Genomic DNA, 55,756 nt, shown 5'->3' with positions numbered 1-55,756 from the left:
CGGGCGGCGAGCTGGCGCACGGCCGGGTCGGTGGTGCGCGCCGGCACCAGGTCCAGCAGGGGCAGCACCCGTTCGTGCATGGCGACGGCGAGTTGCAGCCAGGCGATGTCGGTGCCGTTGAACCGGCCGGACGGGCCGGGCGTACCCGCCGGGCCGGTCGGTCGACCGGTGGTGACCGGCGCCGCGCCGGTGGACGTACCCGAAACCGGCGGTGGTGCGGCGGCGGAGCCGGCGCAGCCGCCGGCCAGCAGCACCGCGACGAGCAGCGCGGCGGCCGGTACGACGGCGGTGGGCCTCATCTCCGGGTCTCCTTCTCCGGTCGCCTGTTGGGCGGGTGGACCCGGCCGGAGCCGGATCCACCCACGGAGCCCCACGATCAGCTCGGGCGGCCGTCCGCACCGCACTTGATGACGGGACGGATGCAGTCCCGGACCCGGCGGAGCATCTCGGCCTCGGGCCAGGCGTTGAAGAAGTCACCGTGCATGGTGAAACCGCCGCCGGAGGCGAGCCGGAACCGGGCCGGGTCGCCGTTGACCGGATAGCGCAGCACCTGGCGCAGCTTCGGCACCGCCACCGGGTGGCTGGCCGGGCAGGCCTGGTTGACCGGGTACGCCATGTGGCTCTTGTGGTCCGGCGAGTCGAGGTCGCGGCCGTTCCAGCACTGCGGGAAGTCGAGGTACGACTCGATCATCGTCCCGGCAGGACAGTTGACGAAGTCCTTGGACGCGCCGACGTGCCCGGCGTGCAGGCAGGACCACCGGGAGATGGTGGTCGAGTCCGGAGCGGTGGCCCGGGCGTTGCCGGCCACGATCCGCAGGCCCAGCGGCAGGGGCTGGGTGTTGGCGACGATGTCGCTGCGGACGCCCTCGCCGAGGTAGTAGAACGTGACGATGGCCGGTTCCACCGGGACGTTGTCGGCGTAGAAGGTGGGTACCCAGTAGGACGAGACGTCGACCCGGGGGTTGCAGGTGGTGTCGGAGTTCAGCAGGTCGGCCAGGTTGGTGTGGGCGTTGGTGGTGGTCGCGCCGAAGAAGCTGTGCATGTGCGAGGCGCCGGGCAGGCCCGGGAAGATGATCGGGTCGTCCGGCAGCCGGTGGCTGTACGGACAGTCGGCCAGGAACTCGGCGACCCGGACGACCCGGGCCTCGGCCGGCTCCGCCCGCTCGATCACGGCGTAGCCGCCGAGCAGGGCGAGCAGGGCGCCGAACAGCGTCACGATTCTCAGCCGGCGGCGCAGCGCGTGCAGGGGTGCGGCCCTTTCCATGTGGGCACTCCTAGCTGGTGAGCGGCCAGCGAGGGTTCCGGCGCCGCCGCCGAAGGCGTCGGAGGTCGCTGGCCAGACTGGTGGTGGTCTGCCCTCGTTCGAGGTGTGAGAGAGCGCTCTCTCTCCTCCACCAGCTTGAGCCCGCCGTCGAAAGCTGTCAATACTTCCGCCCCGAACCACTCCATCCGGTCCATCCCGGACCGACTCCGCCCCGGACCGCTTCCGCCCGGAGGGCCGGGCCCGGACCGGCCGGTCACTTCGCGCGGCGGGTCGGGTCGAGGAAGACGTACCGGATCGCCGGGTTACGCGCGATCAGCCGCCGTTCCGCCTCGTCGGCGGCGACCTCGATCTCCGCCCGGCTGGCGTCGTCGGCGAAGTTGACCTTCACCGCCACCAGGATGTCCTCCGGGCCGAGTTGCAGCGTCATCAACCGGTCCACGCCACGCAGGTCCGGCACCGCCGCCAACTCCTGCGCGATCTCCGCGCGTACCGCCTCCTGGGCCGCCCGGCCGACCAGCAGCGCGATGTTGTTGTGCGCCAGGGTGATGGCCACCACCAGCAACAGCACGCCGATCGCGATCGAGGCGATGCCGTCCCACACCGGGCTGCCGGTCAACTCCGACAGCCCCACCCCGATCCCCGCCAGGAGCAGCCCGATCAGCGCCGCGCTGTCCTCCAGCAGCACCGCCTTGATCGTGGTGTTCGGGGTACGCCGGGCCACCCGCAGCCAGGGGAGGCGCCAGCGGGCCGCCCGGCGGCGCAACTGCCGGACCGACCGGGTCAGCGAGATGCCCTCGGCCACGAAGGAGACCACCAGCACCACGTACGCGACCGTGGGGTCCAGATCCTCGTGCCGCTCCTGGATCGCCTCCACTCCCTGGAAGATGGAGAACCCGGCACCGATGACGAAGGTGACCACGGCGGCGACGAACGCCCAGAGATAGCTCTCCCGGCCGTACCCGAACGGGTACTGCGTGGTCGGTGGCCGGGCGCCCCGGCGCAGCGCGATGAAGAGCAGCAGCTCTGTCGTGGTGTCGGCGACCGAGTGGGCCGCCTCGGCGAGCACCGCCGCCGAGCCGGAGACCACCCCGGCGATCGCCTTCGCCACCGCCACCGCCAGGTTGGCCAGACCCGCGATGATCACCGTGCCGACGCTCTGGCTGCGCTGCGAACGCGACGAGCTGAGCGGGCCCCCCTGCGACCAGGGCGTCTCGCCAGCGGCCCGGCCCTGCGTGTACTGCGTACTCCGGGCGCCGTCCGGCCCGGGTACGCCCGGCTCGTCCCCCCGACTGCGCGTCGGCTCGGCCATGAGGTCAGCCTAGGTGCCGGCGCCGGGCCCATCCGGCGGTTGTCTGGAGTCCGGCGGGACTGGGGCGGCGCTTCGTCGTACCCGGTCTCTAGGCTGAACGCCGAGCGTGCGGGCCTGACGGGAGGGGGACTTCGTGGCATACGAGGCAGTGGGGACGGCGACCGACGATCGGCCTGAGCAGCCGGGCGGGGCCGGTCCGGTCGAGCCGGTCGTCGATCCGGTGGACCCGGTGGTGGACGCCGCGCTCGCCGAGCCGTTCCCGGACCGCCCGGCCTACGAGGCGGCGATCGCCGAGATCCGCTCGGCCGCGGCCGCCTACTACAACGGCGCGGACCTGGCGATGGACGACGCGACCTACGACGCGCTGATGGCCCGGGTCGTCGCGACCGAGGCCGCCCAGCCGGGCTGGAAGACCGACGACTCGCCCAGCGAACTGGTGGCGGCCGGCGCCGGGCTGGTCGGCGACGTCGTGCACAGCGTCCCGATGCTCAGCCTCGACAACGTCTTCGGCGAGGAGGAACTGGCCCGCTGGGCGGCCCGGCTCGACAAGCTGCTCGGCCGTCCCGCCGCCGGCTACACCGTGGAGCCCAAGATCGACGGCCTGGCCATCGCCGCCCGCTACGTGGACGGCCGGCTCACCCAGGTCGCCACCCGGGGCGACGGGCTGGCCGGCGAGGACGTGACGCCGCAGGCCCGGCGGGCGGCCGGCCTGCCGGAGCAGCTCGGCGAGCCGCTGACCGTGGAGATCCGCGGCGAGGTCTACATGACCGACGAGGACTTCGCCAAGGCCCAGGAGATGCGCACCGGGCACGGTGAGCCGGCCTTCGCGCATCCGCGCAGCGCCGCCGCGGGCACGCTGCGGGCCCAGGACCGGGCGTACGATGCGCCGCTCTCCTTCCTCGCCTACGCGGTGCACGGCCTCGACGAGGCCGACGGGGCGCCCGAACCCCGCCCGCACTCGGCCACCATGGCGTACGTCGAGAGCCTCGGCGTCGCCACCACCGCCGGTTCGCCGGCCGGGATGCCGCTCTGCACCACCATCGAGGAGGTGCTCGCCGTGGTGGAGTCGCTCTACGCCCGCCGGGGCGAGCTGGGCTTCGGCATCGACGGTGCGGTGATCAAGGCCGACCACCCGGCCGACCGCGAGCTGGCCGGGTCGGGCACCCGGGCACCCCGCTGGGGCATCGCCTACAAGTTCCCCGCCGACACCCGCACCACCACACTGCTCTCGATCGAGGTGCAGGTCGGCCGGACCGGCGTGATCACCCCGGTCGCCGTACTGGCACCGGTGCAGGTGGGTGGGGTGACGGTCACCTCGGCCACCCTGCACAACTTCGACGACCTGGTCCGGCGCAACGTCCGGGCCGGCGACACCGTCTTCGTCCGGCGGGCCGGTGACGTGATCCCCGAGATCACCGGCGCCAAGCTCGACGAGCGGCCGGCGGACTCCACGGCGTACGAGCCGCCGACCCGGTGCCCGCGCTGCGACGGCGAGATCGACCGCTCGCAGAAGCGCTGGCGCTGTACCCAGGGCCGGGCCTGTGGCGCCCGCGAGTCGCTCTCCTACTACGCCGCCCGGGACTCGATGGACATCGAGGGGCTGGGCAGCAAGATCATCGACTTGCTGGTCAGCGCCGGCATGGTCACCGACCCGGCCGACCTCTACGACCTCGACCCCGGCACGCTGGCCACCCTGGAGCGGCTGGGCGAGACCTCGGCTCGCAAACTCGTGGCCAACATCGAGGCGTCGAAGCGCCAGCCGCTCTCCCGGGTGCTCACCGGCCTCGGCGTACGGATGACCGGCCGGTCGATGTCCCGCCGGCTCGCCCGGCACTTCGGCACCATGGAGGCGCTGCTCGCCGCCTCCGTCACCGACCTGCAGGAGGTCGAGGGGGTGGGACCGGAGCGGGCCGTCACCATCGCGGCGGAGCTGGTCGAGCTGGCCCCGGTCGTCGAGAAGCTCGCCGCCCGCGGGGTCAACATGACCGAGCCGGGCGTTCCCGGCCAGGCCGCGACCACCGACGGCGACGGCGACGTGGCTGTCCCGACCGCGACCGCGCTACCGCTGCGCCGGCCGGACGGCACCCCGATGACGGTCGTGGTCACCGGTTCCGTGCCGGGACTGACCCGCAACGAGGGCAACGAGGCGGTCGAACGGCTCGGCGGCAAGTCGTCCGGCTCGGTCTCCAAGCGGACCGATCTGGTGGTGGTCGGCGAGGGCGCGGGCAGCAAGGCGGAGAAGGCCACCAGCCTCGGCGTCCGGGTGATGCCGGCGGAACGCTTCGCCGAGTTGCTCGCCGCGCACACCACCGGGGACGCGACGACGATCGCCGACATCCTGGCCGAGGCGGAGGCCGAGCCAGAACCGAAGGCCGAGCCGGAGCCGGCAGCCTCGGTCGGCTGATCGGGGCGGTCAGCGGCTGCCGACCACCACGGTCGCCGGCAGCTCGTCGTCGGTGACCACCGCCGGGGCGAGGCCGGCCCGGTCGAACACGGCCATGGCGATCTCCGCCTGCTCCAGGCTGGTCTCCAGCAGCAGGTGGCCGCCGGGGACGAGCCAGTCCCGGGCTCCGGCGGCCACCCGGCGCAGCACGTCGAGGCCGTCGAGGCCGCCGTCCAGCGCCACCAGCGGCTCGTGCAGCCGTGCCTCCGGCGGCAGCAGTTCGACCGCCTCGCTGGGCACGTACGGCACATTCGCCACCAGTACGTCGATCCGGCCGCGCAGCCGGGGCGGAAGCGGCTGGTACAGGTCCCCGGCGTACACCCGGCCGCCGAGCGGGGCGAGGTTGCGCCGGGCGCACCGGACGGCGGCCGGTTCGATGTCCACCGCGTACAGCACGACATCGTCGACCAGCGCCGCGACCGCCAGCCCGATCGCGCCGGAGCCGCACGCCAGGTCCAGCACCGTCGCGCCCGGCCGGGCCAGCGCGGCGGCCCGGCGGACCAGCAGTTCGGTGCGGCGGCGCGGCACGAAGACTCCCGGGTCGACGGCGACCCGCAAGCCGCAGAAGTCGACCCAGCCGACGATGTGTTCCAGCGGCAGGCCGGAGACCCGCCGCTCGACCATGGCCAGCAGTTCGGCCCGGCTCCGCGCGGCGGTACTCAGGAGTTCGGCCTCGCCCTCGGCGAAGACACAGCCGGCCGCCCGGAGCCGACGGACGACCTCCGCGCGGTCCGGTGTGGAGGCGGGAGTGGAGGTGGGTGTTGACACGTACAGCCTTTCGGAACGCCTGCCGGCGTTCTCCCGGCTATCGCGACCCGACGTGCCCCGACGAGGCCGCCGAGCCGCGGGATGGGAGCACCCGGCCGATCGACACGGAAATCGGTCCCACCTCCTCCGGTCGCGGCGACTGAGGCTCTCAACGTACCCCACGGGCAGCGCGGCGCGGGCGGGGCCGGGCGGCGGCGGGCGGCGATCTCCCGAATTCGTGCCGTTGCGGTCGCGGACCGTGGCCGGCGGTCACCGGCGGCCACACAGTTCTTGGCATGACCTCGCCTCGTAGCCACCTCGCCGGGCGCCTCGTCGCCCTCTCGGTCCTCGTCCTGTTCGGCGCCGGCTGTGGCGTCATCAACACGGTCCAGAACGCGGTCGACACGGCCAACACGCTGGGAAACTTCGCCGACCGGCTGGGGAAGTCCGCCCAGCTCACCTTCACCGCCGAATACAAGATCGTCGGGGAGGAGGCCGGCCAGCGGGAGACCGAGACCGTCACCCTCACCCAGCAGCCGCCCAACTCGGCGCTGAGCACCCCGGACGGCCGGCTCATCTTCACACCGGAGCACATGATCATCTGCTCCGGCGACGAGTGCCAGAAGAGCGCGAACACCACCGCCGCGACGACCCCGGAAGCCGGGATGGTCGCCGCGGTCGCCGGCCCCGGCTTCGTCACCCCGGAGCTGGCGCTCGGCCTGGTCGCCGCCGCCGCGATCGTGCCGAACACCGACGTACGGACGACGGAGCGGGAGATCGCCGGGCAGGACACGCTCTGCGCCGACGTCACCGGGGTCAGCGACCCGCAGGGCGGCACCGAGGGGACCCTCGACAAGCTCACGGTCTGTGTCACCGAGTCCGGCGTACTGGCCTCGTTCGCTGGCCGGACGGACAGCGGTGAGCAGGCCGCGATCGAGCTGGTGAAGTACTCCGAGAAGGTCGACAGGACGGCGTTCGCCCCGCCGGCCGGCGCCACCGTCGAGGACGTGTCCCAACTCCAGTGGTGACGGCCTCCTGAAACCGGTACGCCCGTCAGGGACCGGCCCCGAGCAGGGCCGGTCCCTGACCGTATCGGTCCGGAGATCATCCCCTCCGGCCGCGTCGCCGGTCGGGAGGGCTGCTCGCCGGCGGCGCCGGGCCGAGCCATCTCGGCGATTCCGCCCCTACCGTCCGCCCCGGTCCGGCAGGCTCGATGCCAGGCGGGGGTGGCGACGTGCGGGTGGGACTCGATGTCACGGTGTCCGCCCGGGGCGTGGCGACCCGGGTCGGCCTCGCCGTGCTGGCGGCCCTCCCGGCCGTGGTGATGCGGCTGGCCGGCGTCCACCTACCGGCGATCGCCGGAATGGCGGTCTTCGGGGTGGCGGTGCTGTCGGCGGTCGCCCTGCTGATGTGGGCCTCCGAGGTGGCCCGGGTCGACCTGCCCGGGAGCCTGGCGCTCGCCCTGCTCGCCCTGGTGGCGGTACTTCCGGAGTACGCGATCGACATCTACTTCGCCTTCGCCGCCGGCTCCGATCCCGAATTCGCGGCGTTCGCCCTGGCGAACATGACCGGGGCCAACCGGCTGCTGATCGGGGTCGCCTGGCCGCTGCTGGTCTTCGCCGCCATCTGGGCGGTACGCCGACGCGGGCAATCCGGCGACCGTAACGGCGTGAGCCTCTCCGCGCACCGCCGGACCGAGACGATCTATCTGCTGATGGCCACCGTCTACGCCCTGGTGATCCCGTTGACCGGCCGGCTGGCCTGGTACGACAGCATCGTCCTGGGCGCCCTGTTCGCGCTCTACCTCTCCCGGATCGGGCGTACCGAGCACGCCGAGGAGGCGCTGGTCGGGGTGGCCGCCACCCTCGCCAGAGCACCGAAGAGACGCCGCCGGCTGACCGTCGCCGCGCTCTTCGGTACGGCGGCGGTGGTGATCCTCAGCGCGGCCGAGCCGTTCGGCAAGTCCCTCGTCGAGGCCGGTACGGCGCTCGGCATCGACGAGTTCCTGCTCGTACAGTGGCTCGCCCCGGTCGCCTCCGAAGCACCGGAGGTGATCGTGGCGATCGCCTTCGCGCTGCGCGGCCGGGCCGACGACGGGCTCGGCGCGCTGCTGGCGGCGAAACTCAACCAGTGGACCCTGCTGATCGCCTGCCTGCCGATCGCCTTCTATCTCGGCGGCGGTGAGTTCGCCGGGCTGGCACTCGACGCGCGGCAGACCGAGGAGCTCTACCTGACCACCGCGCAGACCCTGCTCGGCGTCGCCGTCCTGGCCGACCTGCGGATCTCCCGGATCGAGGCGGCGCTGCTGTTCCTGCTCTTCGCGGTGCAGTTCGCCGTGCCCACCCAGGCGGTCCGGTACGGCGTCGCGTTCGCGTACGCGGTGCTGGCCGGAATCCTGCTGGCCCGGCACCGCCGGGAACTGCCCGCCCTGGTCCGGGCCAGCTGGCCGACCGGCCGTGCCCGCTCCTGAGCCTGAACGCACCCAGGTACGGCCCGCAGCAGATCCCCGCTCGGGCCGTACCTCCGGTTCGGCTACAGGTAGCCCTTGGCCTCCCGCTTGGCGACCATCGGTTCGGCCCCCTTGCCCATCTTCTTCAACGCCTCCCGGAGCTGCTGCTCACTCATCTTCGAGCTGCCCTGGATACCTGCCTCGTGAGCGCGTTGGCGCAGGTCATGAAGTTCGTCCCGATCAGCCATCTCAAACCTCCCAGTTCCGCCGACGAGGCGCCGCAGCCGGCGCCGTCCCGGACGCCTGGCTTCCCCCGACAGTGGCCGCCAAACGGGGTGCCCCAGGCGCCGCCGTCAGGGCGACCTCCGACCGCCGGCAACCCCGACGCCTATCCGGCCGGCGCCTTCCCGGGCCGGCCGAACGTGGCGGTCACCCCCGGACGAGGACGAAGCCGCTGCGCGGCCGGGTCGGTACCCGGCGCAGCGAGATCCCGAGATCCTGCTCCGGAACCTGGTAGTCCAGGTCGGCCAGCCGCCCGCTGAGCGTGGCCAGCAGCGCCACGGTCGTCGTCTCGCCTGGACAGCGATGGCCGGTACGCGGATCACCGCCACCCTGCGGCACCAGCTCGAACGCGCCGATCTCCCGACCGAGGAACCGCTCCGGGTCGAAGACGTACGGGTCCGGCCACAGCTCCGGGAGGTGGTTCTGGCCGTACAGGTCGAGCAGGACCATCGAGCCGGCCGGAATGGGCAGGTCCCGCCAGGCGAGGTCCCGTACCGCGTGGCCGGCGAGGAACGGCGCGAACGGATAGAAGCGGCGGACCTCGTGCCCGAACGCCGTGACGTAGTCGGCACTGCCGGAACGGAGCCGGGCCCGGAGTTCCGGCCAGCGGTGCAGAGCGTGTGCCGCGAAGCTGACGAACCAGCAGACCGCGACCGTCGGCCGGACCAGGTTGAGGATCTCCACCGCCGCGAGCCGGGGATCGAGCGGCTCGCCGTCGGCGTCCCGGTAGCGGGCGATCACGTCGAAGGCCGATCCGGCGTCGACGACCCGCCGTCCCTGCCGGACCTGCTCGACCAGCTCGGCCAGCCAGCGTTCCCGTCGGCCCCGTGCCTGCCGGGCACGCCAGTGCCGGGGCCCGAGGGTGCCGAAGCCGTCCACCAGCGCCACCATGTCGGCGGCCACCGTGGCGACGTCCGGCTCGGCCAGCGGCACTCCCACCCACTGGCAGACGGCTCGGGCGAGGACCCGGCTGACCTCGTCGAAGAGTACGACCGGCTGCCAGGGGGGCCAGCGGTCGACAGTCTCGTCCCAGGCCGTGCCGGCGTACCGCTGGAGGGTGGCGATCGCGTCGGCGGTGAGCAGCGACGTGAAGATCGCCTTGCGGTGCCGGTGGTCGGCACCGTCGAGGGTGTGCACCGCACGCCGACCGAAGAGGGTGTCCTGCACCGGCCCGGGGATCGCTCCGTGCCGCCGGATGTGCGCCTCGTCGTAGAAGAACCGGGCCGCGTCCGGGCCGCACAGCCCCACCGCCCGCTGCCCGAGCAGCCGGGTCTGGACGGTTTCCGTCCCTTCCCGGCGGCGGAGGTTGGGCAGCCAGCCGTAGCCCTCGGCGGCCAGCCGCAGCGTGTTGTCGACGAGGAGACCGGGACGCGGAGGCATTTGTCCTTCATGCCCCGGCGAACCGCGACTAAACCGGGGGTCCGGGACGCCGGTCCGCCGGCCCGGGTCCGGAGTCCGGCGCCGGCCGGGGCCCGGGCCGGTGCCGCACCGCGGCGCTCAGCAGGCGCAGCGGTTTCGGTTCCACCAGCGGTGGCGGATCGGGACTGGCGGCGGTACGCGAGAGCAGCCCGGCCAGCCCGGCCCGAGTGGCGACCACCAGCAGCCGGTCGGTCCGTACCAGCGGACGGCGGTCCGGCAGGGACCAGAGCGTCTGCCCGACCCGGCCGGTCCGGACGGCGATCAGCCGTACCTCGCCCGGCCGGCTGACCTCGGGGCAGAGCCGTCCCTCCAGTTCGGACCCGGCGCCGACCGGCAACTCCGCGACGAGCAGCACCCGGCGGCCGACGGAGATCGCACCCACCACCTCCCGGCCCATCATCGCCGCCGCGAAGGCGGGTGCGGCCAGGTAGGAGACGCTGCGCGAGTGGTCGATCCCGAAGGCCCGCTTGACCCGCCGCGCGAAACCCTCGTCGAAGAGCCGGAGCACCACCCGCAGCTTGGCCCCGCCGGCACCGCCGGTCCCGCGCTGCGCCTGCCCGTGCACCGCCCGGCCGATCAGGGCGGTCTCCAGGTTGGTCACGTCGTCGGTGGTGAGCACCAGGAGGGCGCGGCAGGTCTCCACCGACGCGGCCCGCAACGCCTCGGCATTGTTGGCGTCCCGGATCAGGACCGGGATGCGCAGCTCACGGGCGACCGACACCCCCCGGGCGTGTTCCATCCGGTCGATGGCCACCACGTCCAGGCCGAAGTCGTGCAGCTCCCGGACCACCCGGGCGCCGATGTTGCCGAGCCCGACCACGATCACATGGCCGGAGACCGGCTCGGTGAGACCTCCGGCGGCCAGCGCGAGCCGGGCGTTGACGACGACGTCCACGATCAACGCGGTGACGGTGGGGATCAGCGCCACACCGGTGACCACGAGCAGCACCGCGACCGCCTTCTCGACCACCGAGGCGCCGGTGTCGGCGTCGGCGCCGCCGAGGGCGGTCAGCACGGCCAGGTACCCGGCCTGGAGCAGGCCGGTGTCCTCGCGGGTGAGCGCGAGCGTGACCGTACCGGTCGTCAGCACGCCGGCCAGCGCCAGCAGGGCCAGCCGGAGGTTGCGGCCGAACAGCAACCGGGTGGCGCGCATCGGATGTGGCCGGCGCCGCCGGACCGGTCGGGGCTGGCTGCTCGGCGCCCGGACGAGGACCAGGTCGGCGGCGTCCTCGTCGGCCGGCAACCGGACCGGCTCGGCGAGGCCCTCGGTGATCGCCAGCCCGCAGAGCACGTCGTCGGGACGGTCGGCGACATCGGCCCGCGGCGCGGCCATCAGCAGTTCGTCGGGGAGCCGTACGTAGGTGGGCGTGTCGTTGCCGAGTGCCGCGGCCACGAACGCGGGGGCGGCGAACTCGGAACCGGAGAGTACGCCGCAGTCGCCGAGCATGCTGGCGATGCCGTCCCCGAGTACCGGATTGAAGAGCCGGACCACGAGCCGGACGGTGGGGCTCACCTCGCGGGCGATCAGCGCGGCGTCCACGTTGGCGACGTCGTCACGGTCGACCAGCGCGACCGCCGCGGCGGTCTCGATCCCGGCCTGCCGGAAGACCTCCTGGTTGAGCCGGGGCGCGACGATCATCGCGGGTCGCAGGGCCGGGTCGCCGTCCTCCGGCACCAGCTCGGCGATCTCCGGCGCCTGGTCTGCCGAGGCTGACGGCACGATCACCGTGACGTGCGCGCTGTAGGTGTTCATCAGCTCGCCGACCAGCCGCTGGGCGAGCGCGTTCGCGCCCCACACCACGAACCGGGGCACCGCGTCGCCGGACACGACACACATGGTAGTTCCCGGAGGCTCAGGAAGATCTTGGTTAACCGACACGTCACGGACCCGTCACCACCGTCAGCACAGTGGACGGTGGCCGGAAAGCCGAGAGTAGGTCCGCTTCCCGAGCTGGCGATCCAGGTGAGTCGATGGGATCTCCGGCTCGCGGGAATTGTCTAGACTACCCGCGACAGCCACCGAGGGAGGACTTGTGCCGGGGGACCCGGAAGGCATGCTCGTCGACTGGCAGCGGCGTGTGGAGCAGCAGACAGCGCTCACCACCGAGCTCAGCCAGCGGATGGAACAGAACAGGGCGACGGTCGAATCACGGGGCGGCGAGGCCGTCGTCACCGTCGACTCGTCAGGAGGCATGGCCGAGCTACGCCTCAGCGACCAGGCGATGCGCCTGCCCGCAGACGAACTCGCCTCGATCATTCTCGACACCAGCCGGCGCGCCCAGGCGAAGATGGCGCAGCAGATGGTCGCCGTGGTGAGCAGCCTCTACGGCGCGGGCTCCGAGACGGCCTCCTTCATCGGTGGCGCATACACCAAACAGTTCCCGGAACCACCTGAGGACGAGGAGCGTGATCATCGATGAGCGACATCAGGCTGTCGACGGCCGAGGTCCGCAAACATGCCCAGATGGTGGACGAGGCCGGACGGATGTGCGGCGAGGCCGCCGCCGGTGCCGAGTACGTCAGCCTGCACGACGAGGTGTACGGCGTCCTGTGCAGCCCGCTGTTCCTGCCGATCATCGATCCGCTGTCGGACCACGCGTTGCAGGAGATCCGCAACGGGGCTGACGCGACCGCGCACCTGGCGGAACTGCTCCGGGCGCTGGCCGACAACGTCGACATCACCGACGGCGCCGCGGCGACCCGGATCAGGGAGGCGGGCGGCCGATGAGCACCGACGCGGCTTTCACCCGGGCGTCCGTCATCGCGCCCGAGGGTGAGACGAAGGCGTGGGAGGGCGCCGGCATCTTCGAGTCGGCCTGTGGCGTGGTGGACGGCATCGCGACCGAGAACTGGCTGGGCGTCGCCGGCAACGGCGTGGCCGCCGGTCTCTCCGCCATCGGCGCGATCATGGACCCGTTGCAGGCGGTTTTCGCCGCTGGTGTCGGCTGGCTCATGGAACACGTCAGCTTCCTGAGGGAACCACTGGACAAACTCGCTGGAGACCCGAAGGCGATCGAGGGGCACGCCCAGACCTGGTACAACATCGAGCGACGCATCTACGAGGCCACCGACTTCTTCGTCAGCGAGGTCAACCGCAGCACCGCGGAGTGGACCTCGCAGGCAGCGGCGGCGTACCGGCAGCGTGCCCGGAGCCATGCCGAGGCGGTGCAGGCGCTGGGCAAGATCGCCGACGCGATGAGCAAGGCGACCACGATCGTCGGCGCGATGGTCGGTGTCATCCGGAACACGATCCGCGACATCGTGGCCGAGGTCGTCGGTGCGTGCATCTCCAAGGCGGTCCAGGCTCTCACGGTGGTGCTGATCCCCAAGGTCGCCGCCGAAGTCGCCATCCTGGTGGGCAAGACCACTAGCAAGATCCTCAACCTGCTGGAGCGGCTGTTCCAGGCGATCAGGCAGATCGGCATGCTGACCAGCAAGTGCGACGCCATCCTGGCGCAGATCGGCCAGGCCAGCCGCGGCACCCTGCTCCTCGAGGCGTTCCGCATCCAAGCGATCGGCGAGGCCGGAGGAAGCGGCTTGAGCGGGTTCAGGGGAGCGTTCAACACGATCGGGCGGGGCCACACCGCCGTGTACGGCACCGTCGACCAGGTGATCCAGAACACGGCGCGCAGCGCGGGCCAGACGAACGGCTCGCAGAACGGTGGGCAGGCCGGCGATACGCTACGGGGCAACAATCCAAGCCCTACGCCTATCGAGCTTCCGCTCTGACGGAGGACTTCCATGGAACCGCTGGACGACCGGATCGCCAAGCGCCTCGCCGAGATCAAAGAACAGCAGCACGAACTCGACCGCAAGGAGGCCGCGCGGGCCGAGGAGGCGGACCTGGGCGCTGCGGTGGTGCAGCGGCGCAAGGGCAACGGCTTCCGGTCGTTCCTGTTCCTCACCGGAATACTCGTCCTGGCGGCCGGCATGCTCGGCACGGCGGTGACGCTGAGCAGGTTGGCCGGCAACGACATGACCGACGCCCGGCGCGAGGGTCAGGCCACTGTCGGTCGGTGCGTCGAGCACGGCCCGATCAGCAATCGCGGCTTCGGTTACTGGGAAGCCTGCGAAGTCGACATCACCTGGGACGACGGCCAACTCGAGGAGATGACTGCCGGAGCCATATTCGACTCCTCCGACACGGGCACCACAGTTCGCGTCGGAGATCTGGGCAGGGATCGGACCACCCGATTGCTGGCCCGAGCCGACGTCGAAGCTCGCCCATGGCTGTTGTGGATCGGTTACGGGATCGGACTGCTCGCTCTCCTGCCCACCTTCGTAGGGGTGCTGCTGCTGCGGGAGGTGCTGAGGTTCCGAAGGAAGAAGTAGTCGTAGCACCGACGGCCGGCGTACCCAGTAGCGGCCCGGTGGCCGGCGTCGCGGTGGGCGGGCTGTCCACGCCCGGTACGGCGGGATCGGGGACGGTGCCGCCGCCGCTGGTGAGCACCAATGCGCCGACCGCCAGCGCAGCGGCGCCGGCCTGCTTCGGCATCTGCCACGGGCTCCCGCTCCTTGTCTAGGACGGTACGCCGTCGCCGGTAGTGCGCCGGGCGGCCGGTTCCTTACCGACGACGTGCCGACCGCGCCGGACCGGTGGAGCTAATCGCGTTGCGGCCGGCGGAGTGCACCGCGTACGTTCCCGGTACGCCGACGAGCCGGAAGGAGGTCAGAACGATGCCCGATGTTCTGCGCCCCCTCCGCGCCCCGGCGTCCACGCGGATCTGACCCGGGGCGCTCGCTTCCCGGAGGATCCCGCCATGACCGATCTGGTCGTACGCCCGCTCGTCGCGGGCGAGGAAAGTCTGTTCGACTCCATGCCCGATCCGCTCCCGCAACTGCGTCAGGTCGGCTACGCCGAAGGGCTGGCCGGCGGCGGCTACCGCCCCGAGCGCACCTGGGTCGCCCTCCGGGCCGGCCGGGTGGTCGGCCGGGCGGCCTGGGTACTGCCGCCCGGCGCCGTCGGTGCCCCGTGGCTGGAGCGGTTCGACCTGGACGCCGAGCCCGAGGTGGGTGCCGTGCTGCTGCGCGCCGCCCACCGGGCGCTCGGCGGTCCGCGGATCTACTACGCATCCCTGCCGGCACACTGGCGGCGCCGGCCGGAGGTGCTGGCCGTGGCCGAGGCGCCGATGGCGGCGGCCCGACTCGCCGGGCTGGTCGAGCGGGGCGAGCGGCTGCGCTGCTCGTGGACGGGCACACCGTTGCCGACGCCCTCCGGCCGGTACACCCTCCGGCCGGCTACCGACGCGGCGGAGATCAACGCCCTGGTCGCCCGGATCGCCGAGCCGGACGTGCTGACCGGCAAGGAGGTCGCCCGGGCGGTCGCCGGCGTCGACCTGGCCACCGACCCGCTGGCCTGGCTGGACCGTCCGGTGGGGAACTGGCGGATCGCGTTCGGCGCCGGGCGGCCGGTCGGGCTGGTCGGAACGGCCGGGGACGCCTGCTATCCGCTCATCGCCTACCTCGGCCTGCTCGACGAGGCCGTCCGGGGTGAACTGCTGGCCGAGGCGGTCCGGGTACTGGCCGAGGGCGGCGCCCGCGAGGTGCTCGCCGACGTGGACGCGCACCGGGTACGCGTACTGGCCGAACTGGAGCGGACCGGATTCCGGCAGGTGCGTTCCCGGCTGGTCTTCGTACCGGCGGCTGTGCCCGTACCGGACGGGGCACCGACCGGCTGACCGGGCCGGCTCGACCGCGCGGGTCGCGGCGGGCGGAGCTGGGATCTTCGTCCGCCGTGACCTGGTGCCAGCCGGCCGCCGAGCAGCCGGGAGAGGTTGGTCAGGCTGCTGACCGGTGCGCCGGGTCGCCGAGGATGTGGGCGGCCAGGTCTCGCCGGTGATCGGGGCTCGCCCGCTCACCGGGTCGCACGCGTGCGTCGCGCGGCGACGTAGCGGCGGATCTTCTCGGCGGTCCCGCAGTCGTCCATGCTGCACCAGCGACGGCTGCGGTTCTTGCTCTCGTCGTTGAAGATGAACCGACAGCCGCCGCATCTCTTGATCCGGTCCAGCGCGCCGGTGGTGAGAAGCTGGACCGCCGCGTGCACCACCGGCCGTAGCGGCCGGACAAGGGTGTGGTCGTCCCGCCAGGCCCACCCGAACGTGCTCCCGGGTTCGAGGTGTGCGTGACCGAGCGCGTCCGCCTCGTCGTCCCGCAGCCGGGCCAGCACAGCCGCGCTCGGATCCTGGCCGGCGGTCAGCGGCCGGAACACCTCGTCGAGGTAGTCGCGGGTGCGCAGCGCTCGGGCGAAGGCGGCGTGCGCACCGCGTGGGTCCGCGCGGGACAGCCGGCGCAACGCGGCCGCCTCGGTCTCGGTGAGGGCGCCCGCGTACCCGCCCCAGGCGACCAACTCCGGGTAGCCCGTGAGCACGTCGTCGTCCGGAGGCCCGCCGGGTGGACCGGTGCGGGTGTTGATGAAGTCCAGGGCGAGGTTGCCGCCCACCAGGCGCATCCGCGTGACGTCCCCGACTGTTTCCATCGAAACCAATTTTACCAGTTGCATCGCATCGAGCACGTCCGATAACGTGTTGCCGTCATAGCTGGTTTAGGGAGTAACACGGGGGAGGGCCGGATGGGGCACAAGCGGGCAGTGGCAGCGCTGGTCGGCCTGTCCGGCGGAACGTTCCTCTACACCACTGCCGAGGCGCTGCCGATCGGGCTGCTGCTCCCGATGGCGGCCGACCTGGCCGTCTCACCGTCCCAAGTGGGCATGCTCGTCACCGCGTACGGCGCGGTGGTCCTCGTCGCCTCGGTCCCGCTGACGGCGCTGGTCCGCAGAGTCCCTCGCCGGCGGCTGCTCTCGGCACTGCTGGCCGGCTTCGTGGTCAGCACCGCGATCACGGTCTTCGCAAGCACGTTCGCGCTGGTGCTGGCGGCCAGGATGGCGACCGCAGCCACCCACGCGCTGTTCTGGGCGGTGGTGGTGCCGGCCGCGGCCGAACTGTTCCGACCCGGGCTACGCGGGCGGGTGGTCGCGATCGTCTTCGCCGGCGGCAATGTCGCTCTGGTCCTCGGCGTGCCCGCGGGCACCTGGCTGGGCGAGCGCGCCGGCTGGCGGGTGCCGTACCTGGCGGTGGCCGGGCTCGGCGCGATCGTGTTCGCCGCGGTGGCCTCGCTACTGCCCTCGGCGCGGCCCGACCAGGGACATGCCGCCCGGGGCGCGACACCCGACGTCCGCCGCTTCTGGCTGCTGGTCGCCGTGGCCGTCCTGGCGACCGCCGGTGCCATCGCCGCCTACACCTATGTCGCCCTCTTCGTCACCGAGGTCAGCCGGTTCCCCGCCGCGTCGGTCGGGGCCATCCTGCTGGCGCGCGGCGTCGCCAGTGTGCTCGGGATCCTCGCCGTCGGAGCGGTGGTGGACCGCAGCCCGTGGCTCACCCTGGTCGCGACCGTCGCGCTGCAGGCGGCGGCACTACTCGGGCTGTACCCGCTCGGCCACCGGCCGGCACCGGCCGTCGTCCTGCTCGCTCTGGCCGGACTGGCGTTCGCCGCGTTCACCGCGGCGCTCGGTGGTCTGGTGCTGCAGGTGGCGCCCGGGCGCTCCGACCTCGCCGCCGCAACGGTCTCCGCCGCTGTCAACGTCGGCATCACCGCTGGGGCCCTGGTCGGCAGCCTCGCGCTGCCGAGCCAGGGCGTACGCAGCACTGTGCTGATCGGCGCCCTACTCAGCATCGTCGCTCTGCTACTGGCTCTCGGCGAACGGCTCATCCCGCCCGCCGCCAGTGCGCAGGAAGGCGAGCGTGGAGCCCACGACTCAGCTCGTTCTCGGCGTGGGACCGGTGCCGGGCTCAGCCCGGAGCCTGCCGGCTGAGATGCTCCCAGGCCCGGTACTCCGCCGTGCGGGCCTGATCCATCTGCTGGACCATGTCGTAGGAGGCGCCGCCGACGATCAGCCGCAGCGGCGGCTCCGCCAGGCCGACCAACTCCATGATCACCGGCGCTGCGGTGCTCGGGTCCGGACCGGCGTCCTCGCCCCACATCTCGGCCAGCATGGCGCGCAGCGGCTCGTACTCCGGACGCGGCTCCGTCCTCGTGGTGCCCCGGGTGAACAGGTCCGTGCCGTACCCGCCGGGCTGCACGATCGTCACCTTGATCCCGAACGGCGCCACCTCCATCGCCAGCGCCTGGCTCACCGAGTCGAGCGCGGCCTTGCTCGCCGCGTAGAACCCGACGGACGCGAACCCGCCGCCGGATCCCATCGAGGTGACCTGCAGGATGTGGCCGGACCGTTGCGCCCGCAGGTACGGCACGACGGCCTGGGCCACCCAGACCGCGCCGAAGAAGTTGACGTCGAACTGGGCGCGGATCTGCTCCTCGGTGGCCTCCTCCACCATGCCGAGCAGCATCCCGCCGGCGTTGTTGACCACGATGTCGAGTCGACCGAACGCCGCTGCCGCCCGGTCCACCACCTCCCGCACGGCCGCGCGGTCGCAGACATCCAGAGTCAGCCGTACGAGGCCGTCCGGATGAGCGGCGGCCAGGTCGTCGAGCGGGCCGAGGTCACGCGCGGCGGCGACGACCCGGTCTCCGGTAGCGAGCGCCGCCTCGGCAAAGGCCCTGCCCAAGCCCCTCGACGCGCCGGTGATGAACCATACTCGGGCAGTTGTCATGCGATCTCCTCGCTTAGGTGAGACGAGACGGTCCGCCTCGCGATTGGAGAGTCTGCAGGTACGTCGCCCGCCTTGTCAAGACGCAACGTCTCGTCTCGTACGGTGCTACACTCCGGGACGTGCCCAACCCCAGAAAGCCCAACCCCGCCCGGCGCAGCGAACGATCCCGGCGGGCCGTCCTCGACGCCGCGCGCGATCTGGTCTCCGAGCTCGGCTACGCCAAGGTGACGATCGAGGCCATTGCCGCCCGCGCGGGAGTCGGCAAGCAGACCATCTACCGCTGGTGGCCGTCCAAGGGCGCGGTGATCTTCGACTCGTTCCTGGCGCTCAGCGAGGGCGGGGAGGGCGTACGACTGCCCGACACCGGCGACCTCGAGGCCGACCTCAAGACCGTCATGCGGGCAACCGTCGCCGAGTTCGCCGACCCGGCGTTCGAAGCACCCGTCAGGGCGCTCAACATGGAGATCCTCGGCGATTCCACCCTCGCCGCCCTGTATCACGAGAAGGTGGCCGGCCCCGTCGACGAAGCCAAGAAGGAACGGCTCCGCAACGCCCAGCAGGCGGGCCAGCTTGCCGCGGACGCCGACCTCGACCTGCTGCTCGAGGTGCTGTACGCCCCCCTCTACCAGCGCTGGCTGCTCCGCTCCGGGCCACTCACCCAGGAGTACGCGGACGCGCTCGTGGAGATCACCCTCCGCGCGTTCGGCCACCGACCCGCTGAGCCGGGGTCACCACAGGGACCGCTATAGCAGGACCTGGATCGGCTCGGGTGATCGTCGAGGTGGGGCGGTCGAGACGCCTGGCGATCTCCGCGTAGGCGAGCCCGTCGGCCAGCCCCAGCGCGATCTGCTGGCGTTCTTGCTGGGTGAGCCGGCCTCCCGACCTGCCGGGTCATGGACTCCGTGGACCTCCGTCACGGCGACGACGGCCCACGGCAACCACAGGTCCACGACCCGGGCAGGGGACGAGTCCGTCCGAGTACAGCTACCCCCGGACGGACTCGTCGAAGTCTTCCCGCTACTGACCGTATGCCTTCGCGGTCCAGCCGAGCGAGCCGAGGGAGCCGCCCTTGATGTCAGTGCCGACCCCGTCCGTCTCCTTGGCGTCGAAGTGCACGGAGGCCGAGCCGGCGGCGGTGATCCCGAGCAGCGGTCGGCCGTTGGGGTGCGCGTCGCAGTAGCCCGTGCTGAGGCTGGTGAAGGGTGCCCAGCCGCTCGCCCGCAAGACCTTCGAGGTGATCGTGGTCGGAGTGGCTCGGTTGATTCGCCACTCCTTGAGCTCCCCGTTGGCCTTGGTACCGATCAGCACGTCCACGGCGGCGCTGCCCGTTCCGCCGCTGCGCTCGTAGGTCAGTGTGTTGACCGCGTCCCAGCCGGAGCTGGCCAGCCTCACCGGCGACGAAAGCGTGAACACGCCGTCCACGTAGGTCTCGGTGTAGCGGTAGAGCGAAGTGCCCGCCACGCGGTAGAGGTACGGCGACGCCGATGCGAGGATGCGGGTACCGGCGAAGCCGCTCTTGAGGCGGCTGGCGCTCATCGCCGTGATTCTCCAGGTGCCGTCGACCAACTCCCCCGTACGGCTCACCTTGTAGAGCCAGCCGTCGGTCGGATGGGCGGCGTACTCGGTGCTGCGGAAGATGGTGTCGTCACCGGAGCCGCCGATCTGCTGATGGGCCGACGGCACCCAGCCAAGATTGTCGTTGGTGTAGGCCTTGGTGCTGGTCGTCCTGTCGGAGTACACGTAGCTGAGACGCTGGCCATCGGAGCGGTACGCCGCCGTGGAGACGCTGCAGTCCGCGGGAACGTCGCTGAGCGCCGCGCTCGCCGGCCCGGCGGGCACGACGACCCCGGCCACGACGAGACCGGTCGCGACGACCGTCGCGGCGGCCACGATGGATTTACGCATGAGGGAGGATCCTCCAGGTAGGGCGAGTTCGGGATGGCCAGATTCGAGACGCCGGGCGTCTCGTCCGCCGAGAGCCGTAGATCATGACGGGATCTCTCGTGAGACTAGGCGATCTTCCATTTGCTGGGCCCAGGGGCCGCCGACCAGGTCGGATCGGATGGGCGGGCAGATGGCGTGATGCCGGTGGGTGATGCGTGTGGATGACGCCGGCCTGGTCGGCCGGCTCGGTGTTGCCGGCACGGAATGCCCCGGACCGGAAACGGCGGGTACTGGGTGTTCCTGGCATCCAGCACGCGGCGTACGACCAGTCGTCCGGTGAGCTGGCAGCGGGTCCCGGCGGTCGCCGGGTACTCCACTCCGGCGACCTGGACGTCGGAGATCCGCTGGCCGGCGTGGGTAAACGGTCCCGCCTGGGCTTCGCCGTCGTCGGGTGTGCAGGGCATGGGGTGCTTTCCGATGGAGCAGTACGGACGGTAGAACGGTACGGCGGGGCCCGTACAATCGTCGTACAACTGCGGTATAAACCCACCACACCCGCCCCCCGTCATCCGGGGTACCGCACGACAGCCGCAGGACGGCCTTGGGCGCCCGCACCTCGTTGCCACATCCTTCGCTGAAATGCAGTGCTGGGCCGCTGACCGGCGTACCGTGGGCGGCTCAGCGTCCCGGTGCCGTGGCCGGTCGTGGTCGATCTGACGCCCTGGCCGTGGCGCGCCACCAGCGACCCGACGCGAGCGCGGCCAGCCCGGCGCCGGCGGTGTTGAGCAGTACGTCGTCCACCGAGGACACCCGGTCCAGCCGTAGGAGGTACTGCGCGGCTTCGACCAGGACCGAGCAGCCCGCCGCGAGCGCCACGATCCGCGGTACCGACGCCAGCGCCGCGAACCGCAGCGGGGCGAGGAACCCCAGCGCCGCGAACACCAGCAGGTTGCCGACGATCTGGCCCGTCGCCGTCAGCGGCCCCCCGTCGGCGAGGATCGTGAGCAGATCCCGCAGCGGTACCAGGCTCACCCGACCGGGGGCGGCCCCGGCCCGGCCGCCTGGCAACATGATCATCCATACCCACGGCACCGTCCCGTAGACTATGCCGACCTCGGCCAGCGACACCCGCCACGCCCACGCCGGCGTGGTGCCGGAGACACTCCGGCGGCGTGCCAGCGCCCACACCGCCAGCGCGGCCAACGGCAGTACGGCCACCGTGATGAGTACCACGCCGGTGAAGGTACCGACCCAGCCGTGCCACCCCTTGATCACGCTACCTCCGCTTTCGTCCGACCATGACACCTACCCGGGCCGCCCCTGCCCGGCGGCCGGCCGTGGCCGCGTCAATCCTGGCCGAGAATGGCCTGCATCTCCTGTTTGATGATGTCCTGCACCGGCAGGTTGTCGTAGTTGCTGAGGATGACGCTGACCCAGCCGGCATCCGGGTAGATGTGCCAGTTGGCGACGCTGCCGGGATTGGCGCCGCCGCGCCCGTACACCCACTGGCCCTTGATGAGCTTGGCCGGCATCGTGTACGCCATGAACGACGGGTGGGCGGGTGCGGGGCCGCCGTCCTTGCCCTTCCCCTGAGGGATCTTGGCCCCGGTCAACAGCTCGGCGTACGGCCGGTCCAGCACCGTGCCGTTGCGCAGCGCGTGTGCGAACCGGACCAGATCCGGCGCGGTGGCGAAGCCACCGTCCCCGGCGTAGTCGATGAAGTTGCGGCCCGGGTTCTTGCCCGGCTCGTACGGGCTCGGGCTGCCCTTGTCCAGGTTGCGGACGGCGTCCACCCGGCTGCCGTCCGCCAGCGTCATGTACGAGTGCGCGATGTGCTCGTCGGTGAGCCACTGCGGCCTGGTGTAGAACGCCGAGCCCGTCATGCCGGAGCGCCCGAAGATCTGCCCGTGCACGTAGTCCCAGTACGTCATGCCGGTCACCGCCTCCACAATCTGCGCGGCGATGGCGAATGCGGCGCCACTGTTGTCGAAGCCCGTGCCGGGGGCGGACGCCAGCCTCGCCTGCCGGGACCACTGCTGGTAGAACTCGTGCACCTCCTCCCGGCTGTGGAAGACGCGCTGCGGGTCCGTCCCCGGGTGGGTCAGCCCGGCGGTGCTGGTGAGCAGGTGGTGGATGGTCACCTGCTCGGCGATCTCCTTGGCGAAGCCCGTCAGGTAGTTGCCCACCGTGTCCGACAGCCTCACCTCGCCCCGCTGCGCCAACTGCAGGATGGCCACCGCAGAGAACGGCTTGACCGCCGAGCCGAGGTTGACCGCGACGCCCTCGTGGTTGCGGATCCCCTTCTCCTTGTCTGCCATGCCGTAGCTGCGGGACAGCACGGTCCGGCCCCGGTGCGACAGCAGCACCACGCCGGAGAACTTGTCCTCGGCGGCCAGCTTCGCCACGTACCGGTCGTAGGCTCCGCCGGGCCGGGTGTCCGGCGGGATCCGGTCGTGCCCGGACGGTTCGGGCGCGACGAGTGCGTCGGGGTGGGTGGGGGCCGGGGCAGCGTTGCCGGGCTCGGCGCCCACCAGCGGTGCGCCGGACGCCACGCTGGCGGCCGCCAACCCGCCCCATGCAACCAGCCGTCGCCGGTCGACACCACGTACCGAATCCGAATCCGAATCCATGAGCACGTCCTTCCCCGCTCGACAAACGGACTGTCGCAGGTCTACCGGCGACCATCTACCGGCAACGGATCGCCGACCGATACGCCGCCCATATGCGGTGCTGGGGATACTGGCCGGATGCGGGTGCTGCTGGTCGAGGACGAACAGCCGCTGGCCACGTACATCGCGGCCGGGCTGCGCAAGCACGGCTGCGCCGTCGACGTGGCACACGACGGTCAGCAGGCGCTGGACAAATGCGACATCGTCCCGTACGACGTGGTGGTGCTGGACCGGGACCTTCCGGTGGTGCACGGCGACACCGTGTGCCGGCTGTTGGCGCAGCGCGGCACCGCCCGGGTGCTGATGCTCACCGCGTCCGGTGCGGTGTCCGACCGGGTGGACGGGCTGGCCCTGGGCGCCGACGACTACCTGGGCAAGCCGTTCGCGTTCTCCGAGCTGGTCGCCCGGGTGCGTGCGCTGCGCCGACGCAGCACGCCGGCCCGCCCTCCGGTGCTACGCGCGCGCGATGTCGAACTCGATCCGTCGCGGCGCACCGCCGAACGGGACGGTCGGCTGCTGTCGCTGACCCCGAAGGAATTCGGGGTGCTGGAACGGCTGCTCGCCGCCGACGGTGCCGTGGTGAGCGCGGAGACACTGCTGGACAAGGTGTGGGACGAGCACGCCGACCCGTTCACCAACGCCGTACGCATCACCGTCAGCACCCTGCGCCGCAAGCTCGGCGATCCACCGCTGGTCGAGACCCTGACCGGCTCCGGGTACCGGATCGTCCCATGACCTGGCGACTGACCGCCCGCAGTCGGCTCGCGCTGCTGTACACCGGCCTGGTGCTGGCCGCCGGATCGCTCCTGACGGTGCTGACGTACCTGCTGCTGTTCCGCAGCCTGCGGCTGCATATCGACGAGGCGATGTCCAAGCTGCTGACCCAGGCCGCGCCGGCGCTGCTGGTGGTGACCGCGCTGGCCGGGCTGACCGGCTGGCTGGTAGCCGGGCGGATACTGCGGCCGATCCGCACGATCGCCGATACGGCGAACCGGCTGTCAGCGGAGAACCTGGCCGAACGGGTACCCGTCGGCCAGCCCGCCGACGAACTCGCCACGCTGGCCGCCACCATCAACGGCATGCTGGACCGCATCCAGCACGGCATCGCCGAACGCGACCGGGTGCTGAACAGCCAGCGCCTGTTCGTCGCCAACGCCGCGCACGAACTGCGTACCCCGCTCACCACCATCCGCACCGCCATCGACGTCACCCTCGACGGCGAACCCGACCGGGCCGAACTCGTCGCGATGGCCGGCGACATCGCCACCGCCCTCGAAGCCAGCCAGCGTACCCTCGACGGGCTCCTGATCCTGGCCCGCAGCCAGGCCGGCCCGCCCCGCCGGACGCCCGTGGACCTGGCCGAGGTCGCCGCCGCGGCGGTCGCCGGCGCCGCCGACCGGGCGGCGAACGGGGCCGTCACCCTGGAGGCCGACCTGCGGTCGGCGCCAGCCAGCGGTGAGCCGGTGCTGCTGGAACGGATGGCCGGCAACCTGCTGGAGAACGCGCTGCGCTACAACCACGCCGGCGGACACGTCACGGTGACCTCCGGCACCGCGAACGGGCGGGGGTTCCTACGGGTCGTCAACACCGGCCGGCCGGTCACGCCGGACGAGGAGCGGCGGCTGTTCGAGCCGTTTGTCCGGGGCGCCGGCAACGGCACCCGCGGGGCCGGGCTCGGCCTGTCCATCGTCCGGGCGATCGTCGACGCGCACGGCGGAGAGATCTCCAGCACCGCCCGGCCGACCGGCGGCCTGGACATCGCCGTACACCTGCCGCAGGCCCCTGTGTCAGGTGATGGTCGGCGGTAGTCGAGCCTCGCCCCGGCCGCCCGTCCCGGCGGGCGTCAGGCCTGCTGGAGCAGCCCGGAGCGCAGTGCCTCGGGGCCGAGCACGAAGTCCGGGTCGACCTGTGCCGCAAGGTCCTCGCCGGTCCGGTCGTTGGCCCAGGCGTTGGCGTTGCGGAGGTGGAAGTGCACCGCCTGCCGGGTGTACGTCACCCAGTCCTGTTCCGCCGCGTCCACGGCACCGCGCATCGTCTCCAGCGCCGCCCGGTTCGCCGGCTCGAGTTCGTCGATCGGGCGCGGCCTGCCCCGTTCCGCCTCCTTGACGTACCCGGAGCGGCCGAGCCAGGTGAGCAGGTCGTCGCCGACGTGCTCACGCAGGAACTCGACGTCGGAGTCGTCCTCGACCTTGTTGCCGACCACGTGCACCCGGACCCCGAAGTCGGCGGCGTAGCCGACGTACTGCCGGTAGACGCCGACGCTGCGCTGGGTCGGCTCGCAGACCAGGAACGTCGCGTCGAAGCGGGTGAACAGGCCGGAGGCGAACGAGTCGGCGCCAGCGGTCATGTCCACGACGACGTACTCGCCGGGGCCGTCGGCCAGGTGGTTGAGGATCAGCTCCACCGCGCCGACCTTGGAGTGGTAGCAGGCCACCCCGAGGTCCTCGGTGGCGAACGGGCCCGTCACCGCGAGCCGGATGCCGCCGATCTCGCGTACCAGGTTGTCGTAGATCGGGTTGGCCTCCACGACGCGCAGCAGCCGGGAGCCGCGACCGGGCGGCGTGGTCTTCACCATCGCCGCGGCCGAGGAGATCCGGGGGTTCGTCCCGCGCAGGTACTCCTTGATCTCGGTCAGGTGGTCGCCCAGCGCGGGTAACTGGACCGCCTCGTCCTCGCCGGCGCCGAGCGCCACCGCCAGGTGCTGGTTGATGTCCGCGTCGACGGCGAGCAGCGGGGTGCCGGCCGGCGCCTGCGCCGCGAGGTGGCGGGCGAACAGGGCGGCGAGCGTGGTCTTTCCGCTGCCACCCTTACCGACAAAAGCGATCTTCACGGCCGGTCCTCCGGGAATGGGTACGTTTCCTACGGTTCCGGCCACACCTTAGCGGACTTGGTAGTCGTTTCCACAAAGCTGCCGGGACGTGGGACGGTGTCCCCCGGAAGCGGTACGCCCATCGGGGTGCCCGGAGAGCCGGCAGCGCGCCCGGCTCCGGCCGACCCGGACACTCACCCCCGCACGGCAAGGTGCGGCAGGACCTCGGTGCCGAGTCGACGGATGTTCGCCAGCGTGCGGTCGGGTTCGCCTGCGGCCTCGACCATGAGCATGAGCCGCCGGGCGCCGGTGGTGGCGACGGTGCCGGTCAACCGGGACACGCACCGGTCGGCCGGGCCGACCGGATGGATGGCGAGCAGGTGGTCGAGGTAGGCGTCCAGGTCACGGTGCGCGGGCGGGCTGCCGTCGACACGGACGTACTCGCGAGTGCGGGCGAGCCAGCCGGGCAGGGTGTCCCGCAGTTCCTTCTCGGCCTCGGCGACGGTGTCGGCGACGTACGCCAGGTGGGCACTGACGTGCTCCGGCGCTGTCGCGTCCCGTCCGGCGGCCGTGGCCGTCTCCGCGTACCGGTCGAGGGTGGCGGCTTTGGCGGTGTCGTCGACGTGCATGCCGAGCAGCAGTGGGAGCCCGCGGTTGGCGGCGAGGTCGACGGTCGGCGGTGAGGTGGCGGCCAACCACACCGGCGCCGGCCGGGCCGGTCGGGGCACCATCGGCACCGGCCGGAACCGGTGCGCCGGGCCGTTCCCGGCGATGGCCGGCCGGCCGGAGAGCGCGGCCAGGAGCACGTCGAGGGATTCCGGGAAACCGGTGGTGTAGCGCTCCAGCCCGGCGCCGAAGACCTCCAGGTCGACCCAGGGGCCGCCGCGGGCCACGCCCAGGTCGAACCGGCCACCGGAGACGGCGTCGAGCAGCGCCGCCTCTTCGGCGAGGGCGACCGGGTGGCGGTTGGGCAGGATCGCCGCCGCCGTGCCGACCCGCAGCCGGCGGGTCCGGCCGAGCAGGAAGCCGGCGAGCGCGACCGCCGACGGGCAGACGCCGTACGAGATGAAGTGGTGCTCGGCCAGCCACACCCCGTCGAACCCGGCGGCCTCGGCGGCGACGGCGTAGTCCACGGCGTGCCCGAGGGTGGTCGCGTGGTCGGCGCCGGGGAACTGGCCGGCGAGCAGGAAGAGGTCGACGCGCGGCCGGTCCGGCCGCGCGTCGCCGGGCGGATCAGCAGTCACGCAGCTCGGGTGACTGGTTGAGCAGTTGTCCCCGGGTGGAGACGAAGGCGCGGTACCGCTCGCCGTCCACCGCGGACAGGTCGAACGCGGCTACCCGGTGGCAGTTCTGGAACGCCAGCTTGACCCCGAAGTGGCGCTCCAGCGCTCCTCGGATCGCGTCGCTGGCCAGGGCACGCAGCAGCTGGCCCCGTTCGGCCTCGCTCGGCGGCGGTACGGCGTGGTCGGCGAAGTCGCCGCCGTCCCGCCTGAGGTCGCCGGTGACCTCGCTGATGACGGCCCAGGCGTAGGGCAGTGAGTCACGTACACAGGTGACGAACTCGGCGTCGTCGACCGGGCCGGTCTCGGCCCGCTCCAGCAGGGCGGTGGGTACGTCGAGGGACACGGAGACTCCTTTGTGGTCGGAACCGGCGGCATCACTTAGGGTATTGATACCTGTACTGATCGCGAGTTCTACCTTGCCTGACCGCGGCACGTCCGTCCAGCCCCCCGTGGTGGTTGTCGTATTCAGGTGGAGCGTCGGACCGCGCCCCCGACCGGCCCGTGCCAGGCGGTCGGGGGACGCGGGTGCCCGGGGCGGCGTGCTCAGCCGACCTGGACCGGGTAGTTGACGGTGGGACTGGTGACTCCGCTGCCGCCCTGGGCGGTGGCCCGGAACGAGAGGGTGTAGGTACCCGGTGCCGAGAACGCCCAGTTACCGTGGGCGTGGGTGCCGGCGCCGATGTTGCCGGGCCAGACGGAGATCGGGCAGCCGGTGGTGGTGGTGGAATTGAGCCGGAAGGTCGGCGTGCCGAAGGCGTCGGTGGTGTAGAGGGCGAACCGCCCGCCGGCCGGCACGGACGACACACCGACCAGTTCCATCCGCACCGGCCCCTGGGCCGTCGGCACGTCCTCCGTGTTCCAACCCGCCCAGATGAGGCCGGGGTTCTCAGCCTGCGGGGCGACGTAGACGGTGGATCCGGCGGCGCCGAGGCAGTTCCAGGCGGATCCGCTCGGCACCGTGATGGCGGAGGTCGACGGCAGCCGCAGGGTCGTGCCCGCCGGAGACAGGTCGTCGTTGACAGGGCTGTACGTCTTGATGTCGAGGGTGAGGGCCCCGGCGGTGTAGTCGACGTCGAGGACGTCGAGGTGGCCGGTCTCGATGGTGGCCGCGGCCGCCGGGGTGGCGGTCAGGCCGACGACGGCGGCGGTCGCGGCCGCCACGAGGGTGAGGGTCCGCTGGACGAGTCTCATCGGTTCTCCCGTTCCGCTGATCGGTTTGCGGCTCAGCGCTCGACCTCGAAGGTGAGCCAGACCGGGTCGGAGGTGACGCGCTCGCCGGTCGCGGCGAGCCTGCCGGTCACGTCGACCTTGATCCGGTAGGTGCCGGCCCGCTCGAACGCCCAGTTGACGTGCATGTGGCCGCCGACCGGCCGGGTGACCGCGTCGGGCAGGCCGTCCTCGCTGTCGACCAGCACCTCCGGCGCCCCGACCGGGTCGGTGACGAAGAGGCTGAACCCGTCCGGGCCGATCACCCGGGTGAACCGGATCCGGACGCTGTCGTCGACGAAGACCCCCGCCGCCACTTCCTCGGTGGCCAGGCCGGCCCAGAGCAGGTTCTCGTTCTGCACCTCGGGGAGAATGTGGACGGTCGTGCCCGGTACGCCGAGGAAGGCGTACGCGGGGTCGTCCGGTACGGCCACCGCCGCCTCCGGCTTGGCGACGAAGATCACGTCGGCCGGGTCGCGCTCCACGTCGGGGTCCACGGTCTCGTCGTGGACCGAGATCTCGAACTCGCCGTCCTCGAAGGCCACGTCCACCGCGTCGACGTGCCCCTGGGACAGCCGGACGGCGCCGGCCTGGGCGGGTACGGCCCAGGCCAGCAGCCCGGCGGTCATCGCCGCGGTGACGCCGGTCAGCGCGGACATCCTGGCTCGCATGCAACTCCTCCTCACGCCCCGACACCGTGTCGCGGCTAGAGAAAACGGTAACCATTTTCGATAGCCTGTCAACATGCCGGCACGACCGGCGATCCGGCCTTCCCGGGGCATGGCCGGTCACCTGCTCGACATGATCCCGAAGCCCGTGCTAGCTTCCCCGCGAACCTGATATCCGTTTTCATTTCGTGAAAGAAGTGGGGGGAGGGATGACGACGAGAAGTCCGAACCGCAAGCGCCGTGCCACGGTGGCCGGCGCCGCCGTGGTGTGCCTCGGCGGCCTGCTGCTGCCGGGTGCCACACCGGCGCTCGCGCAGGAGAAGGTCGTGCTGTCCGCCGGCCACACCGACGCCGTTGACGTGCACTACGAGGACGGCCGGCTCGTGCTGAAGGTGCACGACGACACAGTGGATCCGTCGGTGACCCGCGATCCGCAGGACGTGACCTTCCAGGTCCGGCCGGAGGCCGCCGTCGAGGTGCCGGACCTGCCCGAGTACGCGTTCCTCGGGCCGGCCGGCTCGACGGTCTGGCTGCTGCCGATGACCCAGGACCCGAACCTGCTGTGGCCGGGCTGGAACACGACGACCCTGCGATCCGGCGTGTTCCAGGGCAACAAGGTCAGCCTGAGCCTGGTGGACGTGACCGGGCCGGGCCGGGTGTCGGTCTTCATGACCGACCCGGTCGGTCAGCCACTGGTCAAGTTCCGCAGCGACGACGGGCTGCCGGACGCGATCGACGTGCCGATCGGCACCCACGCCCACGCCAACTGGGTCTTCAGCGCCCTGGGCAGCTACACGCTGACCTTCCGGGCCGACGCCACACTGGCCGACGGCACCACCGCGTCGACCGGCCCGGTGCCGTACCGCTTCGTGGTCGGCGACCTACCGGATCCGGAACCGGAGGTCGCGCTGTCGATCCAGGGACTGCGACCGGCGTACGCCCCGGGCGCGGCGGTGACGCTGGCCGCCGTGCAGGATCCGGTCACTGACCTGGACCGGTACCGCTGGTTCAGCAAGTGCCCGGGGGCGGCGGAGTTCGCCGAGATACCGAGCGAGGCGTCCGCGGCGTACTCGTTCACCGCCACCGCGCAGTTGGACGACTGCCGGTACCTGGTCCGCCTCTACCGGGACGGTGCGGAGGTGCCGGTGGCCGAGAGCGCCCCGGTGACCCTGAACGTCGAGGACGCCGGCGCACCGGCGGCGTCGCAGACCATCAAGGTCACCGTCGGGGCGCAGGGCGCGTTGGTGGTCAGCGTTGACCCCGGCGACCGTACGGTCAACCTGCCCGCGGCCACGTTGTCCCCGGCTGGCGACCGGTGGCAGAGCAGCGGCGCCCTGCGTCCGGTCACGGTGACCGACACCCGGCCGGGTGAACCCGGCTGGAACGTGGCCGGACAGCTGAGCGACTTCACCGCCGGGCAGACCCGGGTCAGCGGGAAGTACCTCGGCTGGACACCAACCGTGCTGGCCCAGGCCGAGGGCCAGGGTGTCGCCGCCGGCCCGACCGTCACCCCCGGCTTCACCGCCGGGAACGGCCTGGCCGCGAGCAGCGTGCTCGGCACCGCACCGGCCGGCGACGGCCGTGGCACCGCCCGGCTCGGCGCCGGACTGAACCTGGAACTGCCGACCGACACCGCCGCAGGCCAGTACGTCGCGACACTGACCCTGACCGCCATCTGAGAAACCGCCGTCTCGGCAGCCGTGGTGCACAGGCCACGGCTGCCGAGACTGTGGGCGCTGCCCTGCCACCAGTCGGCCATGAGACAGGCCGGGGTGGCCCACCTACCACTGACGACAGGGAGGCGAGAAGCCGATGACGGCCGACCTCTACGCGGAGTCCGGTGAGTTCATCGACGTGTTCAGCCGGGACGCCTGGCAGGCGTTCCGCCCACCGGTCGTCGCGGCATTGCACCGGGCCGTCCCGGACCAGGGACCGTTCCTCGACATCGGCGCCGGGACCGGTCTGGGCACTCTGCTCGTGGCGGAGACGCTGCCGAGCGCCGAGATCGTCGCGGTGGAGCCGTCGCCGATCCTCCGCGCGGTCCTGCTGTCCCGGCTCGCCGGCAGCGAGTCGCTGCGCCCGAGGGTGACCGTGATCGCCGCCGGCATCCAGGACTGGCAATCCCCGGCCCGGCTGGGCGGGGTACTGGCGATGAACATGCTCGGACACCTCGACCCGGAGCAGCGCCGGAGGCTCTGGGCCGAGCTGCGTGCCCGGCTGGCACCCTCCGCGCCGCTGATCGTGAACCTGCAACCGCCCGCCGAGGTGACCACCGTCCCGCCCACCACCTTCGCGAGCATCACCGTCGGCGGGCGCACCTACCAGGGCGGCGGCGAAGCGCGGCCGGCCGGTGACGGCACCGTGACGTGGACGATGCGCTACCGGACCCTCACCCCGGACGGCAGCGTCGAGCGTGACCTCGTGGTGGCGTACCCGTGGCACGTGGTATCCCCGGCGGAGCTGCTCGACGAACTCGCCGGCGCCGGCTTCACCGCCACCGTCGGAGAGTTGGACGTCGTCGTTGCCACGCCCCGGGGCTGACCCACGCACTGGTCGCCCGCGCCCGCACGCCTACCGAAACGCCCCTGTCGAGGAGACCTGACGTGAGCGACAACCCTGGCGGAGCCGAGGCGGCCCGGCGGAAGCGGGAGATGGCCGGGGTGTTCGACCGGGCGCCCCTGCCTACGACCGGGTCGACCCGCGTACTGACCCGATCCGGCGGCGACCTCGTCCTGACCACCACCGTCCGGTACGCCTTCGGCGTGGCCGCCCGCTCCTGAGCCGGTAGGGACCGACGTCCTGCGGGGCGGCGCCTGAGGCCGGTGGACCGTTGGGCTGGACGGCTACCCGGGCTCCTGACGGGCCTGGCCGAGGAGCTGGCGGGAGCGCGGGTGCGCCGTGCTGGTGGTGACAGTGGATGGCGAACCCGCCGTCGTTCTCCGCGTCGCCGACCAGATCCCGCCGGCCGCTGCGGCTGCTGCGGCTGCTGCGCCGCGGCGCGTGGCCGATGGGGTCCGCCCGGTCGTCCGGCTACGGGACGGCCGGCGACGCCTCCTCGGCGCCCGCGAGGTCGTCGCGATGATCCGGACGGGCGCTGCCAGCGGGCTCAGCCGCTGCGGGACGGCGCCAGCGTCGGATCAGCAGGCCGTGCCTCGGGGCGAGCAGCCAGGCGGCGAGGAAGACGGCGGTGGCGACCAGCACGATCGTGCCACCGACCGGGGTGTCGTAACTCCACGACAGATAGAGCCCGACGAGCGCGGAGGTGCCGCCGATCGCCGGGGCGAGCAGCATCATCACGCCGAGCCGGTCGGTGAGCAGCCGGGCGGCCGCTGCGGGGGTGATCAGCAGGGCCAGCACGAGGATGTTGCCGATCGTCTGCAGCGAGATCACCACGGCAAGGGTCACCAGCACGTAGAGGACGATGTCCAGCCAGAAGACCGGCAGCCCCAGCGAGCGGGCCATCTCCCGGTCCAGGCAGACCGCGACGAACTCCTTGTGCAGCGCGAAGACCAGGCCGAGGATGACCAGTCCGGTGCCACCTACCAGGTAGAGGTCCCGGTTCGGGATGCCGGTGATCGAACCGAAGAGGAATTGTTGCAGCGAGCCGGCGTAGCCGGGTGCCTGCGAAATGATCACGATGCCGAGGGCGAAGGTGGCGACCAGGAAGACGCCGATCAGCGAGTCCTCCTTGAGCCGCCGGTTCTGCGCGAAGATCGCGATCAGCAGGGCGGTCGCGACGCCGGCGACGGCGCCGCCGAGGACCAGGCTGCCCTGTAGGACGAAGGCGACCGCGAGGCCGGGGAAGACCGCGTGCGCGACGGCGTCGCCGATGAAGGCCATCCCCCGGAGTACGACGTAGCAGCCGACGACGCCGCAGACGATGCTGGACATGACCGCGATGGCCAGGGCCTTGGGTAGGAAGGCGAGGTCGGGGTTGAGCAGGTCGGCGAGGAAGTCGGTGATGGACACTAGGCCGCCCTCACGAGTTTCAGCAGCGGGGAGGTCTCGCTGACCCCGAAGGTGCGCATCCACACCTCGACGTCCTGGAGTTCCTCGGGGTGGCCGTCGGCGATGACCGTGCGGTTGAGCAGGACCAGCCGGGTGCAGGACTCCAGGGCGGCGACCAGGTCGTGGGTGGTCATCAGCACCGCCCGGCCCTCGGCGGCGAGGCCGGCGAAGAGGTCGCCGAGCAGTTCCTGGGTGGGCATGTCGAGCCCGGTGAACGGCTCGTCGAGCAGCAGGATGCGCGGCGCCAGCGCGAGGGCCCGGGCGACCAGGACGCGTTGACGTTGCCCGCCGGAGAGCTCGCCGACCGGGCGCCGACGCAGGCCGGTGAGTCGTACCCGGTCCAGCGCGTCGCCGACCGCCCGCCAGTCTTCGACGCCGGGGCGGCGGAGCAGGCCCATCCGGCCAGTCCGGCCGGTCAGCACGGCCTGCTCGACCGAGATGGGGAAGTCCCAGGTGAACTCGTGGCGCTGCGGGACGTACCCGATCGGCGAGCGACCGGGCCGGGACGGCTTCCCGTCCACCAGCACCCGGCCGGCTCTGGGGCGGATCAGCGCCAGGACGGCCCGGAGCAGGGTGGTCTTGCCGGCACCGTTGGGCCCGAGCAACCCGACCAGTTCCCCGGGGTCGAGGTGCAGCCGTACGTTGCGCAGTACCGGCCGGCCGCCGAGGTCCACGTCCAGCTCTTCGATCTCCAGTGCTCTCACGACCGACCATCCGGTGGCGACGCGGGGCGTTCGCGTTCGGCCCGTCGCTTTGCGGTGGCGCCCCGGGTCAGGACCACGACCAGCGCGACCGCGAGCAGGGCGGCGATCCCGATCAGTGCGGTGAGCAGCAGGGTGCTGGGGCCGCCGGACGGCTCGCCGCTGTCGGTCCGCTCATGGCCGACGGGCGCCTGGCCGGCGGGTCCGGGGACGTCCGCCGTGGCGGCGAACGCCTCGTCGGTGCTGGTCGCGTCGCCGACCGCGAAGCGCAACGTCCGACTCGCGGAGACCTTCTCGCCGCTGATCAGGTCGGCGGAGACCTGGATCGTGACCAGGTAGACGCCGGGCGTACTGAAGACCCAGTTGGCGTGCGTGTGGGTGTTGACCTCGACCCAGAACGGCTGGGCGGCCGGCTCCGCAGAGCGCCACAGCACCTGCGGTGCGGCGAAGTTGCCGGACTGGAGGAAGGTGGTGAGCGTGCCCGGCCCGCGCACGCCCAACAGGTGCAGCGTGACGCCCCGGTCGATCGTCTGCATCACCCGGGGATCCTGGGTGTTCCAGCCTAGCCAGACCACCTCCTGGTTCTGGACCTGCGGCACCACGTACACCCGCTTCCCGGCGTCGACGCCGAGGAAGGCGTACGCCGGGTCGTCCGGCACGGCCTGCAACGCCGCGTCGGAGACCCGCAGCACGGTCTCGTCGGGGCTGCGCCACACCGACTGTGCCTGGGTGCCGTCGTGGATGAGGAGGGTCCACTGGTTGTCGACGTAGCGGGGGCCGATGTCCACGTGCCCGGTGGCGAGCGTCGCCCGGCCGCTCGCGAGGGGCTGGTCCGCCGCGATCGACTGGTCGAGGCCGGGGGTCGGCTCCTCGGCGAGCGCGGGGGCCGGGGCGGCCGCCAGGGCCACCATCGTCACCGCGGCGCAGCGCAGAATTGCCCTGGCGGCGGGAAGGCACCGTCCATTATCCGGCCTCCGCGCAGGACCGCGGCGCTCTGGACCGGATGAGCGGCGCGACCGCGTCCGTCCTGCCGTCACTGGTTCCTCCCTCATCGTGCCGTGGTCAGGCAGTCGTGCAGCGATTCGGCGTTGAACCGCATCATCTGGGCGTAGGTGGTGACGCCGTCGTCGAGGGTGTCGCCGTAGATCCGGCAGATCCGCAGCCCCTCTTCCCGGGCCACCTCGGTCAGGGTGGTGGAGCGGGCGGCCAGGTTCGGTTCGAGGAAGACGGCGGGGATGTCGAGGTTGCGGATCGTCTCGGTGAGCCGGCGCCGGTCGGCCAGGCTCGGCTCGGTGGCGGGGTTCGGGGTGACGAAGCCCGAGATCTCGATGCCGTACGCCTGGCCCAGGTAGCCGAACGCGTCGTGGGTGGTGACCAGGTGGCGCCGCGACGACGGGATCCGGGCGATCGTGTCCCGGACGAACCCGTCGAGTCGTTCGAGCTGCGCGATGTAAGCGGTGGCGTTGGCGCGGTACGACGCCGCACCCAGCGGGTCGGCCCCGATCAGCGTGTCCCGAATCAGCTCGACGTAGGAGATGGCGTTGCGGACGTTCTGCCACAGGTGCGGATCGATCTCGCCGTGCACGTGCTTGCCGAGCACCGCCTGGGGAAGCTGGTAGACCTGGGTACCGGGTCGGCCGAGGAAACGGAACCTGCGGTCGCCGGGCACCTCCCGCAGTGCCTTGTTCGGCACCTCGATCACCGTGCGGGCTGGGTCGTACACCCGCTGGTTTGCCTCGCCGCTGCCCTCCGGGTCGGCGAACAGGTACAGCCGCCCCTGGTCGAGGTCCACGCTGATGTCCGCGTGCCCGGAATTCAGTACCGCCGCGCCCGCCATCCCCGGCACCGAATGCGGATCCACCCCGACGGCGAAGGTGAAGACCTGCTCGCCCATCGGGATGGGCGCGCTGTCCGGGGTGACCGCGAGCTGGGCCCGCACCGTCAGCCGGTAGACGCCCGGCTTGGTGAACGCCCAGCTCATGTGGGTGTGTGCGTCCGGTGGCAGGGCTGCGGTGTCGTCCCGGTAGCCGTTGGCGGGGTCGAACCCGTCGGTGGAATCGACATAGAACGACGGGGTGCCGAACGACTCGGTCAGGTAGGCGACGACCCCGCCCGGCCCCTGCACGGCGGTGGCGCGCAGCAGCACGTCGGAGGAGCGGTTGGCGCCGTGCGCCGTGCCGGTGCCCCGGACCCGCATGCCGAGCCAGATGGTGTCCAGCGAGACGTCCTCCACCAGCGGGATGATCTCCGCCGCGTACTTCACCGCGCCCTCGGCCAGCGAGATGTTCGGTACGCCGTCCCGCAGATTCGCGTCCAGGGCCTTGATGATGGCCTGCTCCTCCAGAAGCAGGTAGTTGCTGAACGCGACGTCGGCGTACACGACGTTGCGGACGTCGCGCAGCGACGGCTCGTAGCTGTGCGGGTCGGCCCCGTCCGGCACGAGGGCACTGACCCGTACCCGGTCACCACCGACGTGGCTGACCAGGTCGCGCAGGATGCCGGTGGTGGCGACGACCTGGACCCGCTCGTCGTGTGCGCTCAGCGTCACCTCCGACCGGCAGCCGGCGGTCAGCACCCCGACCAGCAGCGGCGCCAGCAACACCAGCCGGATCCGCGAGCCGGTCCGGCGAGCGTGCGAGTGGGCCCGGGTAACAGCGGCAGCAGGCATCCGGCCCCCTCCTGACGTCTCGGCGCGACGCGGCGCCGGTCGGTCCTCGCCACCGTTCCGCCGCGTCGCGCCGCACGATAACATGAAAATGGGAATGGTTATCAACTCTGTGAAGCCACTATCCGGTGGTTGTCGTCCGGGTTCCGGGCCCGCCGCGACGTCGCGCGACGAACCGCAGCAGCGCCCCGGCCAGTACGAGAAGCAGGCCCCCGGCAACCGCCGTGACAACCCACGAGGTGCCGGTACGCGGCAGCCTGCCGTCGCCACCGGAACCGTCGCCCGATCCGTCGCCGGAGCCGCCGCCACCGAAGCCCGGGTTCGGATCGGTGTCGTCGCCCACCGCTATCGCCAAGGTCCTGGCGTCGGTGACCGCCCTGCCGTCCGTGGTGGTGCCGCTCATCTGCACCTTCAGCCGGTAGAGGCCCGGCTCGCTGAACGCCCAGTTTCCGTGCGCGTGTGTGTTCGGCGGGATCGCGAGCCGCTGGGGCAGGGACTTGGCCGAGTCGAAGAGCACGTCGGCGTTGCCGAACGATCCGGTCAGGAAGAGCGTAAACCGGCCCGGACCGTCTACTCCGGCGAGAGTCCAGGTCACGTCGCCCCGGGTCCCGGAGACCACCGACTCGTGCTGGGTGTTCCAGCCCGGCCAGACGATCCCGGACCGCTGCGCCTGCGGCAGCAGCCAGACCTCGTCGCCCTCGTCGCCCAGGAAGTCCGCCCCGGCCGGGACCGTCGTCTTCGCGTTGTCCTTGACCTGCAGGACCACGTCGGCCAGTTCCCGCCACACCGCCGGGGTGACCGTGTCGTCCTTGATCCGGATCGTCCAGTCCCCGCCCACCAGTTGCGGCCCCATGTCCACGTGCCCGTCGGAGATCACCTTGCGCTCGCCGGCGGCCGGAGCGGCGTTCGCCACCACCGGCGGCGAGGCCGCGGGGGACGGCGCCGGCGCGGCCCGCGGCGCACCCGGAAGTGCCCTGGCCTGGGTCTGCGGCGACGGCCGGACGGTCTCGACCGGCGCCGCCGCCACGGCGGGCGGCGGCAGCGCCGGTCCCGGCCGCAGGGTCGGGACGGTGACCTGGTACGTCGCCTCGGCGGTCACCGTCCCGCCCGTCGCCAACGTCGCCGACGAGCCGAGGGTGAGCCGGTAGTCACCGGCCGCGTCGAACGCCCAGATGACCTGGGTGCGGGTCGCGACCGGCAGCGACGCCTCCCGGGCGCCCACGCCGAGCAGCTGCCGGGCCGTGCCCAGGCCGGACACCGTATAGGCGGTGAACCGGCCGGGCCCCTGCACCGCCGCCAGCGAGATGGTCACCGCGTCGCCCCGGACCACGCCCCGTCCCACGCCCGTGGTGTCGAACGCGGGCAGACCCTGGTCTCCGGAGGTCAGCGACCAGACCGCCTGACCGGGCGCACCGAGGAACGAGAACGCCGGATTGTCCGGCACCCGTACCGCGACGCCGCCCTCCGGGCTCAGCAGCACGTCGGCCGGGTCGTGCCCGACCGCTTGCCTGGCTATCTGGGTCGCGTCGCGGACGCGCATCGAAAGGTCACCGTCGGCGACCGAGAGGGACACCAGGTCCGCCCCCGCCGGGTCGACCGGCGCCGGCGCGGCGCGCACCGGTGCGGCAGCGCCGGTCAGCGCCAGTACGGCCAGGGCGAACCCGGCCGCGCCGACGCGCAGATGTGCTGTTCTCATCATCCTCCCTGCCCTTGCTCCACTGAAAGTTGTCGATGTCGCGGCCGGCTCGTCCGAACTCCTCGTCCGGGTCACGATTCGCTCCCCGGGGGCGCCGTCGGCGTCTCCGGTGCGGTTTCCGGCGTACGGCTCTCCGGCTGTCGCGGCCTGCCGCCGGTGCCGCTCGGCTGTTCGGCCGGCGTCGCGGCGACCGTCGCGACGGCTTCGGCGCGGCCCTGCTCGCGGGCGGCGGCGACGGCCTGCTCCAGGTGCCGGGCCGCGCGGCGGCGCCTGCGGCGGCGAGCCGTCAGGAGGGCCCACACCGCGCCGGCGACAAGGGCGACGAGTAGTAGGTGGAACCATGGCACGGCCCAGACGGTGGTCACCTGCGACGCCGTCGCCGGCGCCGGGTCGCGCACCTGACTGTCGACGGCCGCCGGGACGACGGTGGTGGTGACCGTGAGCCGGAACAACGGAGGCACCCCGGGTAGCCGGACGGTGGCCTGGATCGCGTCACCGGGAAGGATCTGCGGCAACGCCGCGCCGGACGCGCCGCGGCGGCCGAGGCCGAAGAGCCCGGCGGCGTCGATCGCCGGCTGACCGGCGAGCCGCACGTTCCCGGTGTTGCGGATCGTGGCCGTGGCGACGATCTCGCCGCCGCCGAACGGATTGGCGGAACCACGGTGACGTACCTGAAGGTCCTCCAGGGCCAGCGCCGGGCGCAGTTCGCCGGTGACCCGAAGGTAGATCCGCGCGCCGACCCGGTGGTCGACCGCGACCTGGTTTCCCTGGCGGTCGGTGCTGGTGGCGGCGAGTGTGGCCACGATGCCGCCGGTGTGGTCGCCCGGGGTGGCATTGTCGGGCACCGTCAGGGTGAACGGCACGTCGACCCGGGAGGTCGACGGGATGGTCAGCGTCGAAGCGGTGAGCCGCACCCAGGAGCCGACATCGACCGGCCGTTGCGCCCCGGGCAACAGGTCGAAGCCACCCTGGGGGGTGGTGACGGCGTCGCTGGCGTAGAGACTCAGGGTGAGCGGCCGCGCGGAGTGGTTGGTCACCGCGACGTAGTCCGTCACCTTGGCACCGGGATCGAGTTTGTACCCGAAACTCGCCCGCCCATTCGGTCCCGTCGGGCTCGACGGGGCCACGCCCCAGGTCACCGGCGCCGGGCCGGTTTGGCCGGGCGCGCCGCTGGACGGCGTTGGCGCCGGGACCGGCCCGGGCGCGGCAGCCGCCGGGTTCGCGCCGAGGACGACGATGCCGACGGCGGTGGCGGTGGCGATGGCGATGGACAGACGCATGGCGGGGTGGTGGGTCCGTTCGGCTAGGGATGTGACCGGCGCGTGGCCTGCTCGAACTTCGGGGACAGGTGATGCCGGTCGGGCTCCTGTACAGACAGACTATAAGCACATCGGTTTTCGTTTTCATTACGACGCCCGCCACATTGACGGAGGGTGACAGAGGCGCCACTGGCCACCTTCGCTCCGCCGTACTGGAAGCAGTCGGTTCACTGGACGGCGGCGGGCGGACGGCGATCGGCATGCAGGCTCGCTGTGCTCAGGGTTTGGCACGAGGTCCTCGTCCGCGCATTGCTGCTGGAGCCAGCGGGTCACAGTGTCGGCAGATCGCTCCGCCACCAGCCCGCACACCTCGCACACCAGGCGATGGTGCGGCCCGTCACTGGCAGTGCCGGTAGGTCAGTTCTCGTCGCGGTGAAGACATGCACCCGACCGGCGTCGGCCAACGCGTACAGGGGTGCGGTACACCGTGGTCGACCCGACCGCCTGCCCGACCACGCGCAGCCGCTGGTGGATCTCGATCGCGCTCGCCGGGTGCTCCCGCCCGCGCGGCGCGGTGAGCACCAGCCGGCGCTGCGCGGTCGGGGCCAGGCCGGCCACGCGCAGTTCGTCGATCAGGTCGCGCGCAGCTCATCTGCCTTGTTGGTTTCCGGGAGCCTGTCGCGTATGTCAGCGAGCCTTAGGCACGCTGCTCTGGTGGCGGCGCAGGAGTTCCTGGAGGCAACATCACCGCAGCAACCGGTGGGCCGCAAGGCATCGGCTCGATGCCGCGAACCGCGTCCGTCTCGCCTTGGACGAGGTCCGGTTTGCGGTGGACGAGGTCCGCCTCGCGGTGGACGAGACACCGACCGGCGCGGCGCTGTACGCCACCGCCGAGGAGGCCGTGCCCACCCGGGTCATCGCCGACGCGATCAGTCGCGGCCTCGACCTACCGGCGGTCTCCATCCCCGCCGACCAAGCCGGCGATCACTTCGGGTGGATGGCCGAATCGTGACGGTCGATGCCCGGGCGAGAGGTTCGTACCAGTTCGGACCGGTTCTCCGAAGAGGAGCTGGCTCAGCTCTGGGACTTCCGGAGATCAACCGGCGTCGCAGGTACCACACCTACGATGAGTCGGGTCGTCGAAGGAGGCCCTGGTGGGTTTGTTCTCGCGCAAGAGCAGAGACAACCGCTCCGACGTCGAGCAGTCGCGGGCGACGTACCAGCGCGCCCTGGCGCTGTTCGACCAGAAGCGCTGGTCGGAGGCAGCCGATGGGTTCGCCGAGGCAGCCGGCGCCGATCCGGGCTCGTCGAGCTGCCAGCTGTTCCTCGGGGTCTCGCTAACCAACGCCGGTCGGTGGGAGGAGGCACTCGAGCCGCTGCGCGCGTGCCTCGACCTGCGACCGGAGTACTCCGAGGCGCACAACGCGCTCGGCATGGCCCTCGGCAAGCTCGGCCGCTTCGCGGAAGCCGACGAGCACATCGTGCACGCCGCGCGCCTCGGCCACCCGCAGGCGGCAACCACCATGCGGCGGCGGGGTATCGACTACTGCCGCGAGTGCCACCGGCACGTGCACCGGACGGAGCCGGGGACCTTCGACGTCAACGTGATCTCGCCCAGATTCGGCATGCAGTGCACGGCCTGCGACGAGGTGTTCTGCGTTCCCTGCCTGCTCGGCGACGGCGACTCGGCGATCAACGTGCCGTGCCTGCGATGCGGCGGCGAACTCACTGTGATGGAACTGGACCGCTGAAGCTAGCGGGCACAGCCGCAGCGGTCACTGTCGCGCGGCGGGTCGAGAACGTCCACGGTCATCGTGCATCGGTCTAGACCTCCAACATGCTCCCCCATTGCCGCGCCTTCGATGTCACGGGACTGCAGCGTCGCCGGTTCCAAGCGACATCGAGCGCACAAACCATGAACGGCCGAGAACGCCCCTCGGTGAGCCACCAGCCGGATCACCCGGCACAGGTTGCGGCATCCGCTTCTGCCGCTGTTGCTGCGGCGGGGAGGTCGACGGCCGTGGAAGGTAGCGTCTTGCACCTCCCGGATCAGGGCCGACTCGGCGTCCGGATCTGCCGCCGATCGCAAGTTGTGGATCCTGCACCCTTGCAGCGAGGCCCAGGCCCCTGGACCGCGTCCGCCAACCGGGTCGGCTCCGCCAAGCCGCGCCGACACCCGCAGAGCCGCACCCTGTCAAGCTCCCGGGTGGTACCCGGCGTCAGCCACCTCTTCGAGAAGCCCGGAACCCTCGAACAGGTGGCCCGGGAGGCAGCGGACTGGTTCGTGATCCGTCTGCCCGGCCGGAGCGATTTCAGGAGCCCACTGGTGTGGCATCCACTGACGTCCCACTCGAGAACCCGCTAACTCGACTGCCACAGGTGAGCCGAGAGCTCCGCCGCAGATTGGTGCCGGCGAGACTCTCGGCTCAGAGAACAACGGATCAGAGGTATGCCGCCAGGAATTCTAGACGAGGTCCCACTTCTGATAGTTGAGGTCGTTGCAGCCATAGGCCCGCAGCCCGTACTCGAAACTGTCGTCGAGACAACGACCGGTGTGCGAATTGCGCAGGGTCTCGACCACGCTGTAGCCCCATGTCTGGTACGCCGACCAGTTGCAGCCATAGGCCCGCAGCCCGTACTCGAAACTGTCGTCGAGGCAACGGCCGGTTGCCATGTTCTGCCAGGTGCCGAGGGCGGCACTTATCGTCCACTTCTGGTACGCCGAGCCATTGCAGCCATAGGCTCGCAGCCCGTATTCGAAGCTGTCGTCGAGGCAGCGGCCAGTATTATGGTTACGGGCACCCCAGATTTCTTGAGCGGCGCTGGTGCGTGCGACTACAGTATTTTGGTTATGGGCATCCCAGGTTTCTGGAGCGGCGCTGGCGGGTGCGGTGGTGACCGTGACGGCCGCCGCCGCGATGGCAAACATCGCGACGGCGATCGCCATGGGGCGAACCATGCGATACCAGATTAGCCTTTGGATTTTCAACATCTCCCCCTGCTTCGAATGGTCGACTGATGCCTTGGCCGGATCGGCAAGCATTTCTCTCCATCCCGGTTCATGCCTGTTTCGGGATAAACGTTACGCGCTCGGCACTTACATACGGCTTTCATGTCGCTGTCACCGAGCCCGAGCCCACGTAAGCGGTCTGGCGCGCCTACCAACCATCCGAACGAGCAGGCGGTTTCCGTTGCCCTGTCGGGCGAAGCATGGGCTCTGCTGTGGTCGTCCCCGACCGGACGGGCGGAGGCAGCCGAACGACTCGGAAGAACCGAATTAGGCGCCCTGACGGAACTGGATCGGCCGAGTCCGCCGCCGTGCGCTACGTCGCCCTCAACGACACCGACCACCACACCCACACCCAACAGGACGCGGCAATCGGCGCGTACATCCGCTGGCGCAACCAACGAGCCCGCCCCAAGACCACAATCGCCGCCGGTTCCAAGATCCGCCACCCGGATTACCCGTTCAAGGCTGCGTGACGCGGCACTAGTCTCCCAAGAACCATAGGTACAGATGGGAGCCATTCTCGACCTGCCTACACAGCCTTTCAATCTCGGATGCAGCATCATCTCCAATAACATCGCACACAGATTGACTTGAGACCTCCAGCCGAAGCCGCTCAGCCTGCCGCGAGTTGAACATCGTATCCGCATAAGGAAGCAGGCTGCTCAAATACGGAAACCGACCTTGATCTACCTGTCCCAGCGCCTCGGACCAATTCACTCCACAGGACCCATGGGCCACGACTTCGCCAGTCTCCCCACGCACTTGCATATGGATCACGTAAACGCCTCAATACTCAGGATGAACAGATTCAACGACCCAGGTTGTCCGGGCGACCTGTACCGTTCGAGAATTCGGTTTTGGCTACGCGGCTTGCTCGTACTCGTTGATCAACCCGTGGACCACCTTCCTGCGCCGTACCGGCACCGCACCCAGATCATCGACCTTTCGCCGGAAGCCTGTCCCGCTCGGGTGGGCATTGTCCGCAGGACCTGGTGCGGCCGATGCCGCCCAGTCACTGGTCGGGTTGGTCGTGGCCCCCAGCAGGTGTACCCGCCGGGTGGCGATCTCCATGAGGACCAGTACGCAGATGCGGGTCAGGCCGATCGTGTCGACGTGTAGAAAGTCTCAGGAAAGGATGCCTTTGGCCTGCGCGGCGAGGGACTCGGTCCAGGTCGGTCCCGCCCGCCGCGGGGCCGGGCCCACACCAGCCTTGTCAGAATCGCCCAGACCGTGCTTGCCAGCAAGTCGGTAGCCCAGGCTGGCCAACTCGCCCTGGATGCGCCGACACCCCAGATCGGGTTGTCCCGGGCCAGCCGCAGCACCAACAGGCGCACCTCGGACGTGACCGGTGACTACGGATCAGAAGGTTAGGGGTTCGAATCCCTTCGGGCGCGCAAGATCAAGAGGCGTCTGACCTGTGGAGGTATGGGTCGGGCGCCGTTTGCGTTTCCGTCCCCCGTGGACGGTTGGGTGCTCGGTGGGTACTCCTGCGATGAGCATCCCCCACGTCCCACCCGGTCCGGCCGTGTCCCGTCGGATCCGGAATCGTTCCGGCGCCGCCGAACGGTGTAAGCATGGGTAGGCGGCCGGGTGCCCCCGAAGGCGCCGACGCCCTCACTCCAAGACAGCCGTGACCCGTCCGGCACGGCACGGAGGTGGTCGGAGGAGGAGGTTGGGTCCGGCGGCCAACACGGCAGGCAGGATGAGTAGACGTTGTCTACTGGTAGCTGGTAGACATTGTCTATGGAAGCTGACGAGGGCCTGCGCGATCGCCTTATCCGTGTCGGCGGCGAACTACTCGACACCGAGGGCCCGTCCGCGGTGTCGCTGCGAGAAATCGCCCGACGCGCCGGCGTCTCGCACGGTGCGCCGCGCCGCTACTTTCCCACCCACCTGGAGTTGCTGTCGGCTATCGCCCACGACGGGTTCACCGACCTCGCCGCCCGGGTGACCGCGGCCTTGGCCGAGGCACCCAGCGACTCACACGTCCGGCTCGCCACGCTCGCCCGGGTCTACCTGGACTTCGCCGTCGCCCGCCGCGGCCGGTACGAACTGATGTTCCGCCACGACCTGCTGGAGAGCGGCCGCCTGGGACTGCGCGATACCAGTCTCCCGCTCTTCCGACTCCTCACCGACCTGGTCGCGCAGGCCCGGCCCGAGCCCGAGCCGCCAGCCCAGGTCGTCGCCGGAGCACTGTGGGCCAACCTGCACGGCATCGCCCAACTCTGGAACTGGGGCAGCCTCACCCTCGCGACCGGCGCCACCGATCCGGCTGCGCTGCTCGACGCCGCCCTCACCGCCCACCTCGGACCCGCTGCATGACCCGCATCCCACCCCTGTACGGCCTGGCCCAGCACACCATCGGCCGATACCTGAATCATTCCTGGCGTCCCACCGTCACCGGCCTCGGTCACCTCCCCGATACCGGGGGTGCGATCCTGGCCCCCAACCACCTGTCGGTCGCCGACCAGTTGTTCCTCGGAATCCTGACGCCCCGGCACATCGCCTTCTGGGCCAAGGCCGAATACTTCCGCTCTCCCGGGCCCCGCGGCCTCCTCACCCGGCGGGTCATCACCGGCATGGGCGCCATCCCGGTCGAGCGCGGCAATGGCCGAGCGGCCCTCGCGGCATTCGACGCCGCCCTGCCCGTACTCCGCTCCGGCGGCCTGGTAGCCGTCTTCCCCGAGGGCACCCGTTCTCCCGACGGCCGCCTCTATCGAGGCCGCACCGGCGCGGTTCGCCTCGCCCACCAGGCCGGCGTCCCCATTATCCCGGTCGGCATCCGCGGCACAGACCAGGTGCGCCCGCCCGGGTCACGCTTTCCCCGGCGCCACCCGATCAGCATCACCTTCGGGCCAGCCATCCCGGTGCACATCGAGGCGCCGGCGGACATCCGCCGACTCACCGACACCCTGATGGCCACCATCCAGTCCCTCACCTGCCAGGAGTACGTGCCGCACTACGCCCGGACTTGACCGCAAGGCGTCTACCGCGCGAGGCATCGGACTTCCCGTCAACCCCAGCCAAGATCAAAGGGCGCACATCTAGCCGCCGACCGGGGGTCGCTGCGCAGCCGGTCAGCGCGGCGCTGCGGCAAGCAGTCGGCGTGCCTCGCCCGCTCCGATGTCGGTGCGCGCGCCGCAGAGCGGGTTGGTGCAGTGGAGCGCGTGCTTCGTCCGGACTCGGAACAGCGGTACGAAGAAGAGGCTGAACCGAGTGGTCTCGCGCACCAGCAGCATGCTGCCGGGCTGCCCGCAGACCCGGCAGACCATCGGGACCAGCCCCAGCCGCTCCGACTTGGTGCGCAAACCGAAGATCAGAAACATGCGGTACCCCTGTTCGCCTGGATCTCGTCCGCTGTAGGTGCGCGGACTCTCCCATGGTGATACCCCGATGACAGCCGGCTCAGCCCCGGACGCCGATCCAGCTGGCTCGGACCCGAGCCAGCTCGATGCCATCCGGGCCGTACAGGGTGCTGTGCACGAGGCCCTGCGATCCTCGGCCGAGACGAGGCGCCGTGCACCGGTCGCCGGGGTTGGACTGCCGGCCAGCCGTACGGCGATCGCTCATCTGGTCGAGGACGCCGACGGCGAGCGGGAGGGGCGGACCCGTTGTACTGCCCGGTTCCCGTGCGGAGGGCCGAGTGTAACAACTGATCGAGTACATCTCCCCGAGCTCTGGAGACTCACCTGGAGAGACGTCGACCCCGCCGGGCGGCCCGGGTTCGACCCGGCCGGTGTCGCGGAACTGGTGCGGGTGCTGCCGCCGGCCGCCGAGGTCCCGGCCGTCTGACGGGCAGCAAGCCGACCTCGATGTCACACGCGGGCTATCGACCGAATCCACGTTTGGCTGCTGGCGACGCTGGAGTAGTTCTGGATGTTGACGCCGTCTGAAGTGGAGGCGGCGAGCCGGTGCAGCCGGTGTTGCGGGTATAACCCCATCCGAAGATGGAAGTTGTCGACCGACCGGCGGATTGGCGCTGGCGAGGACGACAGTGGGACCGTCGATGGACCGGTCCAGCTCCATCAGGGCGATATCGAACCGGGTGTGGGTCCGGATCAGGCCGGCGACCGTGCCTCCGCTCGCGTTACGGACACCGCCGACGCGGACGCCCATGGTGCCGCCCACGCAATGCGTCGCGGTCATCACCAACCGAGGGACGATGAACGAAGCGGAGCAGTAGGGATATCCGTTGCGCAAGGTCGTCGCGATCCACGGGGCGGACGAGATCACCTCCCCACCAATGATGTACGGCGGGGCGGCGGGAGCAGGTGACGGGGCGGTATGGGCAGCACCTAACGAGCTGCCCCATACCCGCAACGAGCGCGGCGGTCACCGTCAACAGACTGAGGCTACGGCGCATCAGTTCCTCCTGGCCAAGGCTCGATGGGCGCCGATCCGCATCGACGCCCAACTATAGAAAACGATTTCGGCAGCGAACCCGGCGTGGAGGATTTCGGCAACCTGGGGGTCGCTGGCCATGAGCGGCTCCGACGATCCGCGAGTCAAGCGACGTGCTGCGGTCAGGGTTGTGCCGAAGATCAGGCTGGTCAAGCGACCGCTTGTCGCTGGGCCGAGCCCGTCGCCGGACACGTGCTTGCGGGCCGCTGACCCGGGTGGTCGGGCCGAGCTGCACCCGCCCGCCCTTGACGGTGATGCGCATCGATTTTTCGCCCCGAAAAGCTTTCGATCTCGATCTGTCGGCCCTGCCCATACCATTCGGCTCCGTGTCCGACGGAGGAGCGAGGCCTGCCACCCCTTGACATCGACACACGCTGATGTACGATCTTCCGAAAAGGTTTTCGGTCAGCCGCAGGGCCGTGTGGGGCGAGCACTGCATGCATCAGGCCGTCTCAGTCGACTCTGCCCCCGGCACCGTCGGGCGGGGTGTCCCGAAGGGAGCCGCGACGCGCAATCTTCCACACGCAGCCGGGCCGGCCGATGGCGCTGACCGCCGGGGTCTGCGTCCCGGTGCTTGCGGTCAGCCTCCTCGGCGGCCGGGCCTGTGCCGACGAAAGCCCTGGTGCGCCCGCCGATGACGCCGCACCCGGCATCGATGATTATCCAACTGTTGAAGCCAAAGTAATCACCTGGAGAAGGGAGCCTCACGGCATGGTAGCCACGCAAGCGCGAAGGCGCGTCCGCCGGCTCGGAGCCGTCGGCGCCGCGTGCGCAGTACTCGCCGCCGGCCCGCTGGCGGCCGTCGCAGCGGCCCCGGCACACGCCGCCGCATGCAACTCGGTCGACTACGCGGTCACCGCCGAATGCTCACCCCCGCAGGCCCAGCAGGCCAAGCAGTCCCGCGTCCCACGGTTCATCACCGACGCGGGTGCCTACACCGGAAACGCTGTCGAGTCCGAAAACTTCACGGTCCGCTGGGGCAACGCCGTTGACGTCGTCGCCTGGGGGCGCCAGCGCGGGTACGACAACTACCCCCAGTGGGTCGCTAACCACATGGAGGAGATCTGGGACTACTACGTGAACGACATCGGCTGGGTCGACCCGGCCGACCACACTCAGGGTGCGAACTACCGCATCAACCTGTACCTGTGCGGGTCCTGGTCCGGCAATTTCCTACCCAGGGCCAACTGGGCCGGACAGGACGAGATCGGGGCCGGACACATGTGCCTGCCCTACGACAAGACCTGGGACAACTGGGTCGAATCCCACGAGTTCAACCACATCCTCCAGTCCTACGCCAGTGACATCAACGCCGCAAACGGCAACGGCGGTGGCTGGGGTCACGGCAACCCGGTGGCCGGGCCGGTATGGGAGGCGCACGCCAACTACATGGCCCGTATGAAGCGCCCCGAGGTCGTCGTCGGCTCGGGCTACTACGTCGACCGCCAGCACTTCCGCTGGCTCGCCCAGGAGACGTACTACGGCGACTGGATGCTGTTCAACACGATCCGCGACACGTACGGGCCACAGGTCATCAACCAGTTCTGGTACGAGGCGCGGCGGGGCGAGCATCCGATCGACACCATCAAACGCGTCCTCGGCCTGGACCACCAGGAGTTCGCGGAGCTCATCGGCGACTACGCGTCGCGCCAGGTCGTGTACGACTTCTCGGACGGGCAGGCCATCCGCAGCGACCTGTGGCGCGGTGGCGGAGCATACCGACCGCTGCACACCGACCCCCTCCAGAGCCAGGGTGGCGGCCTGTACCGGATCGCGAGCAGCGACGCACCGCACCAGTACGGGCACAACATCTTCCGGCTCAACCCGACCGGCGGACAGGTGAGCGTCCAGTTGCAAGGCCAGTCCACCTTGTCGGGCGCGGACTGGCGCTTCCAGCTGGTCGCCGTCCGCAGCGACTTCTCGGTACGCTACAGCGGTCTGTTCGCTCCGGGGCAGACTGCCAACTTCAGCCTCCAGAGCGGTGAGACGCACCTGATGCTCGTCGTCGCTGCCACACCGTCGCAGCACCGCAACTACACGATGTGGCAGGTCGGAGTCGGCGATCCGTTCCCGTATCAGCTCACCATCACCGGCGCCACCCCGTCGTAAGGAGACGTGACGAACGGGCGGGGACCGCTCCGCCCGTTCACGCAGGAACGGTCAGCAGCTGCATGCCGACCGCGGTGGAGGCCGTCTCGCGCGGCGGAGGCAGTCGGACATCGAGCGTCACGCCGCCGCCGGGTCGGTCAGGCACGCGGATCCGGCTGACCGTAGGCGTTCCTCCAGGACCGGGGCCGTTTTGGTAACGGAGGACCGCAACCTGTGCGTGCATCCGTCGCTACGCGGCGATGGGGACAAGTACGAACCGCGACCGGAGGTCGCCCGCGGACACCTCGCGGTGGCCCTGACGACGTTGCTGACCCACCCGCCGATCCAGGGCGGCAAGGTCCTCAACGCGTTCGCAGGCCCCACCAGTCTGTGAGAATGGTGACGGCCGCGAGAACCGCAGCCAGGATCAGGTACGTGTACCGCCAGCCCCACTGCTTCACCAGACTGGCGGTCGTCGGAGCGAAGATGGTGTTGGCAAGTCCGGCGGCAAGTGTCAGCCAGGTGAGCGCCCGCAGGCGCTGTGGACTGGCCAGCGGATTAGCGTGGCGAACGCTGGCGGATAGAGAAGATCGGCTTCCTGACTCGTGTTGATCACAGAACGTCGGCAGGTCCCGGGACACAGTTGGCGAGGGCCGGTCTTCGACGCTGCCGGTCAGCGGGTCTTCTTCGTCGCCCGCTTGCGGGGCGGCGTCAACAGGTCGGCGATCGCCGCGATCGCGGATGGCACCAAGCGGTAGTACGCCCAGACGCCGCGCTTTTCCCGCTCGAGCAGGCCAGCCTCGGTGAGGATCCGAAGGTGATGACTCACGGTCGGCTGGGAAAGCCCGAGCGGCGCGGTGAGGTCGGTCACCGACGCCTCGCCCTCCGGAGCGGACTGGATCAGACTGAGCAGTCGCAGCCGGGCTGGGTCGGCGAATGCCTTCAGCACTCCCGCGAGCCGCTCGGCATCGGCACGCTTGATCGGCTCACCAGCAAGGGGCGAGATGGCAGGCGTCGTAGTTTCCGCAGTTCCCACGTCTTGCATCGTTACAGCAACGCCGCCGGTGGGCCGGTGAAACGAGGGCTAAATCACGGTGAGTTCGCCGGGCGCGTTCTACTGTTCGCCCAGCGTAAGTGCGCCGACGCCACCGCCCGGCTCGTCCTTGCCGCAGCCGACGCATCCACGAAAAGATCAGGAAGCGGGTTCGACGCAACCGCCCTCGACAGCGCCCGAACAACAAGCGACACCCCGCCGGCCCAGTCTCCGAGGTCCACGGCCGGCGTCCGTACCCACTGCCCGGATCCTGGCGGAGGCGAACCGGCCCCAGTGTTCAGGCTGCGGAGACCGGCGCGTCCCAAAGCATCTAGGGTGGTCACTCGGCCGTCGCGTGGCGCCAGACCTTGATCGAGGAGAGCACCAGTAGCGCGGCGAGGCCCGGGACGAGGATCGCGTCGGGAACCACGCCGAGCAGCAGGCCGCCAACTATGGTGCCGGCGATCGAACCGACGGCGAGGGCGATGGTAAGGCGCACGTAGCGACGCAGAACGATGAAGCTGCCGTCGCGGCTGTAACGGGCGAACGCGACGAGCATTGTCGGGAGCGACACTGCCAGGGACAGGCTTCCCGCGATTTTGATATCGGTGCCGAACAGCAGCGTGATCGTGGGAATCAGTAGCTCGCCGCCGGCGACGCCCATGATCGCGGCTACGACGCCGATAAAGAAGCCGGCGACCACGCCGGCCGCGATGACCGCTGCCGGGGCCAGCGTGAGGTGCCCGAGCCTGCCGGCGTGATTGGTGATCAGCGCTGCGGCGATCAGTACCAAGAGCACGGCCAGGATTCGGTAGAGGGTCGACGAGCGCATCCGGGTGGCCCAGGATGCGCCGACCCAGGCGCCGGCCAGGCTGCCGGCCAGCAGATTGAGCACCACGGTCCAGTGCGGGACCAGCGCGGAGAAGGGCACTGCGGCGAGGCGGGCGGGCAAGGCGGTGAGGACCACGACCAGGCTGAGTGTCTTGTTGAGGATGACCGCCTGCAGGGCGGCGAACCCGAACAGCATGATCAGCAGGGGTAGCCGGAACTCAGCGCCACCGAGGCCAATCATGCCGCCGAGGACCCCGACGACGGCGCCCGCAGCAAAGGCCAGAAGCAATGAGGAACTAGCAGCGGAGCGGCGGGTGGCTGGTGTCAGCACCGCTCGAACTTACGTGGCCGCAGGGAGACGGAACGAACGAGCGGCCTCGGAGGTGGGTGCACGCCGCCCGGTCCCCTGCGATACCGTTGCGGTTGAAGCCGAGCATGACGGTGATGTCCGGCTCGCCGTGTAGCACCGTGACCCGCGAGTCCCGGCCGAGAGTGACCGCCTCGGTCGGCGAGATCGGGGCGGGGTAGCTGCCGCCAAGCATGTCCACCTCGCTGGCGCGCAGCGCCGCGACACGCGTCTGTGAATCCTTCCGGACGCTGAACTCGACGCGGTCGATCTTCGGCTTGGTGCCCCAGTAGTCGTCGTTGCGGACCAGCGCGGCCGTCGTAGTCGAGATGCTGTCCAGCTGCCACGGCCCGGTCCCGATCGCCATGGTGAATTTTCCGGAGGCGTCGACGGCCTTGGGACTGAGGAAACCGGGCGGTCGAGTGAACGTCAGCTCCTGCAGCAGCGGGTGATAGGCGCGATCGAGGCTCAGCGCAGCTTCAGCGGCCCGGGCGCCTCGACCTTCGTCATGATCTTCGACGCGGCCAGCCAGTCGTGGGATTCCTTGCCGATCCAGCGTTCGAGGTTCCATTTCGCGGCCTGCTCGTCGAACGGCGTGCCGTCGTGGAACTCCACGCCGGGCCGCAACTCGAAGTCGACCGTGCGGCCGTCCGCCGAGACCTGCCATGACGTGGCAAGACCCGGCTGCGTGCGCGCCCAGCGCTCCGCGAACGCGTTCGCCCGGGCAGCCTGTGGTGGCGTTCGGAGCACCTCGATGCCCTCGGCCTGGAAGACGGTGTCGAACATGGCGGTGTACTTGGGGTCCCGGTCCCGGACAAGGTACCGGAACCGGTGGGCCCGCTCCCCCAGGTCCAGCATCAGGTTGCGGGCCTGCTGCACCACCCAGTCACCGGTTGGGTTGGTCGAGGCCCCCAGCAGGTGTACCCGGCGGGTCGCGATCTCCAAGAGGAACAGTACGGAGATGCGAGTCAGGCCGATGGTGTCGACCTGCAGAAAATCGCACGCCAGGATGCCTTTGGCCTGCGCGGTGAGAAACTTGTCCACGTCGATCCCGCCCGCCGTGGTGCCGGGCCCACACCAGCCCGAGTCGGAATCGCCCAGACCGTGCTGGCCCCGCCCGCCAACTCGCCCTGGATACGCCGGCATCCCCAGGTCGAGTTGTTCCCATCCAGCCGCAGCACCAACTCCCGCACCTCGGCCGTGACCGGTGGGCGCCCCGGCCGCCGCCTCGGATAGGTTCAATGCCGCCCTCGTACACCTGTGGAGCCGATAGCGCCTGGTCGCGACTGGCGAATTTGCTGATCATCGAACCTGTCGCCTCGTCGGGCGCGTACGTCGCGCTGACGGTTTCTCCGCTGGCGTCGCGCCGCCTGGTGGGTTGCGCCAGACTTCGCGATGTTCTCAGCGGCGTTGATGCCTACACCCTGCCGCTGCCGCGGTTGTGGGTCGCGCTGATCGTTGGCGCTATCGGGTGTCCGGGGGTGTCGGGCAGGTCGCGGTCGATGTGGTCGGCGTGGAAGAGAGCTTGCCGGAGCAGGCCGCGGACGTGTTCGTCGGCTGCGGAGTAGTAGACGAATGTTCCTTCGCGGCGGCCTTTGACCAGGCCGGCGAGCCGGAGTTTGGCCAGGTGCTGGCTGACGGCGGTGGGGGCGGCGCCGGCGAGTTCGGCGAGGCAGGCCACCGACGACTCGCCCTGCAGTAGCGCCCACAGCACCTTGATCCGGGTCGGGTCGGCCAGTAGGCGGAACGTCTCGGCCGCCAGGTGCACCTGCTCCTCGTTGGGCATGTCGAAATCCGGCATCGACGTATGCATGGCCAGAGCATAGCCCTTACCTAGCTGCTTGCGTATCTGCATGTCTGCGCATATATGCTTTCTGGGTGACGACGAGTCTTGCGGATCCATCGGCGCCGCCGCCCGCCCGGACAGCCGGCCCAGGGCTACGCGGTCCGCGGCGCACCAGCATGTGGTCGCTGCCGGAGGTCCGCTGGGCCGCCGCCGGAACCGGTCTGTTCCTCCTCGGCCTGCTCACCCACGTCACCGGCGGGCCCGACTGGCTGTGGTGGACGTTGTACCTGGCCTGCTACGCCGCCGGCGGATGGGAACCCGGCTGGGCCGGCTTGCAGGCGCTGCGGCAGCGCAAGCTCGACGTCGACCTGCTGATGGTCCTGGCCGCCGTCGGCGCGGCGTCGATCGGGCAGGTCCTCGACGGCGCCCTACTCATCGTCATCTTCGCCACCTCCGGCGCGCTGGAGGCGATCGCGACCAAACGCACCGAGGACTCCGTGGCCAGCCTGCTCGACCTGGCCCCGGAGACCGCCACCCGGCTCACCGCCACCGGCGAGGAGACCGTCGAGGCCGCCGACCTACGCGTCGGCGACATCATCCTGGTCCGACCCGGGGAACGGATCGGCGGCGACGGTGAGGTGGTCGACGGCGCCAGCGAGGTCGACCAGGCCACCATCACCGGCGAGCCGCTACCGGTGACGAAGACGGCCGGTGCCGAGGTCTTCGCCGGCACCCTCAACGGCACCGGAGCGCTGCGGGTGCGGGTCACCCGACCGGCCGCCGACACGATGGTCGCCCGGATCGCCACGATGGTCACCGAGGCCAGCGCCACCAAAGCCAAAGTTCAACTGTTCATCGAGAAAGTCGAACAGCGGTACTCGGTCGGAATGGTCGCCGCCACGATCGCCCTGTTCGTCATCCCCCTGGCGTTCGGCGCGCCGTTCGAGCCGACGCTGCTACGGGCGATGACCTTCATGATCGTCGCGTCGCCGTGCGCGGTGGTCCTGGCCACCATGCCGCCCCTGCTGTCCGCGATCGCCAACGCCGGACGGCACGGCGTGCTGGTGAAATCCGCCGTGGTGATGGAACAACTCGCCACCGTCACCCGGGTGGCCTTCGACAAGACCGGCACTCTCACCACCGGCATCCCGCAGCTGACCGACGTCCGCCCGCTTCGTGGCGCCACGATCAATGCCCGCGACCTGCTCGCCCTCGCCGCCGCCGTGGAGAAGCCGTCCGAGCACCCCCTCGCCCGGGCGATCGTCGCCGCCGCCCACGACGCCGGTGTTCCGATCCCTGCCGCCGACGCGTTCACCTCCACACCCGGACGCGGCGTCGCCGCCCGGGTCAACGGCCATCACATCGAGGTCGGCCGACCAACCGACAGCCGTGCCGGGCACGACGACACGGCACGCGCCGCCGTCGACGAGCTGGAACGTACCGGCCGCACGGCGATCGTGGTCCGGGTCGACGGCGTACCCGCCGGGCTGCTCGGCCTGACCGATCAGGTCCGCCCCGGCGCCGCCGACACGGTGGCCCGACTCACCGCCCTGACCGGAACGACGCCGCAGCTCCTGACCGGCGACAATCCACGCGCCGCCGCCCGGCTCGCCGCCGAGGTCGGTATTACCGACGTCCGCGCCGGCCTGCTGCCGCGGGACAAGGTCGGCATGGTGCAGGAACTACAGGCCCGCGGAGGGCGGGTGGCCGTCGTCGGCGACGGCGTCAACGACGCACCGGGCCTCGCCACCGCCCACGTCGGCATCGCCATGGGCCGCTCCGGATCCGACCTCGCCCTCGACACCGCCGACGCGGTCATCACCCGCGACGAACTCACCACCCTGCCCGCCGTCATCGCCCTCGCCCGCCGCGCCCGCCGGCTCGTCAGCGCGAACCTCGTCATCGCCGGCACCTTCATCGCCGTCCTGGTCACCTGGGACCTCGCCGGCACCCTGCCCCTGCCACTCGGCGTCGCCGGCCACGAAGGCTCCACCATCATCGTCGGCCTCAACGGCCTACGCCTCCTGCGCGACGCCGCCTGGCGTCGCGCGGCCAACCAGCGCCAACAGCGGACCCCGTAACCATCCCACCGGCCGACCACAGCCGCCTGTCCACCACCGTCCGCCTGTCCGGCCTCGCCCTACACCTGCGGGAATGGACCGACGCGGACCTACCCGTGATGGTCGAGCTGTTCAACGACTTCGACGTCGACCGATGAATCCCGCTGCGCGCACCGTTCGACCTGACCGCCCGCACCTACCTCGACCAGGCCCGCGCCCAACGCGCCGAAGGCCGCAGCATCCAACTCGCCATCGCCACCGACGGACACACCGCCCTCGGCGAGATCCTGCTCTTCCGACCGGCCCGCACGGACGACACCCACACGGCCGCATCACCGAACTCGCCTACGCCATCGGCCGCGACCACCGCCGACAGGGGCTGGCCACCCGCGCCGTGCGACTCATGACCATCTACGCCTATCAGCGGCTCGCCATGCAGCAGGTCATCCTGCACATCGCCCCGGACAACACCGCGAGGACCTTGGCTGTCCCGCCCACTGGTGTGGCCAGAAACATTGGGCGCAAACAGAAGCAGGTGCGGCGCGAGCGCCGCAGTCACGCACATCGCGATGATCACCAGACCGGGGATGACCATCCCGACAGCGGGGCCAGGTGGTGCGTCGGTTACGGCGTCGACCGGTGTCGCATTCGCACGACTGGGTGGACATGGTCAGCTCGGCGCTGGAGTCGTCGCGTTAGGGCCGGCCAGCGTTGTGGATTTCGCTGGATGCAACAGGGTGACCGCCGCATGCACGCCGACCACTGGACCATTCGATGCAACCACGGTTACAGTAAGCGCGGTTGCCTAGCTGGAGGGTGGTGGTCGTGGTGGTC

The 55,756-nt window shown here is 70.9% G+C and carries 55 protein-coding genes and 1 pseudogene (1 of these 56 cut by a window edge); 22 read left to right on the top strand and 34 right to left on the bottom strand.

All coding sequences use genetic code 11. From position 1 onward, the window contains the following. The 3 genes from AAH979_RS35920 to AAH979_RS35910 all read right to left on the bottom strand — a co-directional run. On the bottom strand, positions 1–299 hold the start of the coding sequence (locus AAH979_RS35920; RefSeq protein WP_346262584.1) for a DUF305 domain-containing protein. It extends 322 nt beyond the left edge of the window; 299 of the gene's 621 nt are visible here — the first part of the coding sequence; its start codon is at positions 297–299; its stop codon lies off the left edge, out of view. 77 nt (positions 300–376) lie between these two features. Further along, positions 377–1,264 (bottom strand): DUF1996 domain-containing protein, encoded by an 888-nt coding sequence (locus AAH979_RS35915; protein WP_346262583.1) that lies wholly within the window; start codon positions 1,262–1,264, stop codon positions 377–379. A 253-nt stretch (positions 1,265–1,517) separates the two neighbouring features. After that, complete coding sequence (locus tag AAH979_RS35910; RefSeq protein ID WP_346262582.1) at positions 1,518–2,573, bottom strand: cation diffusion facilitator family transporter; 1,056 nt, start codon at positions 2,571–2,573, stop codon at positions 1,518–1,520. A gap of 133 nt (positions 2,574–2,706) precedes the next feature. Here AAH979_RS35910 and ligA point away from each other — a divergent pair, with 133 nt between their 5' ends. Beyond that, positions 2,707–4,977: an NAD-dependent DNA ligase LigA gene (gene ligA, locus AAH979_RS35905; RefSeq protein WP_346262581.1), complete on the top strand. Its 2,271-nt coding sequence runs from the start codon at positions 2,707–2,709 to the stop codon at positions 4,975–4,977. 9 nt (positions 4,978–4,986) lie between these two features. Here ligA and AAH979_RS35900 read toward each other — a convergent pair whose 3' ends face one another. Continuing rightward, a complete protein-coding gene (locus AAH979_RS35900) occupies positions 4,987–5,784 on the bottom strand; it encodes a putative protein N(5)-glutamine methyltransferase (RefSeq protein WP_346262580.1) in 798 nt (265 codons plus the stop codon). Positions 5,785–6,059: 275 nt separating this feature from the next. Between AAH979_RS35900 and AAH979_RS35895 the strand changes: the two genes are divergently transcribed. Next, entirely contained in the window at positions 6,060–6,791 is a 732-nt protein-coding gene (locus AAH979_RS35895; RefSeq protein ID WP_346262579.1) for a hypothetical protein, read from the top strand. A gap of 206 nt (positions 6,792–6,997) precedes the next feature. Then, positions 6,998–8,233: a sodium:proton exchanger gene (locus AAH979_RS35890; RefSeq protein ID WP_346262578.1), complete on the top strand. Its 1,236-nt coding sequence runs from the start codon at positions 6,998–7,000 to the stop codon at positions 8,231–8,233. Between the two features lie 62 nt (positions 8,234–8,295). On the opposite strand, the gene AAH979_RS35885 is transcribed toward AAH979_RS35890, so the two are convergent. The 3 genes from AAH979_RS35885 to AAH979_RS35875 form a co-directional block, all read right to left on the bottom strand. Next, positions 8,296–8,460, bottom strand: a complete 165-nt coding sequence (locus AAH979_RS35885; RefSeq protein WP_346262577.1) for a hypothetical protein — start codon at positions 8,458–8,460, stop codon at positions 8,296–8,298. A gap of 181 nt (positions 8,461–8,641) precedes the next feature. Continuing rightward, a complete protein-coding gene (locus AAH979_RS35880) occupies positions 8,642–9,874 on the bottom strand; it encodes a cytochrome P450 (protein ID WP_346262576.1) in 1,233 nt (410 codons plus the stop codon). Between the two features lie 28 nt (positions 9,875–9,902). Continuing rightward, positions 9,903–11,741, bottom strand: coding sequence for an NAD-binding protein (locus AAH979_RS35875; protein ID WP_346262575.1), 1,839 nt, complete (start codon positions 11,739–11,741; stop codon positions 9,903–9,905). Positions 11,742–11,946: 205 nt separating this feature from the next. On the opposite strand from AAH979_RS35875, the gene AAH979_RS35870 reads away from it, so the two are divergent. The 5 genes from AAH979_RS35870 to AAH979_RS35850 all read left to right on the top strand — a co-directional run bounded on the left by AAH979_RS35870 (position 11,947) and on the right by AAH979_RS35850 (position 15,591). After that, entirely contained in the window at positions 11,947–12,333 is a 387-nt protein-coding gene (locus AAH979_RS35870) for a YbaB/EbfC family nucleoid-associated protein (protein ID WP_318403340.1), read from the top strand. Next, positions 12,330–12,641, top strand: a complete 312-nt coding sequence (locus AAH979_RS35865) for a type VII secretion target (protein WP_346262574.1) — start codon at positions 12,330–12,332, stop codon at positions 12,639–12,641. The genes AAH979_RS35870 and AAH979_RS35865 overlap by 4 nt, the downstream gene beginning before the upstream one ends. Next, positions 12,638–13,642 (top strand): hypothetical protein, encoded by a 1,005-nt coding sequence (locus AAH979_RS35860; RefSeq protein ID WP_346262573.1) that lies wholly within the window; start codon positions 12,638–12,640, stop codon positions 13,640–13,642. The genes AAH979_RS35865 and AAH979_RS35860 overlap by 4 nt, the downstream gene beginning before the upstream one ends. A gap of 12 nt (positions 13,643–13,654) precedes the next feature. Next, positions 13,655–14,245: a DUF6346 domain-containing protein gene (locus AAH979_RS35855; protein WP_346262572.1), complete on the top strand. Its 591-nt coding sequence runs from the start codon at positions 13,655–13,657 to the stop codon at positions 14,243–14,245. A 428-nt stretch (positions 14,246–14,673) separates the two neighbouring features. Further along, on the top strand, positions 14,674–15,591 hold the full coding sequence (locus AAH979_RS35850) for an acetyltransferase (protein ID WP_346262571.1): 918 nt from the start codon (positions 14,674–14,676) through the stop codon (positions 15,589–15,591). 176 nt (positions 15,592–15,767) lie between these two features. Here AAH979_RS35850 and AAH979_RS35845 read toward each other — a convergent pair whose 3' ends face one another. Continuing rightward, a complete protein-coding gene (locus AAH979_RS35845; RefSeq protein ID WP_346262570.1) occupies positions 15,768–16,388 on the bottom strand; it encodes an ABATE domain-containing protein in 621 nt (206 codons plus the stop codon). 93 nt (positions 16,389–16,481) lie between these two features. On the opposite strand from AAH979_RS35845, the gene AAH979_RS35840 reads away from it, so the two are divergent. After that, complete coding sequence (locus tag AAH979_RS35840; RefSeq protein ID WP_346262569.1) at positions 16,482–17,720, top strand: MFS transporter; 1,239 nt, start codon at positions 16,482–16,484, stop codon at positions 17,718–17,720. On the opposite strand, the gene AAH979_RS35835 is transcribed toward AAH979_RS35840, so the two are convergent. Continuing rightward, positions 17,698–18,519: an SDR family NAD(P)-dependent oxidoreductase gene (locus tag AAH979_RS35835; RefSeq protein WP_346262568.1), complete on the bottom strand. Its 822-nt coding sequence runs from the start codon at positions 18,517–18,519 to the stop codon at positions 17,698–17,700. The genes AAH979_RS35840 and AAH979_RS35835 overlap by 23 nt on opposite strands. Before the next feature lie 119 nt (positions 18,520–18,638). Between AAH979_RS35835 and AAH979_RS35830 the strand changes: the two genes are divergently transcribed. Then, a complete protein-coding gene (locus AAH979_RS35830) occupies positions 18,639–19,268 on the top strand; it encodes a TetR/AcrR family transcriptional regulator (protein ID WP_346262567.1) in 630 nt (209 codons plus the stop codon). Positions 19,269–19,284: 16 nt separating this feature from the next. Here AAH979_RS35830 and AAH979_RS35825 read toward each other — a convergent pair. The 4 genes and pseudogenes from AAH979_RS35825 to AAH979_RS35810 all read right to left on the bottom strand — a co-directional run. Continuing rightward, positions 19,285–19,398 (bottom strand): annotated as a pseudogene (locus tag AAH979_RS35825) (helix-turn-helix domain-containing protein); the annotation flags it as partial. 138 nt (positions 19,399–19,536) lie between these two features. Next, complete coding sequence (locus AAH979_RS35820; protein WP_346262566.1) at positions 19,537–20,424, bottom strand: hypothetical protein; 888 nt, start codon at positions 20,422–20,424, stop codon at positions 19,537–19,539. Positions 20,425–21,081: 657 nt separating this feature from the next. After that, complete coding sequence (locus AAH979_RS35815; RefSeq protein ID WP_346262565.1) at positions 21,082–21,678, bottom strand: VanZ family protein; 597 nt, start codon at positions 21,676–21,678, stop codon at positions 21,082–21,084. A gap of 71 nt (positions 21,679–21,749) precedes the next feature. Further along, a complete protein-coding gene (locus tag AAH979_RS35810; RefSeq protein WP_346262564.1) occupies positions 21,750–23,033 on the bottom strand; it encodes a serine hydrolase domain-containing protein in 1,284 nt (427 codons plus the stop codon). Positions 23,034–23,150: 117 nt separating this feature from the next. Between AAH979_RS35810 and AAH979_RS35805 the strand changes: the two genes are divergently transcribed. Continuing rightward, a complete protein-coding gene (locus AAH979_RS35805) occupies positions 23,151–23,807 on the top strand; it encodes a response regulator transcription factor (protein ID WP_346262563.1) in 657 nt (218 codons plus the stop codon). Beyond that, positions 23,804–24,880, top strand: coding sequence for a HAMP domain-containing sensor histidine kinase (locus AAH979_RS35800; protein ID WP_346262562.1), 1,077 nt, complete (start codon positions 23,804–23,806; stop codon positions 24,878–24,880). Before AAH979_RS35805 ends, AAH979_RS35800 begins: the two co-directional genes overlap by 4 nt. A gap of 35 nt (positions 24,881–24,915) precedes the next feature. Here the strand turns inward: AAH979_RS35800 and AAH979_RS35795 are convergent, their stop codons facing one another. The 5 genes from AAH979_RS35795 to AAH979_RS35775 all read right to left on the bottom strand — a co-directional run bounded on the left by AAH979_RS35795 (position 24,916) and on the right by AAH979_RS35775 (position 29,041). Then, positions 24,916–25,902: an ATP-binding protein gene (locus AAH979_RS35795; RefSeq protein WP_346262561.1), complete on the bottom strand. Its 987-nt coding sequence runs from the start codon at positions 25,900–25,902 to the stop codon at positions 24,916–24,918. Positions 25,903–26,075: 173 nt separating this feature from the next. Then, positions 26,076–27,125 carry an LLM class flavin-dependent oxidoreductase gene (locus tag AAH979_RS35790; RefSeq protein ID WP_346262560.1) on the bottom strand — a complete coding sequence of 350 codons (1,050 nt, stop codon included), beginning with the start codon at positions 27,123–27,125 and terminating at the stop codon, positions 26,076–26,078. Next, on the bottom strand, positions 27,115–27,507 hold the full coding sequence (locus AAH979_RS35785) for an SCO5389 family protein (RefSeq protein ID WP_346262559.1): 393 nt from the start codon (positions 27,505–27,507) through the stop codon (positions 27,115–27,117). The genes AAH979_RS35790 and AAH979_RS35785 overlap by 11 nt, the downstream gene beginning before the upstream one ends. Before the next feature lie 200 nt (positions 27,508–27,707). Then, positions 27,708–28,355: a choice-of-anchor M domain-containing protein gene (locus tag AAH979_RS35780; RefSeq protein ID WP_346262558.1), complete on the bottom strand. Its 648-nt coding sequence runs from the start codon at positions 28,353–28,355 to the stop codon at positions 27,708–27,710. A gap of 32 nt (positions 28,356–28,387) precedes the next feature. Further along, positions 28,388–29,041, bottom strand: coding sequence for a choice-of-anchor M domain-containing protein (locus AAH979_RS35775; protein ID WP_346262557.1), 654 nt, complete (start codon positions 29,039–29,041; stop codon positions 28,388–28,390). 206 nt (positions 29,042–29,247) lie between these two features. On the opposite strand from AAH979_RS35775, the gene AAH979_RS35770 reads away from it, so the two are divergent. The 3 genes from AAH979_RS35770 (at position 29,248) to AAH979_RS35760 (ending at position 31,818) form a co-directional block, all read left to right on the top strand. Next, a complete protein-coding gene (locus AAH979_RS35770; RefSeq protein WP_346262556.1) occupies positions 29,248–30,717 on the top strand; it encodes a choice-of-anchor M domain-containing protein in 1,470 nt (489 codons plus the stop codon). Positions 30,718–30,850: 133 nt separating this feature from the next. Then, a complete protein-coding gene (locus AAH979_RS35765) occupies positions 30,851–31,579 on the top strand; it encodes a class I SAM-dependent methyltransferase (RefSeq protein ID WP_346262555.1) in 729 nt (242 codons plus the stop codon). 62 nt (positions 31,580–31,641) lie between these two features. Further along, positions 31,642–31,818, top strand: coding sequence for a hypothetical protein (locus tag AAH979_RS35760; protein ID WP_346262554.1), 177 nt, complete (start codon positions 31,642–31,644; stop codon positions 31,816–31,818). Between the two features lie 250 nt (positions 31,819–32,068). On the opposite strand, the gene AAH979_RS35755 is transcribed toward AAH979_RS35760, so the two are convergent. From AAH979_RS35755 to AAH979_RS35725, 7 genes are all read right to left on the bottom strand, one after another. Further along, on the bottom strand, positions 32,069–33,007 hold the full coding sequence (locus tag AAH979_RS35755) for an anchored repeat-type ABC transporter permease subunit (protein WP_346262553.1): 939 nt from the start codon (positions 33,005–33,007) through the stop codon (positions 32,069–32,071). Next, positions 33,007–33,750, bottom strand: a complete 744-nt coding sequence (locus tag AAH979_RS35750; protein ID WP_346262552.1) for an anchored repeat-type ABC transporter ATP-binding subunit — start codon at positions 33,748–33,750, stop codon at positions 33,007–33,009. The genes AAH979_RS35755 and AAH979_RS35750 overlap by 1 nt, the downstream gene beginning before the upstream one ends. Further along, positions 33,747–34,658 carry a choice-of-anchor M domain-containing protein gene (locus AAH979_RS35745; protein WP_346262588.1) on the bottom strand — a complete coding sequence of 304 codons (912 nt, stop codon included), beginning with the start codon at positions 34,656–34,658 and terminating at the stop codon, positions 33,747–33,749. Before AAH979_RS35745 ends, AAH979_RS35750 begins: the two co-directional genes overlap by 4 nt. A 137-nt stretch (positions 34,659–34,795) precedes the next feature. Further along, positions 34,796–36,415 (bottom strand): anchored repeat ABC transporter, substrate-binding protein, encoded by a 1,620-nt coding sequence (locus AAH979_RS35740; RefSeq protein ID WP_346262551.1) that lies wholly within the window; start codon positions 36,413–36,415, stop codon positions 34,796–34,798. Between the two features lie 118 nt (positions 36,416–36,533). Next, positions 36,534–38,108, bottom strand: coding sequence for a TIGR03773 family transporter-associated surface protein (locus AAH979_RS35735; RefSeq protein ID WP_346262550.1), 1,575 nt, complete (start codon positions 38,106–38,108; stop codon positions 36,534–36,536). 71 nt (positions 38,109–38,179) lie between these two features. After that, a complete protein-coding gene (locus AAH979_RS35730; RefSeq protein WP_346262549.1) occupies positions 38,180–39,388 on the bottom strand; it encodes a DUF916 domain-containing protein in 1,209 nt (402 codons plus the stop codon). A 396-nt stretch (positions 39,389–39,784) separates the two neighbouring features. Continuing rightward, positions 39,785–39,985, bottom strand: a complete 201-nt coding sequence (locus tag AAH979_RS35725) for a hypothetical protein (protein ID WP_346262548.1) — start codon at positions 39,983–39,985, stop codon at positions 39,785–39,787. A gap of 211 nt (positions 39,986–40,196) precedes the next feature. Between AAH979_RS35725 and AAH979_RS35720 the strand changes: the two genes are divergently transcribed. Both AAH979_RS35720 and AAH979_RS35715 read left to right on the top strand, forming a co-directional pair. Beyond that, positions 40,197–40,379 carry a hypothetical protein gene (locus AAH979_RS35720; protein WP_346262547.1) on the top strand — a complete coding sequence of 61 codons (183 nt, stop codon included), beginning with the start codon at positions 40,197–40,199 and terminating at the stop codon, positions 40,377–40,379. Between the two features lie 142 nt (positions 40,380–40,521). Then, on the top strand, positions 40,522–41,118 hold the full coding sequence (locus AAH979_RS35715; RefSeq protein ID WP_346262546.1) for a tetratricopeptide repeat protein: 597 nt from the start codon (positions 40,522–40,524) through the stop codon (positions 41,116–41,118). Positions 41,119–41,831: 713 nt separating this feature from the next. Here AAH979_RS35715 and AAH979_RS35710 read toward each other — a convergent pair. After that, on the bottom strand, positions 41,832–42,410 hold the full coding sequence (locus AAH979_RS35710) for a ricin-type beta-trefoil lectin domain protein (RefSeq protein WP_346262545.1): 579 nt from the start codon (positions 42,408–42,410) through the stop codon (positions 41,832–41,834). A 275-nt stretch (positions 42,411–42,685) separates the two neighbouring features. On the opposite strand from AAH979_RS35710, the gene AAH979_RS35705 reads away from it, so the two are divergent. Next, positions 42,686–42,850, top strand: a complete 165-nt coding sequence (locus tag AAH979_RS35705; protein ID WP_346262544.1) for a hypothetical protein — start codon at positions 42,686–42,688, stop codon at positions 42,848–42,850. 388 nt (positions 42,851–43,238) lie between these two features. On the opposite strand, the gene AAH979_RS35700 is transcribed toward AAH979_RS35705, so the two are convergent. Then, positions 43,239–43,448, bottom strand: coding sequence for a hypothetical protein (locus tag AAH979_RS35700; RefSeq protein ID WP_346262543.1), 210 nt, complete (start codon positions 43,446–43,448; stop codon positions 43,239–43,241). A gap of 672 nt (positions 43,449–44,120) precedes the next feature. On the opposite strand from AAH979_RS35700, the gene AAH979_RS35695 reads away from it, so the two are divergent. Further along, entirely contained in the window at positions 44,121–44,699 is a 579-nt protein-coding gene (locus tag AAH979_RS35695; RefSeq protein ID WP_346262542.1) for a TetR/AcrR family transcriptional regulator, read from the top strand. A 5-nt stretch (positions 44,700–44,704) separates the two neighbouring features. After that, positions 44,705–45,352, top strand: a complete 648-nt coding sequence (locus AAH979_RS35690) for a lysophospholipid acyltransferase family protein (protein WP_346262587.1) — start codon at positions 44,705–44,707, stop codon at positions 45,350–45,352. Between the two features lie 102 nt (positions 45,353–45,454). Here the strand turns inward: AAH979_RS35690 and AAH979_RS35685 are convergent, their stop codons facing one another. Beyond that, on the bottom strand, positions 45,455–45,703 hold the full coding sequence (locus tag AAH979_RS35685; RefSeq protein WP_346262541.1) for a zinc-ribbon domain-containing protein: 249 nt from the start codon (positions 45,701–45,703) through the stop codon (positions 45,455–45,457). Positions 45,704–47,318: 1,615 nt separating this feature from the next. On the opposite strand from AAH979_RS35685, the gene AAH979_RS35680 reads away from it, so the two are divergent. After that, positions 47,319–48,887, top strand: a complete 1,569-nt coding sequence (locus tag AAH979_RS35680; RefSeq protein WP_346262540.1) for a DUF6055 domain-containing protein — start codon at positions 47,319–47,321, stop codon at positions 48,885–48,887. A gap of 652 nt (positions 48,888–49,539) precedes the next feature. Here the strand turns inward: AAH979_RS35680 and AAH979_RS35675 are convergent. The 5 genes from AAH979_RS35675 to AAH979_RS35655 all read right to left on the bottom strand — a co-directional run bounded on the left by AAH979_RS35675 (position 49,540) and on the right by AAH979_RS35655 (position 52,889). Further along, positions 49,540–49,911, bottom strand: a complete 372-nt coding sequence (locus tag AAH979_RS35675) for a metalloregulator ArsR/SmtB family transcription factor (protein WP_346262539.1) — start codon at positions 49,909–49,911, stop codon at positions 49,540–49,542. A gap of 328 nt (positions 49,912–50,239) precedes the next feature. After that, on the bottom strand, positions 50,240–51,061 hold the full coding sequence (locus tag AAH979_RS35670; protein WP_346262538.1) for a sulfite exporter TauE/SafE family protein: 822 nt from the start codon (positions 51,059–51,061) through the stop codon (positions 50,240–50,242). Beyond that, positions 51,027–51,647 (bottom strand): ABC transporter substrate-binding protein, encoded by a 621-nt coding sequence (locus tag AAH979_RS35665; RefSeq protein WP_346262537.1) that lies wholly within the window; start codon positions 51,645–51,647, stop codon positions 51,027–51,029. The genes AAH979_RS35670 and AAH979_RS35665 overlap by 35 nt, the downstream gene beginning before the upstream one ends. After that, a complete protein-coding gene (locus AAH979_RS35660; RefSeq protein WP_346262536.1) occupies positions 51,545–52,120 on the bottom strand; it encodes an ABC transporter substrate-binding protein in 576 nt (191 codons plus the stop codon). The genes AAH979_RS35665 and AAH979_RS35660 overlap by 103 nt, the downstream gene beginning before the upstream one ends. Before the next feature lie 373 nt (positions 52,121–52,493). Then, complete coding sequence (locus AAH979_RS35655) at positions 52,494–52,889, bottom strand: metalloregulator ArsR/SmtB family transcription factor (protein ID WP_346262535.1); 396 nt, start codon at positions 52,887–52,889, stop codon at positions 52,494–52,496. Between the two features lie 149 nt (positions 52,890–53,038). Between AAH979_RS35655 and AAH979_RS35650 the strand changes: the two genes are divergently transcribed. Then, positions 53,039–54,943: a heavy metal translocating P-type ATPase gene (locus AAH979_RS35650; RefSeq protein WP_346262586.1), complete on the top strand. Its 1,905-nt coding sequence runs from the start codon at positions 53,039–53,041 to the stop codon at positions 54,941–54,943. Between the two features lie 89 nt (positions 54,944–55,032). Here AAH979_RS35650 and AAH979_RS35645 read toward each other — a convergent pair whose 3' ends face one another. After that, entirely contained in the window at positions 55,033–55,245 is a 213-nt protein-coding gene (locus tag AAH979_RS35645; protein ID WP_346262534.1) for a hypothetical protein, read from the bottom strand. Positions 55,246–55,756 lie beyond the last annotated feature (511 nt).

This window comes from Plantactinospora sp. ZYX-F-223, assembly GCF_039649625.1.
Lineage (GTDB): Bacteria > Actinomycetota > Actinomycetes > Mycobacteriales > Micromonosporaceae > Plantactinospora.
This window is presented reverse-complemented; position numbering and strand designations above follow the sequence as displayed.

What these genes read in the sequence shown, in the direction of transcription:
- AAH979_RS35915 (WP_346262583.1), bottom strand. Translation starts at nt 1,264, where the DNA reads ATGGAAAGGGCCGCACCCCTGCACGCGCTGCGCCGCCGGCTGAGAATC.
- AAH979_RS35910 (WP_346262582.1), bottom strand. Translation starts at nt 2,573, where the DNA reads ATGGCCGAGCCGACGCGCAGTCGGGGGGACGAGCCGGGCGTACCCGGG.
- AAH979_RS35895 (WP_346262579.1), top strand. Translation starts at nt 6,060, where the DNA reads ATGACCTCGCCTCGTAGCCACCTCGCCGGGCGCCTCGTCGCCCTCTCG.
- AAH979_RS35885 (WP_346262577.1), bottom strand. Translation starts at nt 8,460, where the DNA reads ATGGCTGATCGGGACGAACTTCATGACCTGCGCCAACGCGCTCACGAG.
- AAH979_RS35880 (WP_346262576.1), bottom strand. Translation starts at nt 9,874, where the DNA reads ATGCCTCCGCGTCCCGGTCTCCTCGTCGACAACACGCTGCGGCTGGCC.
- AAH979_RS35865 (WP_346262574.1), top strand. Translation starts at nt 12,330, where the DNA reads ATGAGCGACATCAGGCTGTCGACGGCCGAGGTCCGCAAACATGCCCAG.
- AAH979_RS35860 (WP_346262573.1), top strand. Translation starts at nt 12,638, where the DNA reads ATGAGCACCGACGCGGCTTTCACCCGGGCGTCCGTCATCGCGCCCGAG.
- AAH979_RS35855 (WP_346262572.1), top strand. Translation starts at nt 13,655, where the DNA reads ATGGAACCGCTGGACGACCGGATCGCCAAGCGCCTCGCCGAGATCAAA.
- AAH979_RS35850 (WP_346262571.1), top strand. Translation starts at nt 14,674, where the DNA reads ATGACCGATCTGGTCGTACGCCCGCTCGTCGCGGGCGAGGAAAGTCTG.
- AAH979_RS35845 (WP_346262570.1), bottom strand. Translation starts at nt 16,388, where the DNA reads ATGGAAACAGTCGGGGACGTCACGCGGATGCGCCTGGTGGGCGGCAAC.
- AAH979_RS35840 (WP_346262569.1), top strand. Translation starts at nt 16,482, where the DNA reads ATGGGGCACAAGCGGGCAGTGGCAGCGCTGGTCGGCCTGTCCGGCGGA.
- AAH979_RS35835 (WP_346262568.1), bottom strand. Translation starts at nt 18,519, where the DNA reads ATGACAACTGCCCGAGTATGGTTCATCACCGGCGCGTCGAGGGGCTTG.
- AAH979_RS35820 (WP_346262566.1), bottom strand. Translation starts at nt 20,424, where the DNA reads ATGCGTAAATCCATCGTGGCCGCCGCGACGGTCGTCGCGACCGGTCTC.
- AAH979_RS35810 (WP_346262564.1), bottom strand. Translation starts at nt 23,033, where the DNA reads ATGGATTCGGATTCGGATTCGGTACGTGGTGTCGACCGGCGACGGCTG.
- AAH979_RS35805 (WP_346262563.1), top strand. Translation starts at nt 23,151, where the DNA reads ATGCGGGTGCTGCTGGTCGAGGACGAACAGCCGCTGGCCACGTACATC.
- AAH979_RS35800 (WP_346262562.1), top strand. Translation starts at nt 23,804, where the DNA reads ATGACCTGGCGACTGACCGCCCGCAGTCGGCTCGCGCTGCTGTACACC.
- AAH979_RS35780 (WP_346262558.1), bottom strand. Translation starts at nt 28,355, where the DNA reads ATGAGACTCGTCCAGCGGACCCTCACCCTCGTGGCGGCCGCGACCGCC.
- AAH979_RS35775 (WP_346262557.1), bottom strand. Translation starts at nt 29,041, where the DNA reads ATGCGAGCCAGGATGTCCGCGCTGACCGGCGTCACCGCGGCGATGACC.
- AAH979_RS35770 (WP_346262556.1), top strand. Translation starts at nt 29,248, where the DNA reads ATGACGACGAGAAGTCCGAACCGCAAGCGCCGTGCCACGGTGGCCGGC.
- AAH979_RS35765 (WP_346262555.1), top strand. Translation starts at nt 30,851, where the DNA reads ATGACGGCCGACCTCTACGCGGAGTCCGGTGAGTTCATCGACGTGTTC.
- AAH979_RS35745 (WP_346262588.1), bottom strand. Translation starts at nt 34,658, where the DNA reads ATGGTGGCCCTGGCGGCCGCCCCGGCCCCCGCGCTCGCCGAGGAGCCG.
- AAH979_RS35740 (WP_346262551.1), bottom strand. Translation starts at nt 36,415, where the DNA reads ATGCCTGCTGCCGCTGTTACCCGGGCCCACTCGCACGCTCGCCGGACC.
- AAH979_RS35735 (WP_346262550.1), bottom strand. Translation starts at nt 38,108, where the DNA reads ATGAGAACAGCACATCTGCGCGTCGGCGCGGCCGGGTTCGCCCTGGCC.
- AAH979_RS35730 (WP_346262549.1), bottom strand. Translation starts at nt 39,388, where the DNA reads ATGCGTCTGTCCATCGCCATCGCCACCGCCACCGCCGTCGGCATCGTC.
- AAH979_RS35710 (WP_346262545.1), bottom strand. Translation starts at nt 42,410, where the DNA reads ATGCTTGCCGATCCGGCCAAGGCATCAGTCGACCATTCGAAGCAGGGG.
- AAH979_RS35700 (WP_346262543.1), bottom strand. Translation starts at nt 43,448, where the DNA reads ATGGAGATCGCCACCCGGCGGGTACACCTGCTGGGGGCCACGACCAAC.
- AAH979_RS35695 (WP_346262542.1), top strand. Translation starts at nt 44,121, where the DNA reads ATGGAAGCTGACGAGGGCCTGCGCGATCGCCTTATCCGTGTCGGCGGC.
- AAH979_RS35685 (WP_346262541.1), bottom strand. Translation starts at nt 45,703, where the DNA reads ATGTTTCTGATCTTCGGTTTGCGCACCAAGTCGGAGCGGCTGGGGCTG.
- AAH979_RS35680 (WP_346262540.1), top strand. Translation starts at nt 47,319, where the DNA reads ATGGCGCTGACCGCCGGGGTCTGCGTCCCGGTGCTTGCGGTCAGCCTC.
- AAH979_RS35675 (WP_346262539.1), bottom strand. Translation starts at nt 49,911, where the DNA reads ATGCAAGACGTGGGAACTGCGGAAACTACGACGCCTGCCATCTCGCCC.
- AAH979_RS35665 (WP_346262537.1), bottom strand. Translation starts at nt 51,647, where the DNA reads ATGGAACCTCGAACGCTGGATCGGCAAGGAATCCCACGACTGGCTGGC.
- AAH979_RS35655 (WP_346262535.1), bottom strand. Translation starts at nt 52,889, where the DNA reads ATGCATACGTCGATGCCGGATTTCGACATGCCCAACGAGGAGCAGGTG.
- AAH979_RS35650 (WP_346262586.1), top strand. Translation starts at nt 53,039, where the DNA reads ATGTGGTCGCTGCCGGAGGTCCGCTGGGCCGCCGCCGGAACCGGTCTG.